The 55999-nt window shown below is 66.3% G+C and carries 49 protein-coding genes (2 of these 49 running past the window's edge); 22 read left to right on the forward strand and 27 right to left on the reverse strand.

Features of this window, described 5'->3' with window-relative positions; all coding sequences use genetic code 11:
* Window positions 1–1091, forward strand: partial view of an alpha/beta hydrolase family protein gene (locus ABT392_RS00710; protein ID WP_395384380.1) — the 3' portion only. 967 nt of this gene lie to the left of the window's left edge; 1091 of the gene's 2058 nt are visible here — the last part of the coding sequence; its start codon lies beyond the left edge, outside the window; its stop codon occupies window positions 1089–1091.
* On the opposite strand, the gene ABT392_RS00715 is transcribed toward ABT392_RS00710, so the two are convergent.
* The 5 genes from ABT392_RS00715 to ABT392_RS00735 form a co-directional block, all read right to left on the reverse strand.
* Window positions 1041–1658 (reverse strand): protein-methionine-sulfoxide reductase heme-binding subunit MsrQ, encoded by a 618-nt coding sequence (locus ABT392_RS00715; RefSeq protein ID WP_334279204.1) that lies wholly within the window; start codon window positions 1656–1658, stop codon window positions 1041–1043. The genes ABT392_RS00710 and ABT392_RS00715 overlap by 51 nt on opposite strands.
* Window positions 1658–2614 carry a protein-methionine-sulfoxide reductase catalytic subunit MsrP gene (msrP, locus tag ABT392_RS00720; protein WP_395384379.1) on the reverse strand — a complete coding sequence of 319 codons (957 nt, stop codon included), beginning with the start codon at window positions 2612–2614 and terminating at the stop codon, window positions 1658–1660. Before msrP ends, ABT392_RS00715 begins: the two co-directional genes overlap by 1 nt.
* A gap of 87 nt (window positions 2615–2701) precedes the next feature.
* Window positions 2702–4048 (reverse strand): c-type cytochrome biogenesis protein CcsB, encoded by a 1347-nt coding sequence (gene ccsB / locus ABT392_RS00725; protein ID WP_395384378.1) that lies wholly within the window; start codon window positions 4046–4048, stop codon window positions 2702–2704.
* The gene (locus ABT392_RS00730) at window positions 4045–6195 is read right to left on the reverse strand and encodes a cytochrome c biogenesis protein ResB (protein WP_395384377.1); all 2151 of its coding nucleotides are present in this window, start codon (window positions 6193–6195) and stop codon (window positions 4045–4047) included. The genes ccsB and ABT392_RS00730 overlap by 4 nt, the downstream gene beginning before the upstream one ends.
* Before the next feature lie 150 nt (window positions 6196–6345).
* Window positions 6346–6963, reverse strand: coding sequence for a c-type cytochrome (locus ABT392_RS00735; protein ID WP_334279201.1), 618 nt, complete (start codon window positions 6961–6963; stop codon window positions 6346–6348).
* A 65-nt stretch (window positions 6964–7028) separates the two neighbouring features.
* On the opposite strand from ABT392_RS00735, the gene yihA reads away from it, so the two are divergent.
* Window positions 7029–7829 (forward strand): ribosome biogenesis GTP-binding protein YihA/YsxC, encoded by an 801-nt coding sequence (yihA, locus tag ABT392_RS00740; protein ID WP_395384376.1) that lies wholly within the window; start codon window positions 7029–7031, stop codon window positions 7827–7829.
* A 37-nt stretch (window positions 7830–7866) separates the two neighbouring features.
* On the forward strand, window positions 7867–8760 hold the full coding sequence (locus tag ABT392_RS00745) for an alpha/beta fold hydrolase (RefSeq protein ID WP_334279199.1): 894 nt from the start codon (window positions 7867–7869) through the stop codon (window positions 8758–8760).
* Window positions 8761–8866: 106 nt separating this feature from the next.
* Here ABT392_RS00745 and ABT392_RS00750 read toward each other — a convergent pair whose 3' ends face one another.
* The 6 genes from ABT392_RS00750 to ABT392_RS00775 all read right to left on the reverse strand — a co-directional run bounded on the left by ABT392_RS00750 (window position 8867) and on the right by ABT392_RS00775 (window position 16339).
* Window positions 8867–9931 carry a BamA/TamA family outer membrane protein gene (locus tag ABT392_RS00750; protein ID WP_464970875.1) on the reverse strand — a complete coding sequence of 355 codons (1065 nt, stop codon included), beginning with the start codon at window positions 9929–9931 and terminating at the stop codon, window positions 8867–8869.
* A complete protein-coding gene (locus ABT392_RS00755; protein ID WP_464970876.1) occupies window positions 9915–11111 on the reverse strand; it encodes a patatin-like phospholipase family protein in 1197 nt (398 codons plus the stop codon). Before ABT392_RS00755 ends, ABT392_RS00750 begins: the two co-directional genes overlap by 17 nt.
* On the reverse strand, window positions 11111–13132 hold the full coding sequence (locus ABT392_RS00760; protein WP_334279197.1) for a DUF1631 family protein: 2022 nt from the start codon (window positions 13130–13132) through the stop codon (window positions 11111–11113). Before ABT392_RS00760 ends, ABT392_RS00755 begins: the two co-directional genes overlap by 1 nt.
* A gap of 199 nt (window positions 13133–13331) precedes the next feature.
* On the reverse strand, window positions 13332–14978 hold the full coding sequence (gene groL, locus ABT392_RS00765; protein WP_395384374.1) for a chaperonin GroEL: 1647 nt from the start codon (window positions 14976–14978) through the stop codon (window positions 13332–13334).
* A 128-nt stretch (window positions 14979–15106) separates the two neighbouring features.
* Window positions 15107–15397 carry a co-chaperone GroES gene (groES, locus tag ABT392_RS00770; RefSeq protein ID WP_334279195.1) on the reverse strand — a complete coding sequence of 97 codons (291 nt, stop codon included), beginning with the start codon at window positions 15395–15397 and terminating at the stop codon, window positions 15107–15109.
* Between the two features lie 459 nt (window positions 15398–15856).
* Window positions 15857–16339, reverse strand: a complete 483-nt coding sequence (locus ABT392_RS00775; protein WP_334279194.1) for a Rossmann-fold NAD(P)-binding domain-containing protein — start codon at window positions 16337–16339, stop codon at window positions 15857–15859.
* Between the two features lie 242 nt (window positions 16340–16581).
* On the opposite strand from ABT392_RS00775, the gene ABT392_RS00780 reads away from it, so the two are divergent.
* The gene (locus ABT392_RS00780) at window positions 16582–17382 is read left to right on the forward strand and encodes a Crp/Fnr family transcriptional regulator (RefSeq protein ID WP_395384373.1); all 801 of its coding nucleotides are present in this window, start codon (window positions 16582–16584) and stop codon (window positions 17380–17382) included.
* Between the two features lie 15 nt (window positions 17383–17397).
* On the opposite strand, the gene ABT392_RS00785 is transcribed toward ABT392_RS00780, so the two are convergent.
* Both ABT392_RS00785 and ABT392_RS00790 read right to left on the reverse strand, forming a co-directional pair.
* Complete coding sequence (locus ABT392_RS00785) at window positions 17398–19476, reverse strand: ATP-binding protein (RefSeq protein ID WP_395384372.1); 2079 nt, start codon at window positions 19474–19476, stop codon at window positions 17398–17400.
* Window positions 19473–20201 (reverse strand): winged helix-turn-helix domain-containing protein, encoded by a 729-nt coding sequence (locus ABT392_RS00790; protein ID WP_395384371.1) that lies wholly within the window; start codon window positions 20199–20201, stop codon window positions 19473–19475. The genes ABT392_RS00785 and ABT392_RS00790 overlap by 4 nt, the downstream gene beginning before the upstream one ends.
* Before the next feature lie 93 nt (window positions 20202–20294).
* Here ABT392_RS00790 and ABT392_RS00795 point away from each other — a divergent pair, with 93 nt between their 5' ends.
* The 3 genes from ABT392_RS00795 to ABT392_RS00805 all read left to right on the forward strand — a co-directional run bounded on the left by ABT392_RS00795 (window position 20295) and on the right by ABT392_RS00805 (window position 24364).
* Window positions 20295–21545: an anion transporter gene (locus ABT392_RS00795; protein ID WP_334279190.1), complete on the forward strand. Its 1251-nt coding sequence runs from the start codon at window positions 20295–20297 to the stop codon at window positions 21543–21545.
* Window positions 21546–21630: 85 nt separating this feature from the next.
* The gene (locus ABT392_RS00800) at window positions 21631–22029 is read left to right on the forward strand and encodes a BlaI/MecI/CopY family transcriptional regulator (RefSeq protein ID WP_334279189.1); all 399 of its coding nucleotides are present in this window, start codon (window positions 21631–21633) and stop codon (window positions 22027–22029) included.
* Complete coding sequence (locus ABT392_RS00805; protein ID WP_395384370.1) at window positions 22022–24364, forward strand: M56 family metallopeptidase; 2343 nt, start codon at window positions 22022–22024, stop codon at window positions 24362–24364. The genes ABT392_RS00800 and ABT392_RS00805 overlap by 8 nt, the downstream gene beginning before the upstream one ends.
* Before the next feature lie 174 nt (window positions 24365–24538).
* On the opposite strand, the gene ABT392_RS00810 is transcribed toward ABT392_RS00805, so the two are convergent.
* The 4 genes from ABT392_RS00810 to ABT392_RS00825 are packed head-to-tail and all read right to left on the reverse strand — an operon-like array spanning window position 24539 to window position 28965.
* On the reverse strand, window positions 24539–24886 hold the full coding sequence (locus ABT392_RS00810; RefSeq protein ID WP_334279187.1) for an HU family DNA-binding protein: 348 nt from the start codon (window positions 24884–24886) through the stop codon (window positions 24539–24541).
* A gap of 56 nt (window positions 24887–24942) precedes the next feature.
* A complete protein-coding gene (locus ABT392_RS00815; protein ID WP_334279186.1) occupies window positions 24943–26079 on the reverse strand; it encodes a GGDEF domain-containing protein in 1137 nt (378 codons plus the stop codon).
* 55 nt (window positions 26080–26134) lie between these two features.
* Window positions 26135–27580 (reverse strand): diguanylate cyclase domain-containing protein, encoded by a 1446-nt coding sequence (locus tag ABT392_RS00820; RefSeq protein ID WP_395384369.1) that lies wholly within the window; start codon window positions 27578–27580, stop codon window positions 26135–26137.
* A gap of 56 nt (window positions 27581–27636) precedes the next feature.
* Window positions 27637–28965 (reverse strand): MATE family efflux transporter, encoded by a 1329-nt coding sequence (locus ABT392_RS00825; RefSeq protein WP_395384368.1) that lies wholly within the window; start codon window positions 28963–28965, stop codon window positions 27637–27639.
* A gap of 66 nt (window positions 28966–29031) precedes the next feature.
* Between ABT392_RS00825 and ABT392_RS00830 the strand changes: the two genes are divergently transcribed.
* A complete protein-coding gene (locus tag ABT392_RS00830; protein ID WP_395384367.1) occupies window positions 29032–29769 on the forward strand; it encodes a substrate-binding periplasmic protein in 738 nt (245 codons plus the stop codon).
* On the opposite strand, the gene cphA is transcribed toward ABT392_RS00830, so the two are convergent.
* Window positions 29766–32330 carry a cyanophycin synthetase gene (cphA, locus tag ABT392_RS00835; RefSeq protein WP_395384366.1) on the reverse strand — a complete coding sequence of 855 codons (2565 nt, stop codon included), beginning with the start codon at window positions 32328–32330 and terminating at the stop codon, window positions 29766–29768. The genes ABT392_RS00830 and cphA overlap by 4 nt on opposite strands.
* A 23-nt stretch (window positions 32331–32353) precedes the next feature.
* Window positions 32354–34531: a cyanophycin synthetase gene (locus ABT392_RS00840; protein ID WP_395384364.1), complete on the reverse strand. Its 2178-nt coding sequence runs from the start codon at window positions 34529–34531 to the stop codon at window positions 32354–32356.
* A gap of 183 nt (window positions 34532–34714) precedes the next feature.
* Here ABT392_RS00840 and ABT392_RS00845 point away from each other — a divergent pair, with 183 nt between their 5' ends.
* Window positions 34715–37000 carry a cyanophycin metabolism-associated ABC transporter gene (locus ABT392_RS00845; RefSeq protein ID WP_395384363.1) on the forward strand — a complete coding sequence of 762 codons (2286 nt, stop codon included), beginning with the start codon at window positions 34715–34717 and terminating at the stop codon, window positions 36998–37000.
* Window positions 36997–37473 (forward strand): cyanophycin metabolism-associated DUF1854 family protein, encoded by a 477-nt coding sequence (locus ABT392_RS00850; RefSeq protein WP_334279179.1) that lies wholly within the window; start codon window positions 36997–36999, stop codon window positions 37471–37473. The genes ABT392_RS00845 and ABT392_RS00850 overlap by 4 nt, the downstream gene beginning before the upstream one ends.
* An 87-nt stretch (window positions 37474–37560) precedes the next feature.
* Here ABT392_RS00850 and ABT392_RS00855 read toward each other — a convergent pair whose 3' ends face one another.
* Window positions 37561–38550 (reverse strand): TerC family protein, encoded by a 990-nt coding sequence (locus tag ABT392_RS00855; protein ID WP_334279178.1) that lies wholly within the window; start codon window positions 38548–38550, stop codon window positions 37561–37563.
* A 50-nt stretch (window positions 38551–38600) separates the two neighbouring features.
* On the reverse strand, window positions 38601–39014 hold the full coding sequence (locus tag ABT392_RS00860; protein WP_395384362.1) for a TerB family tellurite resistance protein: 414 nt from the start codon (window positions 39012–39014) through the stop codon (window positions 38601–38603).
* Between the two features lie 101 nt (window positions 39015–39115).
* On the opposite strand from ABT392_RS00860, the gene ABT392_RS00865 reads away from it, so the two are divergent.
* The 11 genes from ABT392_RS00865 to menC all read left to right on the forward strand — a co-directional run bounded on the left by ABT392_RS00865 (window position 39116) and on the right by menC (window position 49618).
* On the forward strand, window positions 39116–40006 hold the full coding sequence (locus ABT392_RS00865; RefSeq protein ID WP_395384361.1) for a LysR family transcriptional regulator: 891 nt from the start codon (window positions 39116–39118) through the stop codon (window positions 40004–40006).
* A gap of 73 nt (window positions 40007–40079) precedes the next feature.
* Complete coding sequence (locus ABT392_RS00870) at window positions 40080–41261, forward strand: isovaleryl-CoA dehydrogenase (protein ID WP_395384360.1); 1182 nt, start codon at window positions 40080–40082, stop codon at window positions 41259–41261.
* A 108-nt stretch (window positions 41262–41369) separates the two neighbouring features.
* On the forward strand, window positions 41370–42290 hold the full coding sequence (locus tag ABT392_RS00875) for a pyridoxal-phosphate dependent enzyme (RefSeq protein ID WP_395384359.1): 921 nt from the start codon (window positions 41370–41372) through the stop codon (window positions 42288–42290).
* On the forward strand, window positions 42287–42967 hold the full coding sequence (gene can / locus ABT392_RS00880; RefSeq protein ID WP_334279173.1) for a carbonate dehydratase: 681 nt from the start codon (window positions 42287–42289) through the stop codon (window positions 42965–42967). Before ABT392_RS00875 ends, can begins: the two co-directional genes overlap by 4 nt.
* 32 nt (window positions 42968–42999) lie before the next feature.
* Window positions 43000–44811: a bifunctional isocitrate dehydrogenase kinase/phosphatase gene (gene aceK / locus ABT392_RS00885; protein WP_395384358.1), complete on the forward strand. Its 1812-nt coding sequence runs from the start codon at window positions 43000–43002 to the stop codon at window positions 44809–44811.
* Window positions 44812–44837: 26 nt separating this feature from the next.
* Window positions 44838–46016 (forward strand): acetyl-CoA C-acyltransferase, encoded by a 1179-nt coding sequence (locus ABT392_RS00890; protein ID WP_334279171.1) that lies wholly within the window; start codon window positions 44838–44840, stop codon window positions 46014–46016.
* Window positions 46017–46019: 3 nt separating this feature from the next.
* Complete coding sequence (locus ABT392_RS00895) at window positions 46020–46685, forward strand: SDR family oxidoreductase (protein ID WP_395384357.1); 666 nt, start codon at window positions 46020–46022, stop codon at window positions 46683–46685.
* Between the two features lie 9 nt (window positions 46686–46694).
* Entirely contained in the window at window positions 46695–47825 is a 1131-nt protein-coding gene (locus ABT392_RS00900) for an acyl-CoA dehydrogenase family protein (RefSeq protein ID WP_395384356.1), read from the forward strand.
* A gap of 14 nt (window positions 47826–47839) precedes the next feature.
* Window positions 47840–48202 carry a GFA family protein gene (locus ABT392_RS00905; protein ID WP_334279168.1) on the forward strand — a complete coding sequence of 121 codons (363 nt, stop codon included), beginning with the start codon at window positions 47840–47842 and terminating at the stop codon, window positions 48200–48202.
* Window positions 48203–48208: 6 nt separating this feature from the next.
* Window positions 48209–48481, forward strand: coding sequence for a DUF2277 domain-containing protein (locus ABT392_RS00910; RefSeq protein WP_334279167.1), 273 nt, complete (start codon window positions 48209–48211; stop codon window positions 48479–48481).
* A complete protein-coding gene (gene menC / locus ABT392_RS00915) occupies window positions 48482–49618 on the forward strand; it encodes an o-succinylbenzoate synthase (protein ID WP_395384355.1) in 1137 nt (378 codons plus the stop codon).
* Between the two features lie 396 nt (window positions 49619–50014).
* Here the strand turns inward: menC and ABT392_RS00920 are convergent, their stop codons facing one another.
* Window positions 50015–50959, reverse strand: coding sequence for a LysR family transcriptional regulator (locus ABT392_RS00920; protein ID WP_395384354.1), 945 nt, complete (start codon window positions 50957–50959; stop codon window positions 50015–50017).
* A 67-nt stretch (window positions 50960–51026) separates the two neighbouring features.
* Between ABT392_RS00920 and ABT392_RS00925 the strand changes: the two genes are divergently transcribed.
* Window positions 51027–51956, forward strand: coding sequence for an alpha/beta hydrolase family protein (locus ABT392_RS00925; protein WP_334279164.1), 930 nt, complete (start codon window positions 51027–51029; stop codon window positions 51954–51956).
* Between the two features lie 13 nt (window positions 51957–51969).
* On the opposite strand, the gene ABT392_RS00930 is transcribed toward ABT392_RS00925, so the two are convergent.
* The 5 genes in view from ABT392_RS00930 to ABT392_RS00950 are tightly spaced (each overlapping or abutting the next) and all read right to left on the reverse strand, a layout consistent with a single transcriptional unit that may run on beyond the window.
* Window positions 51970–52431: an MSHA biogenesis protein MshP gene (locus ABT392_RS00930; protein ID WP_334279163.1), complete on the reverse strand. Its 462-nt coding sequence runs from the start codon at window positions 52429–52431 to the stop codon at window positions 51970–51972.
* Window positions 52428–53303 carry a type II secretion system protein J gene (locus tag ABT392_RS00935; protein WP_395384353.1) on the reverse strand — a complete coding sequence of 292 codons (876 nt, stop codon included), beginning with the start codon at window positions 53301–53303 and terminating at the stop codon, window positions 52428–52430. The genes ABT392_RS00930 and ABT392_RS00935 overlap by 4 nt, the downstream gene beginning before the upstream one ends.
* The gene (locus tag ABT392_RS00940) at window positions 53303–53788 is read right to left on the reverse strand and encodes a prepilin-type N-terminal cleavage/methylation domain-containing protein (RefSeq protein ID WP_334279161.1); all 486 of its coding nucleotides are present in this window, start codon (window positions 53786–53788) and stop codon (window positions 53303–53305) included. Before ABT392_RS00940 ends, ABT392_RS00935 begins: the two co-directional genes overlap by 1 nt.
* Window positions 53778–54254 (reverse strand): pilus assembly FimT family protein, encoded by a 477-nt coding sequence (locus ABT392_RS00945; protein ID WP_395384352.1) that lies wholly within the window; start codon window positions 54252–54254, stop codon window positions 53778–53780. The genes ABT392_RS00940 and ABT392_RS00945 overlap by 11 nt, the downstream gene beginning before the upstream one ends.
* A protein-coding gene (locus ABT392_RS00950; RefSeq protein ID WP_395384351.1) for a DUF6701 domain-containing protein crosses the window boundary here: on the reverse strand, window positions 54235–55999 show its 3' end. The gene runs 1805 nt beyond the window's last position; only the last 1765 of its 3570 coding nucleotides appear in the window; its start codon lies off the right edge, out of view — the gene reads right to left on this strand; its stop codon occupies window positions 54235–54237. Before ABT392_RS00950 ends, ABT392_RS00945 begins: the two co-directional genes overlap by 20 nt.

Here is a 55999-nt window from a genome sequence, read left to right on the forward strand (position 1 = left end):
TGCATTTCGACGCCGACTACGCTGCGGTGCAGGCGGCAATGGAAGCGCAGTTCAAGGGCCGTGCGGTGGCCATCCAGCGCAGCAGCGGTGGCAACACGCTGGTGACGGTCTGGAGCGATCGGCATCCCGAGGTCTATTACCTGTTCGACGAGAAGGCCAAGACGCTCAAGCAGCTGCTGCGCTCGCGCCGCGAGTTGAATGAGCGCCACCTGGTTGAGATGCGCCCCTTCCTCTTGAAGACGCGCGACGGCCTGGAGATTCCGTCCTACTACCTGCTGCCGCCCGACTACCAGCCCGGCCAGAAGCTGCCCACCGTGGTCCACATCCATGGCGGCCCTCATGTCCGGGCCGACTCCTGGGGCCCGATGGCCGGCAGCGGTGTTCGGGAGGCACAGGTGCTGGCTTCGCGCGGCTATGCGGTGATACTGCCTAACTTCCGGATCACGCCGGGATTCGGCGAGCGTATCTACGACGCTGGCTGGGGCGAGATCGGCCGAAAGATGTCTGACGACCATGAAGACGCAGCGCATTGGGCCGTGGCCCAGGGTTTTGCGGACCCAGGGCGGATCTGCATCAGCGGCTCCAGCTATGGAGGCTATGCGACGCTTTGGGCGTCGATCCGCTCGGCCACCGTCTTCAAGTGCGGCATGGCAGGCCTGGTCGTCAGCGACCTGAAGCGCCAGCTGAACTCGACCCAGACCGACTTCTCTGGCAGCGACTCGGCCGTGGCCTTCTGGAAGCGGATCATCGGTGTCAAGGGCGACGACTGGTCGCTTGCCGATGCAAATTCACCGACGCCCCATGCAGCCCGGTCGAGCATCCCCTTGTTCATCTGGGCCGGCGCAGCAGACGTGCGCACACCCCTGGAGCAGACCGAGATGATGGTCAGCGCCCTGAAGAACGCGGGCAAGCCGCCTGAAATCCTGATGATCAAGAACGACGAAGGCCATGGCTACGGCCTGCAGGAGAATCGCGTCGACCTTTACGAGACGATGCTGAAGTTCCTGGACCGCCACATCGGCCCCGGCAGCCGCAGCGGCTCAGTGACGGCTTCGCCGCCAGTACCGCAGCAGCCGCCAGCCCAGCAGTAAGGCCAGCACGGCGCCGTAGATCGCCGGCTCGCCGAACAGCTGCTTGCCGGCGCGCATCCAGATGAAGTGGCCCAACGCGATCAAGGAGATCGCGTAGGCCACCTTGTGCAAGACCTGCCAGCGCTTGGCGCCGAGGGCCTTGATCGCGCGGTTGAAGCTCGTGGCCGCCAGCGGCACGAGCAGCAGCCAGGCGCTGAAGCCCATCAGGATGAAGGGGCGCTTGGCGATGTCCTTGGCGATGTCGGCCATCTCCAGCCCCATGTCCAGCCAGGCATAGCAGAGCAGGTGGATGCAGGCATAGGCAAACGTCGTCACGCCCACCATGCGTCTGAAGCGCGCCAGTGCCGGCTGCTTGATCAGCTCGCGCAGCGGCGTGATGGCCAGCGTCAGCCACAGCAGGCGCATCGTCCAGTCGCCGGTGCCGCGTATCAGGGCCTCGGCCGGGTTGGGCCCCAGGCCATCGTTGAAAGCGCCCCAGGTCAGCCGGGCCAGCGGCAGCAGGAGAACGACAAGCAGCAGCGGCTTGGCTGCGGGATGCAGCCAGGAAGATCGGCGCTGCACCGTCATCAATAGTTCTTCTTCAGGTCCAGGCCGGCGTAGAGCTGGCCCACCTGCGGCTCATAGCCGTTGAACATCAGCGTCGGGCGCTTCTTGGCGAAGAGGCCGTCTTCGCCGATGCGGCGCTCGGTGGCCTGGCTCCAGCGCGGATGATCGACCAGCGGGTTCACGTTCGAATAGAAGCCGTATTCCTGGCGGGCTGCCTTGGTCCAGCTGCTGGTGGGCTGCTTCTCCACCAGGCGGATCTTGATGATGGACTTGGCCGACTTGAAGCCGTATTTCCAGGGCACGACGAGGCGCAGGGGCGCACCGTTCTGCTTGGGCAGCACCTCGCCATACATGCCGAAGGCGAGCAGCGTGAGCGGGTGCATCGCCTCGTCGATGCGCAGGCCTTCGACATAAGGCCAATCGAGCGCACCGTTGCTGAGTTCGGGCATCTGGCTCTTGTCGGCCAGCGTGGTGAATTCGACGAACTTGGCGCGGGAGTTCGGCTCCACCTTCCTGATCAGCTCGGCCAGCGAGTAGCCGATCCACGGAATCACCATCGACCAGCCTTCGACGCAGCGCAGGCGGTAGATGCGCTCTTCCATCGGGCTGAGCTTCAAGAGCGCTTCGAGGTCGAAGCGCCCGGGCCTGGCGCATTCGCCTTCGACGACCACGCTCCAGGGCGAGGTCTTCAGTGTGTGGGCGTTGCGCGCGGGTTCGGACTTGTCGGTGCCGAACTCGTAGTAGTTGTTGTAGCGCGTGGCGTCTTCCATGCGCGTGGGCTTGTCCAGCACCATCGCGCCGGGCACGGCACTCTTGATGGCGGCCAGCTTGGCGCCAGCCTGCGCTTGCGCCAGATTGGGCAGCAAGGTTGCAGCAGCGCCCAGTGCCAGCAGCTCGCGCCGGCTCGCGTAGAGCGAGCGCGGCGTGACTTCGGATTCAGGCAGTCGGCCCAGGCCGCGGTCGGGAAGGAAGTGCATGGCAGGTCAGCTCATCTGTTGATCTGACCCATCTGTCGGGCCAGAGACGCAAAGCTTACTGCCGTCTGCAAATCCCTTGCTGGCCTCCTACAAGGTGCCGTAGCTGTGCAGGCCCGACAGGAACATGTTGACGCCCAGGAAGGCGAAGGTGGTGACCAGCAGGCCCAGCAGCGCCCACCAGGCCGACATCGCGCCACGCAGGCCCTTCATCAGCCGCATGTGCAGCCAGGCCGCGTAGTTCAGCCAGACGATCAGCGCCCAGGTTTCCTTCGGGTCCCAGCTCCAGTAGCCGCCCCAGGCCTCGGCCGCCCAGAAGGCGCCCAGGATGGTGGCGATGGTGAAGAAGGCAAATCCGAGCGCGATGGCCTTGTACATCAGGTCGTCGAGCACGGTAAGCGCCGGCAGGCGGGCCGAGAGCGGCTTGCGCAGTGCGACGCAGATCGTCAGGAATACCAGCACCGAGCCCATCTTGCGGGCCCAGCCATCCAGCCCGGCCACCGTCTCGGCGGGCACTTGCGCCCCGAAGCGCACCGCCAGGATGAAGGCCACCAGGGCTGCGGGCACGCCGATCAATCCGATCTGCAGCGCACGGGGCGTGGCTGTCTTCAAGAGGTAGGCCAGGGCCACCATGGCAGACAGCGCGAAAGTGCCATAGCCGACGAAATTGGCAGGCACGTGGATCTTCATCCACCAGCTCTGCAGCGCCGGCACCAGCGGTTGGATCTCGTGCGCGCCGCGCTCTATCGTGTACCAGAGCAGGAAGCCCACGGCGGCGGAAACCACCAGCATCACGTAGGCGCCCAGCGCGCGGGTCTTGAAGCGGGCTTCGTAGTAGAGATAGATCAGCGTGGTCAGCCAGGTGAACAGCACGAACACTTCGTAGAGGTTGCTGACCGGGATGTGGCCGATGTCGGGCGCGATCTGGTGGCTTTCGAACCAGCGCACCATGGTGCCGACGAGCGCCATGAAGACGGCGCCCCAGGCGAGCTTGGAGCCCAGCACCTCGGCCGTGCTCTCTTCGCTCTTGGTGAAGAAGCCGACCCAGTAGGCCAGCATGCTCATGAAGACCAGGAGGCTCATCCACAGGATGGCGCTCTGGCTGGACAGCATGTACTTGAGCAGGAAGACCTTGTCGGCGGCCGCGAGGTCGGCGCCGAATGCGTCCGTCTGGCGCAAGTAGACGTTGATCGCCAAAAGGCTGGCCGCACCGACCAGCAGCGTCAACACGCGCACCGGACGCCAGAACCAGCCCAGCGCGATCATGGCCGGCATGGCGAAGGCGAGGATGCCCTTCTCATAGACGTCCATCGAGGCGCCGTAGCGCGAGAAGGCATAGCCGCCGCCCAGCAGCACCAGCAGGGCAAATGCCCAGTCGGCGGGGCTGCGAGTGGCCCAGTGGCTGCGCCGACCCAGTGTCATCGTGGTGGTAGTCATGTGGCCTTCTTTTCCTCTTCAGGATTCAACAGCGCCTGGCTCAGGCGCGCGAACTCGGCATCGGTATCCAGCATCTGGCGGGTGCATGACAGCGCCATGCGCACGCGGGTCTGGCCCGGCGCCGTGGGCTCCAGCCAGATCCACAGCCGGCGCTCACGGACATAGAGCATCGCGAAGACGCCGACGATCAGCAAGACCGCGCCCAGATAGACCAGCTTCTGGCCAGGGGCACGTGCCACCTGGAACACGCTGGCCTGGATCTGCTTGAACTCGTCCAGCTCCAGGAGCACCGGCGCGGGATAGAACATGCTGTCCGACAAGGCCAGGACCGCCTGCGTCATGAAGTTCTGCGTGGCGGCATCGCCGGCTGGCGCGGGCTTGTCGGCACGTTCCAGATTGAGCTTGTGCAGTTCGTAGAGCGAGCCGTTCAGGATGCGCAGCAGCACTTCGGAGACGCGGTTGCGTTCGGCCTCGGGCACTTCCTTCTCGATGAAGGTCGAGAGCGCCGGCAGGCCGCCCCAGCCTGCGCTCGGCGGCACGTCGCCCGGGCGCACGCCCTCGGCGCCGGCAAACAGGTTCAAGGCGCGCATGGCCGTGGCCTGCAACTGCGGCTTCATGGCCGGGTTGCTGGCGGGCGAGGCGGCGGCGGCATAGCGCTCCGCAGCTGCTGCGCGGCGAGCCGGATCGGCCAGGGCCTGGCGCAGCCGATGCCAGCCATCGATGCCACCTTCGGAATCGACCGGGATGCGCAGGTAGCGGAAGGCTTCGGCCGGCGTGTCGCGCACACCGGCGAGGTAGACGCGCTGGCCGTCCAGCTCCACCGGCACCATGTAGTTGTTGAACTCGCGCGCCTGGCCGGCCGCGTCGCGCAGCTTGTAGCTGACCGAGGGGCCGACATTGCGCAGCGACTTGTCGCCCGGTGCCTTGGCACCGCTGCCCAGGTGCTTGTCGAGGCTCTCGGCCAGATCGACCTTGCGCACGTCTGCACCGCTGGTGGTCGCGCCGCTCATGTTCTCGACGTTGATCACGCGCAGGCCGGTGAATTCCAGGCCCAGCTTCTCAGCGCCATTGCTCAGCGAAGTGCTGGCACCAACCACGCCTTCCAGCATAAAGGGCTCGGCCGAGCTGCCCATGGGCAAGGCGCGCAGCTTGAGTTGCGAGCCGCCGTCGTCGAAGCTGCTCTGGTAGATGGCCACGCCGTCATGAATCACCGGCTCGTTGACCTTGACCGTCGCTTCGCGCGTGGCACCCGTGGCGTGGTCGCGGATCACGATTTCGCTGGCGAAGAGCTTGGGCGCGCCGGTCTCGTAGAACTCGACGATGAACTTCTTCAGCTCCACGTCGAAAGGCAGGTCCTGCAGCACGACGCCGTCGGTCATGGAGAGGATGGCAGTCGCAGCGCGGCCACCCTCGGGCACCATCAGGTTGCCGCGGTAGCTGGGGCTGCTGGCCGGCAGGCGGTGCTCGGCCTTGACCTCGCTGACCAGGCCACCGCCGCTGTAGACACTCTTGCCCTGCACGAACATCAGGCCGCGCACCAGCAGGTCGCCGTCCAGCAGGCCGCCCAGGCAGATCAGGACGATGGAGGAATGCGCCGCCAGGTAGCCGATCTTGTTGGCCGCGCCCTTGCGGGCCGCCACCATGGTGCCGCGGTCGCGCATCTGGGCCTTGGCCTTCCAGCCCTCGGCGCCCAGCAGCTCGGAAACCTTCTGCAGCGCCGCCTCGGCCGGCATTGCCAGCTCGCCCAGGGCCTTGTGAGGGAAGGCCTGCAGCGATTGCTCGCGGATGTTTTCCTTGTAGCTCTTCAGGTCCGCCACGATCTTGGGCGTGTTCCGCGCGATGCACAGGCTGGTCGAGACGACCAGGAACACCAGCATCAGGAGGAACCACCAGGCGCTATAGATCGTGTACAGGTCGATGCGACCCAGCAGTTCAGACCAGAACGGCCCGAACTGGTTCACATAGTTGTTCAGCGGCTCGCGCTGCTTGACCACGGTGCCGACGATCGCGGCGATGCAGATCGCCACGAACAGCGCGATGGCAAAGCGCATCGAGGACAGCAGTTCGACCAGGTCGTGCAGGGTGCGCGAGCGCTGGGCGGGCTGTTCGGGTCGGGCAGGGGGCAGGGCGGATTCAGCGGAAGACATCGCGGGATTGTGCCGGTGGCGGCGGCGTCAGGCTTTGAGCCAGGCGAAAAGGCGGACAAACGGCCAGAAAAGCGGCCAGAAAAAAAGCCGGTGACATGCACCGGCCTTTCGAATGACAGGGACGGGTTCGCCAGGGCGACCCGTACTCGCTCAGCGCAGGCCGGCGATGTAGTCGGACACGGCCTTGATTTCGCGGTCGTTCATCTTGGCCGCAACAGCCGTCATCTGGGCGCTGTTCAGGCGGGTGCCGGCGCGGAAGGCGTTCAGCTGAGCTTCCGTGTAGTCGCTGTGCTGGCCCGACAGGCGCGGGTACTGGGCGGGCATGCCGGCGCCCGTGGGGCTGTGGCAGCCGGCGCAGGCCGGGATGTTGCGGTCGGCAATGCCGCCGCGGTAGATCTTCTCGCCCAGGGCCACCAGGGCCTTGTCCTTGGCGAAGCCGGGCTTGGGCTGCTTGGAGGCGTAGAACGCGGCGACATTCTTCATGTCTTCCGGGCTCAGGGGCGCAGCCATGCCGCTCATGATCGGGTTGGCGCGCTTGCCCTCCTTGAACTCGGCCAGTTGCTTGGCCAGGTATTCAGGGTGCTGGCCCTGCAGGATCGGGTTGGCCGGGCTGCCACGCGAACCATCGGCCGTGTGGCAGGCAGCACACACTTGCGTGGACAGGGCTTGGCCCTTGGCCAGGTCTGGCTTGGCCGGGGCCTGGGTCTCCGACGCAGTAGCTGCGGCGGCCAGAAACAGACCCGTCAACAGGAGAGCGGCATTCTTCATGGGGTGGGGTTCGGTAAGCGCAAGCCCAGGATTTTACAATGGCTATTCACCAGCCCAGGATCTTCATGACATCGAACAACACAAAGCAGCCCGCCCAGACTCCAGAAGTCGAGGGCGAGGTCAGCGACAAACAGGTGCTTGGCTGGACCCACACGGCACGTTTTCTGACCACCGCCAGCCAGCTGGAGCACCTGCCGGCGACCGAATTGGCCGAGATCGCCTTCGTCGGCCGCAGCAATGCCGGCAAGAGCACGGCCATCAACACCCTGGCCCAGCAAAAGCGCCTGGCCTACGCCTCCAAGACGCCTGGCCGCACACAGCACATCAACCTGTTCCACCTGGGGCCCAAGGACGCGCCCAACGCCCTGTTCGCCGACCTGCCCGGCTACGGCTATGCCGCCGTGGCCAAGGCCGCCAAGCTGCGCTGGCAGAAGGTCATGGCCGACTACCTGGACGTACGCCGCAGCCTGTCGGGCGTGGTCCTGATGGTCGATTCGCGCCTGGGCCTGACCGACCTGGACAAGCAGCTCCTGCAGTTCGTGCAGCGCCGCGTGGCCAGTGGCGAGGTCAAGCTGCTGGTGCTGTTGACTAAATCCGACAAACTGAACCGTCAGGAGTCCGATGTCGCCCTGCGCAAGGCGCAAGACGAGCTGGGCGAGCTGGCCACCGAAGCATCGGACGTGTCGGTCACGCTGTTTTCGGCGCTCAAGAAGCAGGGCGTGGCCGACGTGGCCCACATCCTGCACGAATGGGTGCAGGCCCATGTGCAGGCGCCCGAGGTCGAAGTGACCGAGCAGATGGCTGCCGGCGCCGACGAAGAGAACAAGGGTGGCGAGGGCGACGAGCCCGCGGTGTCGCCCGCCTGACAGGCCGGGCAGCGGCCGCTGCCCATACTCAATGCCCATGAGCATTGAACGTTTCGACCTGGCCTTGCCTCACGGCATTACGTTGTCTTGCCGCGCCGCTGGTGGCGCGCACCTGCCGCGACTCGTGTTCCTGCATGGATTCCCGGAGGCGGCCTTCGTGTGGGACGAGGTGATGGAGGCGCTGTCTCCGCACTTCCGTTGTATCGCCCCGAACCTGCGCGGCTATGAGCGCTCCAGCGCGCCGGTCGAAGTCGAGGCCTACCGCGCCAAGCATTTGATGGCCGATGTGGCCGCCCTGATCGCCGCCACGGGCGAGGGCCCTTTGGCAGCGCTCGTGGCCCACGACTGGGGTGGCGCCGTCGGCTGGAACCTGGCGGTGCAGAAGCCCGAGCTGATGCGGCGCCTGGTCATCGTCAATTCACCGCATCCCGGCACCTTTCTGCGCGAGTTGCAGCAAAGCGAATCGCAGCGCCAGGCGAGCGCCTACATGAACCGGCTGTGCGAACCGCAGATGGAGCAAGAGCTGGCGGCCGACGATTACGCCCAGCTCTGGCCCTTCTTCACCGACCACGGCGGCCAGCCCTGGCTGACCGACGCGCTGAAAGAACGCTATCGCGAGGTCTGGAATCACGGCCTGACCGGCCCCTTGAACTACTACCGCGCCTCGCCGATGCGTCCACCCACGGAGAGCGACCCCGGCGCGATGGCGCTGAAATTCGCGCCCGAGTTCGTCACCGTGAAAGTGCCGACCACGGTGATCTGGGGCCTGGAGGACAAGGCCTTGCCTGCAGCGATGGTTGATGGCCTCGAGCAGTTTGTGCCTCTGCTGGATCTGCACCGGGTGCCGGGTGCCGGGCACTGGATCGTCCATGAACAGCCGGCCTTGGTGGCAACGTTGATACAGCGGAGTGTTTGCATGGGGTCAATTTGATGGCGTCTGAGCGGCCGAGCCAAGCGGCGCCCATGGATCCGGCTTTGCCGGGCCATCGGGAGCGCCCCCTTGAGGGGGAGGCGCGCAGCGCCTCGGGGGTGAGCAGTTACGGCCGGCCGATGAACAGATAGACGGTCGTGCCGCCACGCGGCGCGTGGCCGAGTGCCAGATAAAGCGGGCCAAAGCCGGTATCCGCGCCAATGAAGGCGCTGGCTGCGTAGCGCAGGTCCTTGAAGCTCGCGTCGCGGCGCTGGTCCCAGGCATTGCCGGCTTCCAGCGAGCCGCCGATGAAGAAGCCGCGGGTCAGCACCGGTGCTTCGCGAAGGCGCAGGTAGTAGGTAGCGCGTCCGAAAGCCAGCGTATTGCCGAAGAGCTGGCCCTGCTGATAGCCCGAGAGCTGCTGAAAGCCGCCCAGCGTGTAAGGGCCCTGGGTCGAATCGGTCGGCTGATTGGCCTGCAAGAGGCGCGCATGCAGGTTCAGCGTATGCGCGCCGATGCTGCCGGCGGCCGTGCCTTGCAGCTCGAAGCGGCTGAAATGCTGGCGCCGCGTGTTGGTGCCCGACTGCAGTCCGCTGATCGCCTCGGCCACCAGGCGGTAGCCGCGCTGTGGGAAGTTGGCAAAGTCGAGCTGGTCGATCACGGTCTTCAGCCGCACGCCGGTTTCGCTCCAGGTCTGGTTGAGCTGGTCGCCCACGTCGACGGTCAGCAGCTTGGGCGTGATGCGCCAGCGCTGGTGGGTGAGGCCCAGGCGCACCTCGCCGATGCGCCCCCAGGGTTGGCCGAGATCGAAGCCCAGCTGGCCGGACACGCGCGCCAGCCGCGCCAGGCCCTTGCCGGACTCGGGCTCGTAGATGTTGATCTGGCGCCGTTCCAGCTCGGTCCAGGCGGAGACGAACCAGTCTTCCGAGGTGCCGAGCTTCTGGATCAGCGGGTGGTAGAGCTCGCTGTAGAAGCGCGGCGTCTGGCCCACGCTCAGCTGATTGCGCCACTCGGTGCCGTGGTCGGTGAGCCAGTGGCGGTTGTGGCTGAGGCGCAGGTTGAATGAGCTCTCGCCGGCGAAGTCGGTGCTGAGATCCAGGCCGACGCGGAAGTAGTTCGGGCCCCAGGGCTTGTCTTCCATGAGGAACACCAGCGTGTCGCCTTCGGCACGTTGCTCAACGTGATAGTCCACCCGCACATAGTCGCCCGTGGACGCGAGCTTTCGGGTGTTCTCGCTCGGCCCGGGCGGGGTCGAAGTTCTGGCCAGCTTGCGATTCGAGCTGGGCCTTGAAGCGCTCCGGGTTGGTGTTGTCGCTGCCCTCGAAAGCCACCGCTTCCAGCGAAGGCGCGGCGGGGTTGTGTGAAAGGTGCGCCTTGCGCCAGCGCTTGTATTCGGCCTCGGGCAGGGCCAGCTCGCGCAGCCGCGGCAGCAAGGCCTCGGCGGCTGCCTCGCCCTGGGTGATGAAGTCGCGGCCGCGCTCGAAGTCGGCCGACGTCAGCTTGCCAAGGTTTGGCGTGATCAGGATGTCCTCGTTCCAGAGGCTGGCCAGGCTGCGCTGGACGTTCTGCTCGGTCAGGATGTTGATCATCTGGCCGGTCAGTCCGACCATCGAACCCAGGGACGAGCGCGCCGACAGCGGCGTGCCGACGTTGACCGCGATCAGCTGCTCGGCGCCCATGCGGCGGGCAATGTCGACCGGCAGGTTGTTCACCAGGCCGCCGTCGCCCAGGATGCGCTCATTCCATTCGATAGGCGCGAACACGCCGGGCACGCTCATGCTGGAGCGCATGGCCAGCGCCAGGTCGCCATTGCCAACGACGACCTGCTGGCCATCTTCCATATTGGTGGCGACCGCGCGGAAGGGAATGGGCAGCTTGTCGAACTCCTGCACCATGCGCACCGGCAAGGTCAGGCGCCGCAGCAGGGCTTCCAGGCCGCGGCTGGACAGGGTGCCTTGCGGCGCCCGCAACTCGCCATCACGCAGGCCGAGCTCCAGTGCGGCCGAAAACTCGAAGTCCTCTTCCTTGCGGCGCTGCGACAGCTGCTGGCGCTCCACGCGCGCCGCAAAAACGCGCCCCCAATTGATCTGCAACAGCTCGCGCTCCAGCTCGGCGGCAGTCATGCCGCTGGCGTAGAGGCCGCCGATGATGGAGCCCATCGAGGTGCCGGCAATCAGGTCGACCGGAATGCGCTCGCGCTCCAGCACCTTGAGCACCCCCACATGGGCCAGGCCGCGCGCGCCACCACCCGAGAGCACCAGGCCCAGCTTGGGCCGCGCTGGCGGGGGCTGGGGCACATCGGTCGGTGCTGCCATGGCTGTGCCGGCGAGCGCCAGCAGCACCAAGCCGACGAAGCCGACCGCAAGCCTCATCAGGCGTCGAGGTCCTGCATCAGCGTGTCGACCGCGCGCTGCACCAAGGTGTCCTCGGCCAGCGACGTGATCAGGCCGTTGGCCAGGAGCTTCTCGAGCGCACCGCGGGTCAGGGAATGGCGGTCTTCCGCATCCTGGCCGACGAAGAGGAAGAACTGGCGGCTCTCGCTGACCCAGGCGATCTGGGCTGTCAGCCACTGGCTCTGGATGAACAGGTGGTACCACTGGCCCACTTCCAGACCGTCAACCCAGGCCGCCAGCGCGGCGCGGGATTCGGGGCTGTCGTTCTCGTCGTAGAGCTGGGTCGGCACCGTGGGCAACTGGCCTCGGTCCACCTGGTCATGGGCCCAGCGCGAGGGCATCTGCGATTCGCGCTCGCTGAGCAACTGTTGCAGCAGGTCTTCGGGGCTCAGTTCGCGCTTGTCGACAGCGCGCAGCGCCGACACCGGGGGTACGGCCGGCTGGCCTTGCAGCACGCGTTGGTGCATCTGTGCCAGTTCGTGGATCAGGGCCTGCGATTTGCTGGCGGGCAAGGCGATGGAGTTGAAGCCTTGCTCCAGCCTTTGCATCAGCGCTGGCAGGCGGCCGCGCAGGCGTGTCACCTCGGCCGGCGTCTTGCACGGCTCCAGGCTGGCGAGCAGTTCGTCCACCGTGTCGATGTGGGCATGCGCCTCGGCCGCATCGCGGCCATGCAGCACCATGGCCTGCACGATCACGTCGACCCAGGTGCCCCTGAGGAAGCTGCGCAGCGCCGGAGTGACCGGCGCGTCGATCATCTGGTCGCCGACCTGCTCGCGCAGCACCGTCGCCCACTGGTCACGCATCTGTTCGCGCTCCAGCGCGGCCAGCGCCGTGGCGCTGCGTTCACTGCGCTGGCGTGCCTGCGAACCGATGTGCTCTTCCACCTGGATCAGCACCTGCTGGAACAGCTGGGCGCTGGGCGAAGGTGTGGCCACAAGCATGGACAGGCGCGTCTCCATGAACTGCAGGAACTGCTGCAGGCGCTCGTCGTTCGGGTTGTCGAAACCCATGCCATGCGAGGCGACACGGTTGAGCAGTTGCCAGGTCGGATGCTCCTGGCGGCGCATCAGGCTGGGGTCGATGCGGGCCAGGCGCACGACCGGAATCTGCAAACGCGCCAGCAAGGCCTTGACCGGCGGCAACAGGCGCGGGTCGGCCAGGATCTGGTCGTACAGCCGCGTCAGCAGGTCGCCGGTACCGCCGGCGGCTGCCGGGCTGAAATTGATGCCACTGGGCGCCGGTGGCAGCTCGGGCTTGCTCGCGAGCTTCTGTGGCCGGCTGTTCACTTCGTCCACCCGCTTGGCCAGGCTGTCCAGCGTCGCGGGGCTGAGCTTGGCCGCCTGTGCTTTCGCGGCTTCCGAGAGATTGCGCAGGCGCGGGTCCTGGCCGCCCGTGCCCGAACCGTAGCTCGACACCATCTGGCTCAGGTGTGCCGCCTGCAACTGGCTGCAAAGCGCGGCGTAGTGGTGCTGCAGCGTTTCGGTGAGCGGGCCGGCCGCCACCTTGAGCATTGCGTAGCGCCCTTCGGAATCCAGGTTGGTGTCGACCAGCGCGTCGTACATGGCCTGGGCGAACAGGGCCGGGCGCAGCGGGTTGTCGTCTTTGCGGTGGGCGCTTTGGCCGCGCAGGGCAGCAAAGAAATTGCCCAGCTGATGCAGCTCGGGCTTGCATTGCTCTTCCACCGATGCGATCAGGTGGGCGATGGCAACATCCTGCAGCGCCTGGTGTTCGTCAACCAGGCTCAATGTGTCGAGCGACACCGCCGCGCCACGGCGCAGCGGGTCCTGGCCACGCCTGGCGATCTGCAGCATCGGCTGCAGTACCGCCTCCAGATTGGTGGCGAAGCGGCCACGCTGGCGGCGCCAGCCTTCCAGCAGCATGAAATGTTGGGGGCGGCGTTCCAACTCGTCCTGGATCGCATCCTGGACCGAGCGCGCAAGCATCGGCAGGGCGGCGATGGTGTCGTCGACCAGGGTTTGCAGGGTAGGGGCTTGTGGCATGTCGTGACTTTGACGGATGCCGCATTATGAATTGGCAACCCACGCAAATGCTGACTCTGCGCGGCCCCCCCCTGAGGGTGGATGGTCCGGGCAACAGACCATGAAAAATCACCGCTTTTTTCATCGGTAACAGGGCAATGAAAAAGGGCCGCATTGCTGCGGCCCTTTCTGAACTTGCCCTCGAAGGGCAGGCTCGTTCTTACATGTCCATGCCCATGCCACCCATGCCGCCCATGCCACCAGGCATGCCGCCGCCGGCTGCTTCTTCCTTCGGCGACTCGGCGACCATGCACTCGGTCGTCAGCATCAGCGAAGAAACCGAAGCGGCGTTCTGCAGGGCAGTGCGTGTCACCTTGGTCGGGTCCAGGATGCCCATTTCGATCATGTCGCCATAGGTGTCGTTGGCGGCATTGAAGCCGTAGTTGCCCGAACCGGCCAGCACGGCGTTCACGACGACGGAGGCTTCGCCACCGGCGTTGTAGACGATTTCGCGCAGCGGGGCTTCGATGGCCTTCAAGACCAGCTTGATGCCGGCGTCTTGGTCGGCGTTGTCGCCCTTGATGACGCCAGCAGCTTGCTTGGCGCGCAGCAGAGCCACGCCACCACCGGCCACGATGCCTTCTTCCACCGCAGCGCGGGTGGCGTGCAGCGCGTCTTCCACGCGAGCCTTCTTTTCCTTCATTTCGACTTCGGTGGCAGCGCCGACCTTGATCACGGCAACACCGCCGGCCAGCTTGGCCACGCGCTCTTGCAGCTTCTCGCGGTCGTAGTCGCTGGTGGCTTCCTCGATCTGGATGCGCACTTGCTTGACGCGGGCTTCGATGTCGGCAGCAGCACCCATGCCATCGATGATGGTGGTGTTTTCCTTGCCCACTTCGACGCGCTTGGCCTGGCCCAGGTCAGCCAGCGTGACCTTCTCCAGCGTCAGGCCGACTTCTTCGGCGATGACCTTGCCGCCGGTCAGGATGGCGATGTCTTCCAGCATGGCCTTGCGACGGTCGCCGAAGCCCGGCGCCTTGACGGCCACGACCTTCAGGATGCCGCGGATCGTGTTGACCACCAGGGTCGCCAGCGCTTCGCCTTCGACTTCTTCGGCAATGATCAGCAGCGGACGGCCCGACTTGGCCACTTGCTCCAGCGTGGGCAGCAGGTCGCGGATGTTCGAGATCTTCTTGTCGTACAGCAGGACAAACGGGTTGTCCAGCAGTGCGGCTTGCTTCTCGGGGTTGTTGATGAAGTAGGGAGACAGGTAGCCGCGGTCGAACTGCATGCCTTCGACGACGTCCAGCTCGTTGTTCAGGCTCTTGCCGTCTTCAACGGTGATCACGCCTTCCTTGCCCACCTTGTCCATTGCCGAGGCAATGATCTGGCCGACGTCGGCATCGCTGTTGGCCGAGATCGTGCCGACTTGAGCGATTTCCTTGGAGGTGGTGGTGGCCTTCGAAGCCTTCTTCAGCTCGGCGACCAGGGCCGTCACGGCCTTGTCGATGCCGCGCTTCAGGTCCATCGGGTTCATGCCGGCGGCCACGTACTTCATGCCTTCGCGCACGATGGCCTGGGCCAGGACCGTCGCGGTCGTGGTGCCGTCACCGGCGTTGTCAGACGTCTTGGAAGCGACTTCCTTGACCATCTGCGCGCCCATGTTCTGCAGCTTGTCCTTGAGCTCGATTTCCTTGGCGACCGACACGCCGTCCTTGGTCACCGTGGGGGCGCCGAACGAGCGCTCCAGCACCACATTGCGGCCCTTGGGGCCCAGGGTCACCTTGACCGCATTGGCCAGGATGTTCACGCCTTCAACCATGCGAGCACGAGCTTCGCCGCCAAAGATCACGTCTTTTGCTGCCATGTGTATTTCTCCGAATTCTTAAAAAGTGGGTGTTGCTGTTGCTACGGACTTTTGTCTCCGGCCGGCCCCTTGGGCCTTAACTTCGCAAGCGAAGTTAGCCTCGACGAAAGTAAATCGCCGTGGGCGATTTACTTTTCCACCACTGCAAACAGGTCTTCTTCACGCATCACCAGCAGCTCGTCGCCATCGACCTTGACGGTCTGGCCCGAGTACTTGCCGAACAGCACGCGGTCGCCGACCTTGACGTTCATGGCGATCAGGTCGCCACGGTCGTTGCGCTTGCCGGTACCGACGGCGAGCACTTCACCCTGGTCCGGCTTTTCAGCGGCGGCGTCGGGGATGAAGATGCCCGAGGCAGTCTTGGTTTCTTGTTCCAGGCGCTTAACGATCACGCGATCGTGCAGAGGACGCAGATTCATCACATCTCCTTGAGGATTTCTCGGGCTTTGAAAATGGAGATCCGCCAGGGCCCAGAGGCCGGGGCGGATCGTTAGCACTCTTGATTGTTGAGTGCTAGCAATCGGATTATAGGGGTCGGAGATGGGCTTTCAAGAGCCCGCCCATGCCTGACGGCGTGGAAAGGATTTGCCCAGTGATGCGGATCCGAAAGATGCTCGTTCGGATCCCGCACATGGCGTTATGCACAAAATGAATAGGGTTAACCCGCAATGACTAGGTAATTTCCCTAGAATGACAGCATTCGCAAACGCAAAGAGGAGATAGAAGAATGGAACTGCTGATCATCACCCTGGCCCTGTCGGCCGTCGCCCTGATCGTCCAACTGAAGGACCTGGTCCAAGCCGACCTCGGCGGCGCGCTGTAAGCACCGCCACTCAATGAGTCAGGCCTCCCGTTGGGAGGCTTTTTTTCGCCCGTGCTCAGCTGCTCAGCGCGCGCATGAGGAGTGCCTGCACCAGCAGGCGCTCGCGGGCGGCCTGTTCGGTCACCGGCAATTTATCAACCCAGTCCGGCGGACAGGTGGCCAGGCTGGACTGGCTGTCCAGCACCGGGGTGCCGCATTGCAGCTGCAATTGCCGCAGCAGTTCGGGCGGCAGGTCCTGGCATTCGATGGCGTCATAGAGCCGGCCCAGCATGCGGGTGGTGGCCAGCGTGGTCGACGGGCAGAACAGGCCGGCGTGCTGCGGTCGGATCAGCGAGACCTGGGCGCCAAGTTCCTGGGCGGCGTCGATGAAGCGCGTTGCGGCCGCGCCGTCCGGATGCTCAGTCAGCAGGCCGATGTTCTTGTTGCGCAGCAGGCTGCGCCCGTGGCTGGCCATGCCTGCAGATTGCAACGCCTTGGCGGTGTCGAGCAGGGCGGCGAGTTCGGTAGCAATGAGCGTGGCCTGGTAAGGGGTGGGCATGGGGCAAGGTGTCTGAACAGAGTTCAAGCAGCCAGCGGCGATGCTAATCAGGCGCAGGTGGCGACCGTTGACCGGGATCAACAAGCCGAACGCTTGTCTCAAGTACCCAGGGCGCCCAGCCCGCTGTTACCAACTGTTTACGCAGCGCTTGCCGACTGCTTCAAATCGGTCTTGTCGGTTGTCATGCGGTTGGCCGAGGCTCCCTAGCATGGGCTCATCAAACACAGACCCGCAGGACGCCCATGCTGACCACCGCCACTCCCATCCTTCTCCGCAAGAACGAGGCGGCCAATGCCGGCTCGCTGCAGGGGCAAGCACAGCACCGGAACTCCGAGCAGCGCGCGCAGCTGAGCAGCAGCCAGCAGATTGCCGATGCGCTGGCCTTGGTCAGCGACTGCCTGGTGCCGCAGCGCTTGATGGTGCGTGCCGGTGACGTGATCTGCCAGGCCGGCCAGCGTTTCGACTGCCTGTACCTGATGAACTCCGGCTTCGTGAAGATCATCAGTCTGTCCAGTGATGGCCGCGAGCAGGTGGTGGGGCTGAAGTTCCGCGGCGATTGGCTGGGCTTTGACGGCATTGCCAACCAGCGCTACAGCTGTGATGCCATCGCCATCGACACCGGCGAGGTCTGGGCGATCCGCTATGACGCGCTGCTCGAGGCGAGCCTGCGTCGTCCTGTGCTCCTGAACCTGCTGCACCAGGCGATGAGCCGCGAGATAGCCAACGACCGCGACTCGCTGATGTCGGTCTGCACCCTGCCGGCCGACGCCCGCGTGGCCGACTTCCTGCGCTACTGGGCCGACTCACTGGCCAAGCGCGGCCTGCGCACCGACCAGATCAAGCTGCGCATGACCCGTGCCGAAATCGGCAACTACCTGGGCATGACGCTGGAAACGGTGAGCCGTGCGCTTTCGCGCTTGGCCAAGGCCGGCTTGATCGAGTTCGCCGAGGGCGGTCGTCGCGACATCCTGATCCCCGAGGTCGATGCACTGCGCACCTTCATCCAGGGCGGTATGACACCGGCCCCTGCGCTGCTGCAGTAAGCCCAGCCGTTTCAGTCAGTTGCTGAGCAGCCTGGCCATGGCCGCGGCCAGCTCTTCGCGGCCATAGGGCTTGCGCAAGAGCTCCCAGCCAGGTGGCGAATCGCGGTCGGCGTCCAGCAGCTCGGATGAAAAGCCTGACATCAGCAGCACGGCCATGCCCGGGCGGCTGGCCTGGGCGCGTGCCGCCAGCTCGGTGCCCCGCATGCCCGGCCCGAGGGCAATGTCGCTGAGCAACAGGTCAAAGTGCGGTGGCTCGCCCGTCGGCGGATCCAGTACTTGCAAGGCCTGCTCGGCGCTGGCGGCCGACTCCACGATGCAGGCCAGCCCCAGCAGAAAAGTCCGCACGATGTGGCGCACCTCGGTGTCGTCTTCCACCAGCAGCACGCGTATGCCGGCACGCAGCGGCGCGACATCCGGTTTGTCCTCGCTTTCGCGGGCCGCCGTCCAGGGTTGAGGGATGTAGAGCGTCAGGGTTGTGCCCATGCCCTGCGCGCTGCTGATCGCGATCGCGCCCTTGGACTGCTTGACGAAGCCATAGACGGTGGCCAGGCCCAGGCCCGTACCGCGGCCGGCGGCCTTGGTGGTGAAGAAGGGCTCGAAAGCACGCTCGCGCACGGCCTCGGGCATGCCCTGACCGCTGTCGGTGATGGTGATCTGGACGAAGCGATCTACGGCGGCACTGGGGTCTTCGAGCTCGGTGCGCAGCCGATCCGGCAGGCTGGCGCAGGCGCTGGCGCGGAACTGCAGCCAACCACCCTCGGGCATCGCGTCGCGGGCATTGATCGCGATATTGAGCAGTGCCGATTCCAGCTGCGCCGGGTCGGCGAGCACCAGGGGGCAGTCCTCGCCCACCTCGACCGTGATGGCAATGCGCTGGTCGAGCGTGCGGCGGAGCATGCCGGCCAAGGAATTGAGCAGCGCATGCAGGTCCACCGGCTCCGGCTGCAGCACCTGGCGGCGCGCGAAGGTCAGCAACTTGGCCGTGAGTTCGGCAGCACGCCGGCTGGCCCGCGTGGCCGCGGCCAGCAGCGGCTTTGCTGGCGATGACGCGTCAAGCCCAGGCAAGTCTTCCAGCACTTGAAGATTGCCCTGGATGACGGTCAGCAGATTGTTGAAATCGTGGGCGATGCCGCCGGTCAGCTGGCCAACGCTCTCCAGGCGCTGTGCATGGTTGAGCGCCTCCTCGGTCTTGGCGCGCTGCAGGCTGCTGGTCAGCAGATTGGCCAGCGACTCGAGGAAGTGCACCTCGTCGTCTCCAAAGCGCTGGCTGCGCCGCGAGCGCACGGTCAACGCACCGATGATGCGGCCGCGCTCCGCCAGTGGCACCGCCAGCGCGCTGCGCAGGCCAGCGTCAAGATAGGCCTGGGGCACGGCGAAGCGCTGCTCTGTGGCGTAGTCGGCCACCACCACCGGCGTGCCGGTGGCGGCCAGGTAGCCTGGGGGCGTGTCCGGTCGGTTGGGCAGCAGCGTGCCCAGCGGCTCGGCCGGCAGGAGGCCGAAGCCGCTGGCCAGGCGGATCTGCTTGCGGTCCGGCTCCAGCAGGAAGACTGCCGCCAGCTCCACCTGCAAGGCTTCGGCCGCGATGGTGCTGACCCTCGTCAGCAGCACCTCCGGGTCCCGCGTATCGATCGCCAGGCGGCCCAGTTGCGCCAGATGCTCGCTGTAGCGGGCACGCTGCAGCGCTTTCTTGACGCGCGGATAGCTGCCGACATCGCGGATTGCCGCCACCACCAGGCCCTGCTGCGGCAGCGGGCTCAGTGCGATCTCGACCATCACTTCCGAGCTGTCGCTGCGCCTGGCCACCAGCTCCATCTGCGTGCCCATGGGGCGCGCGCGCGGCGCTTCACCATAGGCCTTGCGGTACTCGGCATGGCGGGGGCGGATCGCGTCGGGCACCAGCGCATCGACGGTCAGGCCGTGCAGCTCGTCCACCGTGTAGCCAAGCAGGTTCGAGGCCGCCTCATTGCAAAGCACGATGTGGCCCGCCTTGTCGACCAGCAGCAGCGCATCGGGAAAGGCCTGGAACAGCGAGCGGAACACTGTGGACGGATCCAGACCCGTCGGCAGCGCCGGGGTTTCGCCGTCCGGCCTCATGTCGATGGGCTCACCGCGGGCACGAGGATGTAGCCGGCACCCCGAACCGACTTGATCAGCTGCGGGTTGTCGACATCGGTTTCCAGCTTCTTGCGCAGGCGGCCGACCTGCACGTCGATCGTGCGGTCAAAGGGGCCGGCCTCGCGGCCGCGCGTGTGCTCCATCAGAAAATCGCGCGAAAGCACCCGGCCCGGATGCCGGGCAAAGGCCACCAGCAGGTCGAACTCGCCGCTGGTGAGCGCCACTTCCTGGCCGGTCGGCGAGAGCAGGCGGCGCGCACCCACGTCAAGGTTCCAGCCAGAGAAGCACAGCTGCTCGCCACCAGGCTGCAGCGCGGCCGCCGCGGCGAGCGGCTGCAGCCGGCGCAGTACCGCTTTGATGCGGGCCAACAGTTCGCGCAGGTCGAAGGGCTTGGTCACATAGTCGTCGGCACCGACCTCCAGACCGACCACCTTGTCGATGGCGTCGCCGCGGCCGGTCACGATCACCAGGCCGCAGCACCAGTGCTCGCGCAACTGGCGGGCAATCGAGAAACCGTCCTCGCCGGGCAGGCCCAGGTCCAGGAGCACCAGGGCGGGCGGGTCGGCCTTCATCAGCAACATCAAGGCATGACCGTCGTGCAGTGCGGTGACCCGAAACCCATGCGCCTGCAGGTAATTGCCCAGCAGCTGGGTGATATCGGATTCGTCGTCGACGATGGCGATATGGGCTGGAACCGTATTCATCGAGACAAAGCCTAGCAGGATTGGCCGACCTGGCGCTGACAATGTGGCCCGCGACTACTGCCTTTCAGGGACAAGACCTGCCCCTCATTCCGCATGCACGACCTTGCTGTTTCCGATCTTGTGGTGCTGAGCGTGTTCGGCATCGTCTACCTGGGCATGATCCTCGGTGGCCTGCCGCGCCTGCAACTGGATCGCACCGGCGTGGCGCTGCTGGGCGCCATTGCCATCGTCGGCGCCGGCGTCATGACACCCGAGGCGGCGGCCCAGGCCATCCACCTGCCGACCATCCTGCTGCTGTTCTCCTTCATGGTGATCTCGGCGCAGATGCGGCTTGGCGGCTTCTATGGCGCCGTGACACGCCGCATCGCTGCGCTGCCCCTGGCCCCCGTGGGCCTGATGGGCGTGGTGATCGCTGCTTCCGCCTTGCTATCGGCGGTGTTTTCCAACGACATCGTCTGCCTGGCCATGGCGCCGCTCCTGCTGGAGGCCTGCCTGCGCCGCCGGCTCGACCCGATTCCCTTCCTGCTGGGCCTGGCCTGCGCCAGCAATGTCGGCTCGGCGCTGACCCTGATTGGCAATCCGCAGAACATGCTGATCGGCGAGGTGCTGAAGCTGCCCTTTGGCGCGTACAGCCTGCAGGCGTTGCCGCCGGTACTGGCCGGCCTGCTGGCCTTGTGGGCCCTGCTGGCCTGGCAGATGCGCCATGGCGCGCCGGCGGCGGTGCAGGAGGCGCCGGTGCCTGACGAACCACCTTTCGATGCCTGGCAGACCGCCAAGGGCCTGATCGTGGCGGGCGTGCTGGTTGCGATCTTTCTGTTGACCTCCTGGCCGCGCGACGTGGCCGCCCTGGTCGGCGCCGGCTATCTGCTGCTGAGCCAGCGCTTCCATTCCAGCAAGGTGATGGGCCTGATCGACTGGGAGCTGCTGGTCCTGTTCATGGGATTGTTCGTCGTCAACGCAGCGCTGGAACACACGGGCATGACCAAGGCCGCGATCAACTGGCTGCTGGCCCAGGGCCTGGACCTCGGCCAGACATGGCCCCTGTTCGGTGCGACGCTCGCGCTGTCCAATCTCGTCTCCAACGTGCCGGCGGTGATGCTCTTGCTGCCTGGGGCAACTGCAGCAACAGCGGCGCCCACGGCCGGGCCGACACTGGCCCTGGTCAGCACGCTGGCCGGCAACCTGCTGATCGTCGGCTCGATTGCCAACATCATCGTGGTCGATGCGGCGCGCCGCGCCGGCGTCCTGATCGACTGGCGCCGCCATGCGCGCACCGGGTTGCCGGTGACGCTGGCCAGCCTGGCCCTGACCGCGCTGTGGCTGGCCTGGCTGGCTCGCGCCTGATTTTTTGGGGACCCTGCCGTAAGTCACTTGTGCAGCGTGCCGAATCTCTTCTACATTTGTAGTACTACATCTGTAGAAGAGACCCATGGACGAAGAAAAGAGCAATGACCTGGCCCTCAGCGAGCTGCAGCTGGCGCTGATGCGCGTGCTGTGGGAGCGCGGCGAAGCGAGTACGGCCGAAGTGGTGGAAGCCCTGCATGAAGCGGGCCGCGCGCTGGCGCACACGACGGTGGCCACGCTGCTGACCCGGTTGGAGAAGCGGGGCATGATCAGCGCCAGCCGCGACGGCCGCCAGCTGCGCTACCGCGCGGCGGTGGATGAACCCGAGGTCCAGCGCTCCATGGTGTCCGGCCTCCTGAGCAATCTTTTCCAGGGTGAGCCCAGCCGGCTGATGAGCCATCTGCTCAGCGAAGGCGAGATCGGCGAGGACGATCTGGCCAAGATGCGGGCCCTGCTGGCTCGCCGCGGAGGTCGTCATGCTTGAAGCACTGGCCGGCTGGCTGCTCAACTATCTCCTGCACAGCACGGCGCTGCTTGGCGGCGCGATGCTGCTGGAACGCCATCCCGCCTTGCAGCGTTCGCTGACCGTGCGCGAACTGATGTGGCGGATTGCCCTGTTCGGCGGCCTGCTCAGCGCCACCGCCCAGGCATTGGCGCCGCCGCTGATGGCCGCCTTCGAGCAGTTGCCGGCCGAGGTCCGTCGCTCGGAGGAGCAGCGCAGCGTTGGCCTGGTGCTGGCAGCGGTGGAGCCTGCGGTCGATGCAGCCGACGAGATGCCACCGACAGCAAGCCCTGTGGTCGATGCGAAGCTTGCGCCAGGGGCCGTGCCCACCGCCGTGGAGAGCGCCGCACACACACCTGTGCCTGAGCCCGTCAGCCGGCAAGACGTGGCCCTCGGCGCTTCGTTCAGCAATGCCGCCGGCGCCCTGACCGTGGCATGGGCCATCGTGTCCTTGGGCAGTTTGATTCTGCTGGGCCTGCGACTTGCGGCGCTGCGCTGGCGCGTGCGGCGGCTGAGCCCGGCCGGCGAGCCTAGCTGGCAGCAGGCTGCGCAACGCCTGGCCGGTCTGGCTGGCCTGCCCACGCCTACGCTGCGCATGAGCGAAGGCTGGCACAGCCCGCTGGTGGCGCCGGGTGGCGCGATCTGCCTGCCGCGCTGGCTGGCAGTCAAGCTCGATGCCGGCCAGTGCGAGGCGGTGCTGGCGCACGAGATCGCCCACCTCTTGCGTCGCGACCCGGCCTGGCGCCTGGCAGGCCAATGGGCGGCGGCCCTGGGCTGGCTGCAGCCGCTCAATCACCTGGCCTTGCGCCGGCTCGATGCGCTGGCCGAGCTGGCCTGCGACCGTTGGGCTGCCCAGGCCTCGGGCCAGCCCCAGGCGCTGGCCGAAAGTCTCTATGCCTGCGCCGAGCAGATCGTCCAGCGCCGCGGCAGCGCGCCGCGTCTGGCAGCGGCAATGGCCAGGCCCGATTCGGCGCTCCTGCAGCGCATCCGTTCACTGATGGAGGAGACCCCCATGGAAGAAGGCAAGGAAGGCCTGGTGGCCAAGAAATTCAAATGGCGCTGGCTGGCGCTAGGCGGCGTGCTCGCTGCGCTGTTTGGCGCGGTGGCGGTTCCGGCCGTGGTGCTGGGCAAGATCGATGCCGACTGGGTGCTCGAGCTGCAGGACGGCGTCAGCTTCCACAAGGGTACCCGCATCGTTACCAACGATCAGAATGGCTCCACCCGCGTCAACGTACGCGGTGGCGATCTGCATTTCAACGAGGCCGAAGACGAGATCATCGGCCTCGCGGGCACGGTACGGATCAGCGAGAAGCGTGGCGGCGTCCATCGCGAGGTGCTGATCGAGAGCCAGCCCGGCGGCGCGCTGAAGAAGAGCTACAGCGTCGATGGCAAGGCCCAGCAGCTCGATGCCGTGGGCAGCGAATGGCTGAAGACCATGGTCCGCCACATGGCCGACGTCATGGTCAGCGCCGACGAGCGGGTGAAGAAGCTCCATGCCAAGGGCGGCGTCGATGCCGTGCTGGCCGACATCGAGAAGCCGCGCAGCGACTTCCACCGTCGCGCCCGTGTTGAAGCACTGCTGAACCTGCGCGATGTCGGCGACCTGCCGCCACCCGCCATCGAGCGTGTGCTCGCTGCGGTGGACGGCATGGGCTCCGACTTCGACCGCCGCACCGCTTTGGTCGCCATGGTCGAACACCAGACCTTGCCCGCCGCACAGCAGGTGAGCCTGCTGCGCACGACCGCACGCATCGGCAGCGACTTCGACCGCCGCAATGTGCTGGAAGCGCTGGCTTCGCAGCAGGCCGACGAGGCCGAGGTGCTGCAGGGCTGGGTCAAGGTGATGAAGGCCATGGGTTCGGACTTCGACCGCCGCACCGCCATCGAGCACCTCATGGAGCGCAAGCCCCTGGGCAAGAGCACGCTGGATGCTGCGCTGCAGGCCAGCAGCCTGCTGGGCTCGGACTTCGACCGTCGCACGGCGCTGCAAAGCATCGCACCGCACCTGGACATGGCGACGCAGGTTGAGAGCTATGTGCAATCGGCCACGCGCATCGGCAGTGATTTCGATCAGCGCGAAGCACTGCTGAAACTGATCGAGCGCGGCCCGCTCGACAAGTCGGCAACGCTGGCCATCCTGGAGGGTACGCCGCGCATCGGCGCCGACTTCGAACTCGCTACCGTCCTGAAGGCGCTGGCCGAGCAGATGCCGGCTGACTCTGAGGTGCTGAGCCGCTACCGCAAGGCAGCGCGCCGACTCAGCGACCATGAGCGCGGCCAGGTCGAAAAGGCGCTGGACCGCTTCGACAGGGGTTGAGCCCCCCGTCCGAGGAGTACCTTGGACGGCCCCCCGAGGGGGCGGGGATGCTTGCCGTTTCGAGCGGCAAGCACATCGCCCATGGCGGGCCGGCTTGGGAGCGGCCCGGCGCTCGGCCCGGAAAGAACAAAGAGGGCCCCTGGGCCCTCTTTGCACGTCAGGCTGGAGGCCTGCTTACTTCTTGGCCTTGGCGGCCGGCTTCTTGGCGGCAGCGGCCGGAGCCTTGGCGGCCTTGCGGGCGGCAGCCTTGGGGTCCACGGCGGCCTTGAAGGTGGCGCCAGCGGTGAACTTCGGCAGCTTGGCGGCAGCGATCTTGATCTTGTCGCCGGTCGACGGGTTCACGCCGGTACGGGCGGCACGGGCGTGCTGCTTGAACGAGCCGAAGCCGGGGATCGTGACGGCGCCACCCTTCTTGACGGTGGTGACGATGGCGTCCAGCAGGGTTTCCAGGACGCGGCCGGCTTCAGCCTTGCTGATCTCGTGCTTGCTGGCCAGGTGTTCAATCAGTTCCGATTTGTTCATTGTCTACAGTCTCATTGGGATGACGCCCGACCATCTCGGGCGGCGTGATTGTCGCTCTAGCCGAGCAGCACGCGATTTCGGCCCTCTGCCTTGGCTTTTTGCAGCGCCGAATCGGCCGCATTGATCAGCTTTTCCAGCTCGTGGCCGCTGGCCTCCGAGCTGCTCAGGCCGATGCTGACCGTGTAGTTCAATTCGGCGTTAGGCAGATTGATACGTGTCTCGACCACCAGCTTGCGAACACGTTCGCAGACGCGTTCGGCGGTTGTTCCATTGAGGCCATCGAGCAGCAAAAGAAACTCTTCGCCGCCATAGCGAACCACCAGATCGCCCGGCCGCAATTGCGCGAGCAACAGCGCCGATAGTTGGCGCAACACTTCGTCACCCGCAGCATGGCCGAAGTTCTCGTTGATGTGCTTGAAGTGATCGACATCGACCATGGCCACGGCCACGCCGCGACCCGAGCGGCGCGCACGCTGCAGAAGACGCAGGCCGAGCGTGCTTAGCGCGGCGCGGTTGTAGGCGCCGGTGAGGCGATCGGTCAGCGAGAGCCGGCGCAATTCCTCGGCATAGCGGCGCGTGATCATCAGCACCAGGCCGAAGGCGATGCAGACCTGGGCCAGCGGAATGATGAAGAGCGTGCCGTTCGCCACAAGCTCCTGGTCGGCCGGTGCATCGCCATGCAGGAGCAGCCAGAGCGCCCGCAGGATCAAGGCCGCACTGAGAACACCGAAGCCGGTCGCCGCCACCCACATCATGGCCCGGGTGCGGTCTCGCACGCGCAGCAGCGTGACCAGGCAGGCCAGGTCCAGCGCGGCAAAGCCCAGGCCGCTGGCCACCAGGCGGCCGGTCAGGCTGGGTTCGACCCAGGTGAAGTAGGCAGGCAGCAACAGCGATGCGGCGGCAATCGCGACCAGGCTCTTGAGGGACAGGTCTTGCCCCGCGTACAGCCGCAAGCCGCGCAGCACCAGGGCCTGCCCCAGGCCCATGAAGCCGTAGCTGAGCACCGCATGTATGAAGGTGGGCACGCCGCTCTGTACCCCGAGCGCCAGGCCCAGGCAGGCCACGACATTGCCCAGAGCCCACAGCCGCAGCTCGGCCTGCTTGCCCACGCCGAGGGCCGCAGCGACGAGCAGCGCCGTGGTCAGCAGCGTGAAGCAGACTTCAACCAGCAGCAGCGTCTGTTCGTGGAACATGGTGAAGGCGGAGAGCTGGCCTGCAGTCTAGGGCAGCAGCAAGTGCTTTGGCCAGTTACTCGGCCAGGCGCCACTGATTGCGTCCAGTCGCCTTGGCGCGGTAGAGCGCGGCATCGGCGCGGCGTATCAGGTCTTCTGCCAGATCACCGTGTTGCGGATGCAGGGCCAGGCCGAGGCTCGCACTGATCGGTGCATCGGGGGTGGACAGCGCAGCGATGCGCTCCACCACCTTGGCTGCGATCAACGTCGCGTCCTCGGTGCCACGTAGCGTTTCGACCAGCAGCACGAACTCGTCGCCGCCCAGGCGGGCCACGGTGTCGTCGGCGCGCAGCGTGTCGGCCAGCGTGCGGGCGACTCTCTGCAAGAGCTGGTCGCCGCGCTCATGACCATGGGCGTCGTTGATCTGCTTGAAGCCATCCAGGTCCAGCATCATCAGCGCAAAGCATTGGGGCCGGCGCGCGCTGCGCTTGAGCGCCAGGCCCAGGCGGTCCATCAGGTGGGTGCGGTTGCCGATGCCGGTCAGTGCGTCCTGGCTGACCATCTGGCGCAGGCGCTCGGCGCTGCGCTCGCGCTCGGTCACGTCGTGCAGCAGGGCATAGCCGCCGTCCGAGCGGCCTTCCAGGCGCCGCGGCACCAGTGCGACCTCGAACACATGCTCGCTCGGCCCTTCGCCAACACCGAAGCGGGCCTGGCTGCGCAGGCTTTCACCGGCCAATGCGCGCTGAAAACAGCTGCGCTGGTCTTCAAAGGCGGCGCTGCCAAACACGCTCTCCAAGGGGCGGCCGGGCAGCTCCTCGGTCGCCACGCCGAAGAAGCGCGTGAAATGCGGGTTTGCCAGCACGCAGCGCAAATCGGCATCAAACTGGCAGATCAGGGAGGGCATGGCCTCCACCAGGCGCTGCAGTTCCAGCTCACGGGTACGTGCCGTGGCCAGGTTCTGCTCGGCCAGGCGGCCCAGGCGCAGCGCCTCGTCCATGCGCTCCTGGAACACGCGCAGCAGGTTCAGGGTCAGCGTCGTGGCCACGGCCAGGATCAGGCATTGCGCCACCATCAGGGAGACCGGATGGATGGGCGCCATCGGCTTCAACCAGCCCAGCATCTCGCCGCCGGCCATGCCCATCAGGGCCAGCGCCGAAGCGGCGGCAAAGCCCTTGGCCCAGCGGGCACCGAGCAGCCAGCCGGCGAAGATCACGATCATCGGATAGGCGAGCAGGATGGGTGTGCGCACGCCCTCGGTGCGATAGCCCATCACGGTGGCGATGGCCCAGCCACCACAGGCCAGCACGGCCAGCGTTTGCTCCGGCTGGCGCCGATGCAGATGAATCAGGCAGTAGGCACTGAGCAGGGCGATGAGCCCGGGCCCCAGCAGCCGGCTGCTCGGCATGTGGCCCAGGGACAGCAGGCTGACAGCAAAGGCCAGGCTGCCTATCAGCATGACGAGCAGTGCCGAGCGCAGGAGGCGCAGGCGGATTTCTTCTATCGGGCTCGACATCGATCTCATGCGACGGTCATGACCAGCCCAGCATACGGTTTGGCTGGCCGGCAGCCAGGGTGTTTCTACTGGCGTCGCAGCCGCCTGTGCGTTGCCCGTGCATGCGGCACCCAGTCGAGCCGCGCCCAGCGTCGCCACATCAGGAGGCCGCGCACCCATTCATCCAGGGCATACGCAATCCACACGCCGACCAGACCCCAGTGCAGGCCCAGCAGCCAGGTGCCGCCTGCCAGCACAAGGATCATCGAGCTCGCACCCGCCATCACCGGATAGCGGGCATCACCGGCGGCGCGCAAGGCATTGATCACCACGAGGTTGAAGGTGCGGCCCGGCTCCAGGATCACCGTGATCCACATCAAGGTGCAGCCGGTGGCGATGATCTCGGGCTCGTTGGTGAACATGCGCAACAGCCAGGGCGCGGCCAGCGCCGCTGACAGCGCAACGGAGAAGCTGAGCAGCAGCCCGCGACCCATGGCCTTGCGCACCAGCTTGTCGGCCTGGTGCAGCTTGCCGGCGCCGATCATGTGCCCCACCACGATCTCGGCCGCAAAGCCGGTGGCCAGGCCGGCCAACAGCACGAAGTACATCAATTGCTGCGTGTAAGCCTGCGTGGCCAATGCCGTGGCGCCAAGCTTGCCAGCCACCGCGACGCTGACCATGAAGGCCAATCGATACGCGATGTTCTCGGCCGCACCTGGCAGGCCGATGTGGAGGATGGCGGCCAGCTCGGCGCGCGGCAGCCGCCACCAGTTGCCCCAGCGCGGCCACAGATTCAGCCGGGCACGCCACAGCCACAGATGCAGCACGATGCCCAGCAAGCGGCTCAGCCCCATGGCCAGCGCAAAGCCGGGCAGGCCGATGCGCGGCATCAGCAGCCAGGCCAGCAGCAGATGGCTCGCATGCATGCAGACGATCACGGCCAGCGTGTCGCGGGTGCGCAAATGGGCTCGCATCACGCTGGCCAACGAGGCGTTCCAGGCATCCAGAGGCAGGGCTGGCGCCAGGGCGAGCAAGAGGGGCAGCGCCAGCGGTATGACCTCGGCCGGCGCGTTGAGCAGGTGCAGGAGCGGCTCGGCGCCCAGCGAGGCCAGCGCCGCGATGAAAAGGCCCATCCAGGTGCTGGCGCCGAGCGCGGCGCGGGCCAGGGCATCGGCCTGGTCGCGGCGGCGGCCGCCCAGGCTTTGCGTGATCACCACGCTGACGCCGGCGCCGATGATGCGGAACAGGATGAACAGCATGCCCACCACATGGTTGGCCAGGGCGAATGCCGCGCCGCCGGTGTCCGAGAGGCGCGCCGCCAGCGCCGTGCCGAGCATGCCCACCGCGATGCCGAGGCACAGTTCGAGAAATAGTGGCCAGGCGAGCGATACAAGGCGTGGTTGGATTTGAGACATGTCAGTCTGCGGTGGAGGCGCTACCTTAGGATGCGCACATGAGGCCGATTGTGCGGATGTAATTCAATGAAACTGGCCCGATGTCGTTGGCTTGTCGTGCAGGCGGTGGCGCTGCTGTGCGCTGCGCTGGCGCATGCGCGGGCGCCGCTGCATGTGCTGGTCGACAACAGCACCGAGATGCCACAGGGGCGCTTCGAACGGGGCTACCTGGTGGGCGGCATTCACTTCGATGTCGGGCAGGCCTTGGCTGGGAAGCTCGGCCGTGAGGCGAACTTTCGAGTGCTCCCGCGCAAGCGCGTCATCGATGAGCTGCTGCATGGTCAGCAGGCCGATCTGATCTGCGGCTATCTGCCGCAATGGTTGCCGGGCGTGACCGCCTGGAGTCGCCCCTTCCTGCCCGATGAGCAGTGGCTGCTGAGTGGTCGCACGGTGCCGGCTCCGCGCAAGCTGGCCGAACTTGCGGGTCAGCGCATCGGCACCGTGCTTGGTTTCGTCTATCCCGAGATGCAGCAGCAGTTGGGCACCGGCTTCGTACGCGAGGAGGCGCCGGATGCCGGTGCCAATTTGCGCAAGCTCAGCCTGGGTCGCATGCAGCATGCCATCGTCGGCCGATTGCAGTTCGAATACCAGATGCGCCTGGGGGGCTACAAGCTGGACCTGCATGCGCCCCTGGTGATCTCCAGCTACCAGAGCCAGTGCGCGCTGTCGCGCCACAGCACGGTCAGCCTCGCCGAACTGGACAAGGCCATTGCCGAGCTGCAGGCCGAGGGTGGCATACAGCGCATCCTGGCCAAGTACCGCTAGCCGTTCTTGACCCGCTCGGCCAGGTGCGCCAGTGCTTCCTCGACCTGGTCGACCAGCACCAGGCACAGCTCGCCGGGCTGGAGTTTGTCGAGCGCGCGGTCGATGGCAACGAACTCGCCCTGGATCTCCTCGATCTCGCGCGTGCGCGTGGCGCCTTCCAGGCCGCGGCGCAGCAGGGCCAGCACCTCGCCGTCCTCGCGGCCGCGCTGGCAGGCGTCCTGGTACAGGATCACTTCGTCGAAGGCCTTGCCGAGGATCTGCGTCTGGATCGTGATGTCCTCGTCGCGGCGGTCGCCGGCACCCGAGATCACGACCGAGCGGCGCGTGGCCGGCAAGGCTTCGACGGCTGCCACCAGTGCAGTCATCGCATCGCCGTTGTGGCCGTAGTCGGCAATCACGGTGGCGCCACGGAAGTCCATGACATTGAAGCGGCCGGGCGCGTTGTCGGCGTCATTCGCGAAGCTGGCGACACCGCGGCGGATGGTGTCCCAATCGATGCCCACGCCCCAGGCGGCAGCCACCGAGGCCATCGCGTTCTCGACCTGGAAGCCGATGGCGCCGTTGCGGGTGATCGGAATCTCGCGCAGCGGAATCGTCTCCCGCCAGGCGCCTTGAGCAGCCACGAGCTGGTCGCCGTCGATGTAGACGCAGCGCTTGCCCTGCGAGCGGTGTTGGGCCATCAGCGGATGGTGGCGATCAGCGGCGAAGAAGATGATCTGGCCCGGGCAGACGCCGGCCATATTGGCCACCACCGGATCGGCCGCGTTCAAGACGGCATAGCCATTCGGCGCCACGTTCTGCACGATCACGCGCTTGACCAGGGCCAGCTCGTCGACGGTGTTGAGGAAGTTCATGCCCAGGTGATCACCGGCACCGAGGTTGGTGACGACGGCGACCTGGCAGCGGTCGAACCCCAGGCCCTCGCGCAGCACGCCGCCGCGGGCGGTTTCGAACACCGCGGCTTCCACGTCCGGATGCATCAGCACATTGCGGGCGCTCTTCGGGCCGGAGCAGTCGCCGCTGTCGATCTGGCGGCCGTCGACGTAGACGCCATCGGTGTTGGTCATGCCCACGCGCAGGCCCAGCGTGCTGAACAGGTGAGCGATCAGGCGGCTGGTGGTGGTCTTGCCATTCGTACCGGTGACGGCGACGACCGGAATGCGGCCGTCTTCACCCTTGGCCGTGGCGTGGCCGTAGAGGTGCGAAATGATGGCCTCGCCGACATTGCGGCCCTTGCCATAGCTGGGGCTCAGGTGCATGCGCAGGCCGGGTGCGGCATTGACCTCGACGATGCCGCCGTTCACTTCTTCCAGCGGCTGGTGAACGCTCTCGGCCACCACGTCGACGCCGCAGACATGCAGGCCCACCACTTGTGCGGCAGCGACTGCGCGCGCCGCCACGTCGGGATGCACGTCGTCGGTCACGTCGGTGGCGGTGCCGCCGGTGGACAGATTGGCGTTGTTGCGCAGGATGACGCGGCGGCCCTTCTCGGGCACCGATTCCGGCGTCAGGCCCTGCAGCTCGAGGCGGGCCACGGCGATGTCGTCGAACCGGATCTTGGTGAGAGAGGTGGCGTGGCCGTCACCCCGCTTGGGGTCGGCGTTGACCTTGTCGACCAGCTGCTTGACCGTCAGGCTGCCGTCGCCGATCACGTGCGGCGGGTCGCGGCGGGCCGCAGCCACCAGCTTGTCACCCACCACCAGCAGGCGGTAGTCGGAACCGGGCAGGAACTTCTCGACCATCACATGGCCGATTTCGTCTGCGGCCTTGTAGGCGACTTCCATGTGCTCGCGGGTCACGACGTTCACCGTCACGCCCTTGCCCTGGTTGCCGTCCTGCGGCTTGACCACGACCGGCAGGCCGATGTCCAGCGCCACTTGCCAGGCTTCGTCCACCGAGTCGACCGGGCTGCCGATGGGCACGGGCACGCCGGCCGATTGCAGAAGGCGCTTGCAGAGGTCCTTGTCTTGCGCGATGGATTCGGACACTGCCGAGGTCGCATCGACTTCGGCCGCCCAGATGCGCCGCTGCTTGGCGCCCCAGCCGAACTGCACCAGACTGCCTTGCGTCAGGCGGCGGAAGGGCACGCCACGAGCGACGGCCGCGTCGACGATGGACCCGGTCGAGGGACCCAGGCGCACGTCTTCGTCCAGCTCGCGCAGCTGGGCCAGCGTGGCGTCAGCATCGAAGCTGCCGCCGTTGCGCGCCGCTTCCATCAATTCGCAAGCGGCCTTGAATGCCATGCGGCCGACGTCTTCCTCGCTGTACTCGACAACGACCTGGAAAGTGCCGGGCTCGGACGTGGAGTGTGTGTGGCTGAACGTGACCGGGCAGCCGGCTTGCGCCTGCAGCGCCAGCGTGGCCTGCTCCAGCACATGGGCCAGCGACTGCTTGGGCCGCAAAGGGCCGATGCCTGGGAACAGCGCGCGCAGCCTGGCTTCGAAGCCGGGCTGGTCGGCGATGGCGAGATCGGGGCCGGAGCAACTGACCACCGCTTCAATGGCGGTGTGACGGCTCCACATATTGGGGCCACGCAGGGCGCGGGTGCGGGAGACTTCCATGCTGTCGGTACTCGGCTTAGCAATCAGTGGGTCAGCGCGGGCACGAAGGTGTCGGCCCCGGCGGAGATCAGTTCGGGCGAGATATGCAGCGCCCAGGCGGCGGCAACGGCTGCCAGCAGCGTCTGCGCATCGGTGGCGATGCCTGCGGCAGCAAATCGCTGGAGCAGGGCGTCGATATTGGCGCCCGCTGTCTCGCCCTGGCCCTGGGCCAGCACGGCGGCGCCGCTTCGCAGGAACACGGCACGGCCACCCTTGGCGCGGTGCGCGGTGATGGCGGCATTGCTGCCGTCCAGCGCATAGAACAGCACTTCGCCATCGCTCAGCTCGGCCATTTCAACCAGGCGGGGCTCGGCGGCGTTCAGCACGGCAACGCCGTCGGACAGCACCACGTCCACCTGCGTGCGCAGGACCTTGAAGAGCTGGTCTTCCGTGCGGATGTCGTGATCGTCCAGCGTGCCCAGGCCGCCCATGTCGCAGACCACACCGACGGCGCAGCGGTCGTACGCCAGGCCGTCCTGCAAGATCACGCCGGCATTGCTCTCGGCCACGACGGCATCGACGCCACGGTTCATCAAGAGGCGGTGCGCCGCCTCCCAGCGCGCACCGCGCCTGTGCTCGACACGACGGTTGCCGAGGAAGAGGCCGTCACTGCAGGACAGGCCCACGTGGCGGCCGTTCAGATGCAGGAGCCAGGCGACCAGGCGGGCGATGTTGTTGCCGCCTGTCGATGCGGTGATGCCGACGATGGGGATGCGGCCGGTTTCGTCGGACGTGAACAGGTGGTCGATGATGGCCTGACCCACGGGCTGTGGGTTGCCTGCAGCCGGCTTCAGGTGCATCAGCAGGCCAGGGCCTGCGTTGACCTCGACGATGGCGCCGCCCGTCTCGTGCAGCGGCTTGGAAATATCGCTGGTGACCAGGTCGACGCCGGCGATGTCGAGGCCGATGGTGCGGGCCGCCAGCGAGACCTGGAAGGCCACGTCAGGGTGCATCTCGTCGGTGCAGTCGATGGCTACATTGCCGTTGCGCTGGATCAGTACGCGCTGGCCGGCGGCTGGCACGGCGGTGGCGGACAGGCCCTGGCGCTGCAGGTCCAGCTGGATGACGGCGTCTTCGGCGATGTCGAGACGGTTGAGTGGAAACTCTTCGGTCGTGCCACGGCGCGGGTCGCTGTTGATTTGCAGCTCCACGAGTTCTTCGACCGTGTGCTTGCCGTCGCCGGTGACCCAGGCCTCGTCGCCGCGGGCGGCTGCCACCACCTGGCCGCCGACCACCAGCAGGCGGTGCTCGTTGCCGGGGATGTAGCGCTCGACGAGCACCTCGGAGCCATGCCGTTCGGCCACTTCGAAGGCGGCTGCAATGTCCTCGCGCTTCTTCAGGTCGAGCGTGACGCCGCGGCCGTGATTGCCATCCGACGGCTTGACCACCACGGGCAGGCCCAGGTCGTCGGCGGCTTCCCAGGCCTCGTCCGCGTTCTTGACCACGCTGCCGGCCGGTACCGGCACACCAACGGCCTTGAGCAGGTCCTTTGTGAGGTCCTTGTCGCGCGCAATGCCTTCGGCGATGGCGCTGGTCATGTCGGTCTCGGCGGTCCAGATGCGGCGCTGGCGGGCGCCATGGCCCAGTTGCACCAGATTGCCGTCGTTCAAGCGGATGTGCGGAATGCGGCGATCGGTCGCTGCCGCGACGATCGCAGCAGTGGAGGGGCCGAGGTAGCAGTCGTCGACCTTGTCGCGCACCCGCTCGACCGCGGCGGCCACGTCGGTGGGCTCATCATTGATCACCGCCATCAAGAGGGCGTGGCCCTCGGCCAGGGCCTGGCGGGCGACCTGCTCGTCGCGGGCCCGGAACACCATGCGGTACACGCCGTGCTGCGAGGTGGAGCGGGTCTGACCAAAGCCGGTAGGCATGCTGGCCAGATTCAGCAGCTCGATCACCACATGTTCCAGGACATGGCCCATCCAGGTGCCTTCGACCAGGCGCTGCAGGAAGCCGCCGCGCTCGCCGACGCCGCAATGGTGCTCGGCCAGGGCCGGCAGCGCGGCGGTCAGCCGGTCTGTGAAGCCGGGAACCTTGTTGCTTGGGTAGTCCTCGAGGGCCCCCAGGTCCAGCCAGGTTTCAAGCACCGGGCGGTAGGTCCACATGTTCGGGCCGCGCAAATAGTTGACGCGCAAAAGCTTGATGTCGTCGTGTCTGCTCATGGAGGGCGAGGGCTGGTTCGGGGGCTTTCGGGAGCTCAGGGCACCATTGTGCGCGCTTCTTTGCGGACTGCCGCTGCCGGAACTTTTGTGGCAGGCAGCCGGCATCGGTCAAAATCCGCTTAATTACAACAAGCGCCGAACTGGCGAATAGGGCCTGAAAAGGCCCAGTTGGCAGAACAAACAATGCAGCATCAACATCCTGAAGTCGCGCCGGACCCAGTACATCCGGAGTGGTCTGCCCTGAAGGCGCGGCTCATGTCGGACGAGAACGTCGTCGGCGAGCTGGAGGTTGACCTTGACTCCAGGCTGCACTTCGCCCGTGGCCTGTTGGTGCTGACCAGCCATCGTCTGCTGGCCTGGGACCCGGCCGACAAGGCATGGAGCGAATGGACGCTGAGCCCGCAGCTCTCGATGCGGATTTCCGACCACGCCGGCGTCGGCAGCCTGGAGCTGGTGGATGGCCGGCAGCGCCTGGCCGTCTGGCGCTTCACCCTGCAAATGAACCTGCAGGCGCAGCGCTGGCAGGAACTGTTCGAGCGCCGCGATGAGGGCGCGCGCGACGCCGCCGAGGACGTGGAGTTCTGTCCCAGCTGCAAGGCGCCCCTGCCGCCCGAGAGCGAAGAGTGCCCCACCTGCGCCCGCGAGCTGCATACGCCGCCGTCCACCTGGGTGCTCTTGCGCCTCTGGCGCTTTGCCAGGCCCTATCAAGGGCAGCTGGCGCTCGGTTTCGCCCTGATGCTGGGTTCGACGGGGGCGACGCTGGTGGCGCCCTACCTGAGCATGCCCTTGATGGACAAGGTGCTGATCCCGTTCCAGAACGGCCAGCAGATCGACCCCTGGCTGGTCGGGATGTACCTGGGCGGGCTGTTCGGTGCCGGCCTGGTGTCCTGGCTGCTCGGCTGGGCCAAGACCTACATCCTGGCCCTGGTGTCGGAGCGCATTGCGGCCGACCTGCGCACGGCCACCTTCGAGCATCTGCTGTCGCTGTCGCTGGAGTATTTCGGCAGCAAGCGCACCGGGGACCTGATGAGCCGCATCGGCTCAGAAACCGACCGCATCAGCGTGTTCCTGTCCCTGCATGCGCTGGACTTCATCACCGACGTGCTGATGCTGGGCATGACGGCGCTGATCCTGTTCTCGATCAACCCCTGGCTGGCCCTGGCCACCTTGCTGCCCCTGCCTTTCATTGCCTGGATGATCCATCTGGTGCGCGACCGACTGCGCACCGGCTTCGAGAAGATCGACCGGGTCTGGGGCGAAGTCACCAGCGTGCTGGCCGACACCATTCCCGGCGTGCGCGTGGTCAAGGCCTTTGCACAGGAGAAGCGCGAGGCTCAGCGCTTTCGTGCCGCCAATGCCCACAACCTGGCGGTGAACGACAAGCTGAACAAGACCTGGAGCCTGTTCTCGCCGACCGTCTCGCTGCTGACCGAAATCGGCCTGCTGGTCGTCTGGGCCTTCGGCATTTCGCTGGTAGCCAAGGGCGACATCACGGTCGGCGTGCTGACCGCCTTCATCGCCTACATCGGCCGCTTCTATGGCCGCATGGATTCGATGAGCCGCATCGTCTCGGTCACGCAGAAGGCTGCGGCCGGCGCCAAGCGCATCTTCGACATCCTCGACCATCAATCGAACGTGCCCGAGCCGGCCAATCCGGTGAAGTTGCCGAAGATCGAAGGCGGCATCCAGATCGACGACATCGGCTTCCGCTACGGCAACCGCGCCGTGATCCGCGGCCTGTCGCTCGAGATCAAGCCGGGCGAGATGATCGGCCTCGTGGGCCACAGCGGCTCGGGCAAGAGCACGCTCGTCAACCTGATCTGCCGCTTCTACGACGTGACCGAAGGCGGCATCCGGGTAGACGGCGTGGACCTGCGCCGCATCGGCGTGGCCGATTTCCGCCGCCACATCGGCCTGGTGCTGCAGGAGCCCTTCCTGTTCTTCGGCACGATTGCCGAGAACATCGCCTACGGCAAACCCGAGGCCACGCGCGAGGAGATCGTTGCCGCGGCCCGTGCGGCGCATGCCCATGAGTTCATCCTGCGCCTGCCGCAGGGCTACGACTCGCTGGTGGGCGAGCGCGGCCAGGGCCTCTCTGGCGGTGAACGCCAGCGCATCTCGATTGCCCGCGCCTTGCTGATCAATCCGCGCATCCTGATTCTCGACGAGGCCACCTCCTCGGTCGACACCGAGACCGAGAAGGAAATCCAGAGGGCACTGGACAACCTGGTGAAGGGCCGCACGACGATTGCCATCGCCCACCGGCTTTCCACCTTGCGCAAGGCAGATCGCCTCGTGGTGATGGACCGCGGCCAGGTGGTCGAGGTCGGCCCGCACGACGAGCTGATGGATAAAAAGGGCGCCTACTGGCGGCTGTACGAGGCGCAGGCTCGTCGTGTGGACGCCGAGGATGCCGAGGCCGTCGCCATTCCCAACCCGAACGCCCACACGACGACGGAGGCCCTATGAGCACGCCGGGCAAGTACCAATCGCTGAACCGCAATGCCTTCGGCCGCCTGGTGCTGGTGGACGAGCAGGGAGTCGAGCACCAGGGCGTGGTGCCGGTGCGGGCGCATCCGATTTCGGCGCCGGATGAAGGCCTGTCCATCATCGGCACCGATGGCCATGAGCTGGCCTGGATCGACCGCCTCTCGAACCTGCCCGAGCAGGAACGCGAGCTCCTGCAGGCCGAATTCGCCAGCCGCGACTTCATGCCCACGGTGCTGCGCATTGTCGGCGTCTCGACCTTCTCGACACCCAGCCAATGGACGATTGAGACCGACCGTGGCGAGACCCAGTTCATCCTGAAGACCGAGGAAGACATCCGCCGCCTGGGCGAAGGCCGGCTGCTGATCACCAGCAGCCACGGCCTGCAGTTCATCCTGCCGGACCGATTCGCGCTGGACCGCGCGTCGAAGAAAGTCCTGGAACGCTTTCTCTGAGCCGCGGCACTTGCCGCAGCCGCTGTGCTTGTCAAGGGTCGGCGCTGCGGCGGACACGAGCGGCACAGCGAGCGTGCTGGTGCCTCCTCATGAACCGGCTGCGACGCCCGGCCGCGTTTTCCAGAGCGAAAACAACACGCCGCCCGCAATCAGTGCTGCGGTGACCGAGAGGCTGATCGAGGGCGGAATCTTGCCCACGATGCCCACCAGGAAGATCTTGGAGCCAATGAATACCAGCACCAGCGCCAGCGCGTACTTGAGGTAGCGGAAGCGATGAATCAGGGCCGAGAGCGCGAAGTACAGCGCCCGCAGGCCGAGGATGGCGAAGATATTGCTCGTGTAGACGATGAAAGGGTCGGTGGTGATGGCGAAGATGGCCGGCACCGAGTCCACGGCAAACACCAGGTCGGCGAACTCGACCATGCACAGGGCCAGGAACAAGGGTGTGGCCCACAGCACCCTGGGGCCACCTGGCACGGCGGCCTGGCGCACGAAGAAGGCGTTGCCGTGCAATTGGGGCGTGACGCGCATCAGGCGGCGCAACAAGCGCAAAGCGGGGTTGTTTGCCAGATCGCTGGTGGGCTCGCTGCTCATCCAGAGCATCTTCAGGCCGGTGACGACCAGGAAGGCGCCGAACAGGTAGAGCACCCAGCTGAACTCGGACACCAGGGCGGCGCCCATCCCGATCATCAGGGCGCGCAAGACGATCACGCCGAGGATGCCCCAGAACAGCACCCGGTGCTGGTACTGACGCGGCACGGCGAAGAAGCCGAAGATCAATGCGATCACGAAGACGTTGTCCATCGACAGCGACTTCTCGATCACGAAGCCGGTGAGGTACTCCATGCCGCTTTGCGGTCCGAGCTGCCACCACAGCCAGGCGCCGAAGGCCAGGCCCACGCTGATGTACCCGGCCGACAGCCAGAGGCTTTCGCGGATGCCGATTTCCCGGTCGGTACGGTGCAGCACGCCCAGGTCCAGGGCCAGCAGGGTGGTGACCGTGGCGGCGAAGACCAGCCACAGCCACAGGGCTTGGCCCAGCACAGGGAGCTGAAGGAGTTCGGGCAAGTGGGTCATGGAGCAGCTCTTGCAGCGATGAAGGGGGTAGGGCGTGTGCGGGACGGCGCTCAGGCCGGGTGGGCTTTCAGGCTCGGCACCGTGCCGACGCGCCACTGCTGAATCGCCTGCATCAGCACCACGCATTCGCCGTCGGCCAGCTCCTCGTCGGCCTCGGCCACGGCAACGCAGGCGCGCAGCACCGTGGCACGCAGGCCCGGGTCGGTGACCTCAGCGAGCAATCCGTTGATCAGCGCGGCGTCGACCACCGGCCGGCACCAGTCGCCCTGACTGCTGCACAGCAGGTCTTCGCAGAGCCCCTGCAGTACCGCGCTGAGGTCCTCGACGCTCAGGCCGAAGGCCTTTGGCAGTCCCAGGCGTTCCAGTGTCTGGGCCTCGATCCGGCTGACATGGCCGTCCGCAAGCATGGTCAGGGCCACCAGTCGTGCGGCGGCCTTCGGGCTGTTGGGAGGGTAGCTGCGCATGGCGTGCTCCATTCAAAGGTTGCGTAACGGCCTGCACTCTAGGTGGCTGGCTTGGCAATAAAAAGCAGAGAATCAATGAACGAAAATTCGTAAAAAGCGAAATGAGTTTGAGCTTCAGCTACCGGCATCTCTACTATTTCTGGGTGGTGGCCAAGGAGGGCGGCGTATCCAAGGCCGCCGAACGTCTGGGCATGGCCGTGCAGACCATCAGTGCCCAGGTGCGCGAACTGGAACGCGCCCTTGGGGCCAGCCTGCTCAGGCCCGCCGGCCGCGGCCTCACGCTCACCGACGCCGGGCAGGCGGCGCTGAAGCAGGCTGAACTCATCTTCCAACTGGGCGAGCAGCTGCCCATGGCTGTACGGGATGCGGCCAGCGCACCACGGCTGCGCCTGGCGGTCGGCATTTCGAATGGATTGCCGAAGCTGGCGGTCCGCCGGCTGCTGCTGCCGGTGACCCATGAGCCGCACCTGCGGCTGCTGTGCCACGAAGATCGCTTCGAGAGCCTGCTCGGGGACCTGGCCCTGCACCGGCTGGACGTGGTGTTGGCGGACCGGCCGGCCCCGGCCAATCGGAACCTGAAGGTCTACAGCCACGCGATGGGCAATTCAGCGGTGGCCTGGTACGCATCGCAGGAACTTGCAAGCCTCGCGAGCCTGGACTTTCCGGACTCGCTCGCTCGCGTACCGGTGCTGTTGCCGACTCAGCACGCGGCGCTGCGTGGCCGGCTTGACGCCTGGTTTGACCGCCATGGCATCAAGCCGCATGTGGCGGGCGAGTTCGAGGACAGCGCCCTGCTTGCAACCTTTGGCGCCGGTGGACTGGGTGTATTCCCGGCCGCCGAACTGGTTCATGACAAGCTGACGGCGCGGTACGCCTTGCAGCGGGTGGGGGCCTGTGATGGTGTCGAAGAGCAGTTCTTCGCCATTGCCACCGAGAAGAAGGTGGCCCATCCACTGGTCAAACGGCTGTTGCCGGCGGGGCCGGCGTCGTGATTACAATTTACGTTTACGTAAACGTAAGTCAACGAAGCGTCTTACGATGGACGCCGCTATCAGGAGACAAACCATGAGCAACTTGCCCGGCCTGAATTTCCAACTTGGCGAGGACATCGACGCGCTGCGCGATGCGGTGCGCGCCTTTGCCGAGGCCGAGATTGCGCCCCGCGCGGCCGAGATCGACCGCTCCGACCAGTTCCCCATGGACCTGTGGCGCAAGATGGGCGACCTCGGCGTGCTGGGCATCACCGTCGGTGAGGAATATGGCGGCGCGAACATGGGCTACCTGGCCCATATGGTGGCGATGGAAGAGATCAGCCGCGCCTCGGCCTCGGTGGGCCTGTCCTACGGCGCGCACAGCAATCTCTGTGTCAACCAGATCAAGCGCAACGGCACCGACGCCCAGCGCAGGAAATACCTGCCCAAGCTGATCAGCGGCGAGCATGTCGGCGCGCTGGCGATGAGCGAGCCCGGTGCCGGCTCCGACGTCCTGAGCATGAAGCTCAAGGCCGAAGACAAGGGCGGCTACTACCTGCTCAACGGCAGCAAGATGTGGATCACCAACGGCCCGGATGCCGACACCCTGGTGGTCTATGCCAAGAGCGAGCCCGAGCTGGGTGCTCGCGGCGTCACGGCCTTCCTGATCGAGCGCGGGATGCGCGGTTTCAGCATCGCGCAAAAGCTCGACAAGCTGGGCATGCGCGGCAGCCACACCGGCGAGCTGGTGTTCCAGGACGTGGAAGTGCCAGCCGAGAATGTGCTGGGCGCAGTGAACGGCGGGGCCAAGGTGCTGATGTCGGGCCTGGACTATGAGCGCGCCGTGCTGACCGGCGGGCCGCTCGGGATCATGCAAAGCGTGATGGACAACGTGATTCCCTACATCCACGATCGCAAGCAGTTCGGCCAGAGCATCGGCGAATTCCAGCTGATCCAGGGCAAGGTCGCGGACATGTACACCGTGCTGCAGGCCGGTCGCTCGTTCGCGTACACCGTGGCAAAGAACCTCGACCTGTTGGGCGCCGAGCATGTGCGCCAGGTCCGCAAGGACTGCGCATCGGTGATCCTGTGGACGGCCGAGAAGGCCACCTGGATGGCCGGCGAAGGCGTGCAGATCTTCGGCGGCAATGGCTATATCAACGAGTACCCGCTGGGCCGCCTGTGGCGCGATGCCAAGCTGTATGAGATTGGTGCCGGCACGTCGGAGATTCGCCGCATGCTGATCGGGCGTGAGCTGTTCGCCGAGACCATGTAATGGGCTCGGGTACAGACAACAAGCCACTTGGCGGCGCCGTTGCGGCAGGCACTCATATCCGCTAGTCGGATGTGAGTGAATGCCAGACCATGTGATCTGCCTTTGGCCATGAAGCCCTTGCACCTCAACACCCCGCTGCTGCGCGCCGCGCCCGGCCTGTTCCCACAGGCCGAGGTGTGGCTGAAGATGGACGCGCTGCAGCCCAGCGGCAGCTTCAAGCTGCGCGGCGTGGGGCGTCTGGTGCAGGAGGCGGCGGCTGAGGGCGTGCGTGAGATCGTCTGTGCATCGGGCGGCAATGCCGGCTTTGCGGCTGCCTACGCAGCACGTGCCCTGGGCATGGCCGTCACCATCGTGCTTCCCGAAACCAGCAGCCCGGCCGTGGCCGAGAAGATCGCGGCGCGCGGCGCCACCGTCTTGCGCCACGGTGCTGCATTCGACGAGGCGAACGCCTTTGCAATCGCCCTGGCGGCCGAGCGCGGCGCGCGTCATGTCCATCCCTTTGACCATCCGCTGCTCTGGGCCGGCCATTCGACGCTGATCGACGAAGTGCTTGCCGAGGGCGTGGAGTTCGATGCCGTGATCACTGCGGTGGGCGGCGGCGGCCTCTATTGCGGCATCGTGCAGGGCCTGCAACGGCACGGCCTGAACGAAGTGCCGGTGATTGCGCTCGAAACCTTGGGCGCCGACAGCCTCAGCCGGAGCCTGCAAGCCGGCGAGGCCGTCACGCTGCCGGCGATCACTTCCATCGCGACCTCGTTGGGGGCCCGCCGTGTGGCGGACGAGGCGCTGCGCCTGGCGCAGTCCCACCCGACGCTCAGCCTGACCGTCAGCGACCGAGACGCGACCCAGGCCTGCGTCCGTTTCGCCGACGCGATGCGCGTGATGGTGGAGCCGGCCTGCGGCGCGGCCCTGGCTGCCTTGAGCGTTCACGAAGCAACGCTCGCCAGATTCAAAAGACCCTTGATCGAAGTCTGCGGTGGCATCGCTGTCAGCACCGCGATGCTTGCCACATGGACAATGAGCGCATGAGCACGAACCTTCAAGAACTCCTCGAGAGCAACCGGCAGTGGGCCGCAGATACCGAGTCGCGCGAACCGGGCTTCTTCTCACGCCTGCTCAAGCAGCAGACGCCGCAGTATTTGTGGATCGGTTGCGCTGACAGCCGCGTGCCGGCCAATGAGCTGGTGAACCTCCTGCCGGGCGAGCTTTTCGTCCATCGCAATGTGGCCAACGTCGTGGTTCATTCGGACCTCAACTGCCTGTCGGTCATGCAGTTCGCGGTCGATGCCTTGAAAGTCAAGCACATCATCGTGGTCGGTCATTCCAATTGCGGTGGCGTGCGCGCGGCCCTGCTGGACCTGCGCACCGGCCTCGTGGACAACTGGCTGCGCCATGTGCAAGACGTGCGCAACGATCACGCCGATTGGCTCGAAACGCTGCAGCCCGAGCAGCGCGTCAATGCGCTGTGCGAGCTGAATGTGCTGGCGCAGGCCCGCAACGCCTGCCAGACCACGGTGGTCCAGGACGCCTGGGCGCGCGGCCAGGAGGTGGTGGTGCATGGCTGGGTCTATGGCCTGCACAACGGCCTGCTGGAAGACCTGTCCTTGACCGTCTCGGCGGCCGAGCAGGTGGGCGAGGCGTATCGCCAGGCGCTGGCCAACGTCAAGAAGCGCTACGAGGCTGCGCGCGTGAACAGCGCCGCCTGAAGAGCTGCCTGAGCCTGCAGTCGGAGCCAGCCATGTTCCCGCAGAAGCTGACCGATGCCCGTGCGTTCCAGATTGCGAACGCCTTGCTCGGCGGCTTCAACAAGCATTACCGCCTGTTTCGCGCCACCACGGCCGAGGCCAAGCAGCGCTTCGAGCGGGCCGACTGGCATGGGCAGCAACGCGCTCAGGCCTTGCGCATCGAGTTCTACGACAAGCGGGTGGACGAAGGCATTGCGATGCTGGAAGAACAGTTCCAGATCGGCAGCCTGCCCATGGACGTGTGGCAGCAGGTCAAGCTGCACTACATCGGCCTCCTGACCAACCACCACCAGCCGGAGCTCGCCGAGACCTTCTTCAACTCGGTCTGCACGCGGGTGCTCCACCACAGCTACTTCCGCAACGATTTCATCTTTGTGCGGCCGGCCATTTCGACCGAGTACATCGAGAACGACGAGCCCGCCGCCAAGCCGACCTACCGCTGCTACTACCCCACGAAGGAGACGCTGCGCGAGACGATGATGCGAATCGTCACCAACTTCCAGCTCGATGTCGAATTCGAGGACCTGGGCCGCGACGTGGACTGTGTCCTGAACGCGGTGCAGCAGGAGCTGGGACTGTTCCGCTGGCGCACCAACTTCCAGATCCAGGTCTTGAGCTCCCTGTTCTATCGGAACAAGGGCGCCTATGTGGTTGGCAAGATCGTCAACGGCTTCACCGAGACGCCGTTTGCGCTGCCCATCCTGCACAACGAGCGCGGCTTGCTGGAGATCGACGCCGCGCTGTTCGGCGAAGACGAACTGCTGATGCTGTTCAGCTTCGCTCGCGCCTACTTCATGGTCGACATGGAAGTGCCCAGCGCTTTTGTAGCTTTCCTGCGCTCGATGATGCCGCGCAAGCCGCGCGCCGAGCTCTACAGCTCCATAGGCCTTCAGAAACACGGCAAGAACCTGTTCTACCGCGACTTCCTCTATCACCTGCGCCACTCGTCCGACAAGTTCCGCATCGCGCCAGGCATCCGGGGCATGGTGATGCTGGTGTTCGATCTGCCGAGCTACCCCTTTGTCTTCAAGCTGATCAAGGACTACTTCCCGCCGCAGAAGGACAACACCACGCGTGAGCTGATCCAGGGCAAGTACCTGCTGGTGAAGCAGCACGACCGCGTCGGGCGCATGGCCGACACGCTGGAGTTCAGCAATGTCGCCTTCCCGCGCTGGCGCTTCGAGGAAGAGCTGATCAAGGAGCTGAAGCTCTTCTGCCCGAGCCTCGTTGAGGAGCAGGGCGACGACCTGATCCTCAAGCACGTCTACATTGAGCGCCGCATGGTGCCGCTCAACATCTATCTGCAGGAAGCCACGCCGGCGCAGATGGAGCATGCGGTGGTCGAGTACGGCAATGCGATCAAGGACCTGGTGGCCGCCAATGTCTTCCCAGGCGACATGCTGTGGAAGAACTTCGGCGTGACCCGCCACGGCAAGGTCGTGTTCTACGACTACGACGAGATCGAGTACCTGACCGATTGCAACTTCCGCAAGGTGCCCGCGCCGCGCAATGAAGAGGAAGAGATGAGCGGCGAGGTCTGGTACCGCGTCGGCCCGCGCGATGTGTTCCCCGAGACCTTCGGCCCCTTCCTCCTGGGTCATCCGGGCGTGCGCGAGATCTTCATGAAGCACCACGCCGACTTGCTCGATGCCGCTTACTGGCAAGGCCACAAGGAGCGCATCGAGGCCGGCTATGTGCACGACGTCTTTCCCTACGAGGCGCACAAGCGCTTCCATGTCCAGCACGGCAGCAAGCTCCGCCCGGAGGTGGCGGAACCCGAGCACCGTGAACTTCCGATTCAGTAGTCATCAACGCTTTCAAGGAGAGCCTCATGTCTGATTCCATCGTTATCGTTTCCGCCGCACGGACGCCCATCGGTGGCCTGCTCGGCGACTTCGCCGGCCTGCAGGCCTGGGAACTGGCCGCTGTGGCCATCAAGGCCGCGGTCGAGCGGGCCGGCGTGCCCGGAGACGCCATCCAGGAGGCCTTCATCGGCAACTGCCTGATGGCCGGTCAGGGCCAGGCGCCCGCGCGGCAAGCCGTCTTGAAGGCCGGCCTGCCGCAGTCGGTGGGCGCGGTGACGCTCTCGAAGATGTGCGGCGCCGGCATGCGCGCCACCATGTTTGCCCACGACACCCTGAAGGCCGAAAGCGCTGACATCCTCATCGCTGGCGGCATGGAGTCGATGACCAATGCGCCGCACCTGATGTTCGCGCGCAAGGGCGTGAAGTACGGCGCCACGCAGATGTACGACCACATGGCCCTGGACGGCCTGGAAGACGCTTACGAGCGCGGCAAGGCCATGGGCGTGTTCGCCGAGCAATGCGTCGCCAAGTACGCCTTCACGCGTGAAGCGCAAGACGCCTTCGCCATCGCCTCGACCGAGCGCGCCAAGCGCGCCAACACCGATGGCAGCTTCGAATGGGAAATCGCGCCGGTGACCGTGTCGGGCCGCGGCGGCGACACCGTGTTCGACAAGGACGAGCAGCCGTTCAAGGCCAAGCTCGACAAGATCGCCGGCCTGAAGCCTGCGTTCAAGAAGGACGGCACGATCACCGCCGCCACCTCCTCGTCGATCTCCGACGGCGCCGCTGCGCTGGTACTGATGCGTGAATCCACCGCCGCCAAGCTGGGCCTCCAACCCGTCGCTCGCATTGTCGGCACCGCAGTCCACGCCAATGCGCCCGAGTGGTTCACCACCGCCCCGGTTGGCGCGATCAACAAGCTGCTGACGAAGAATGGCTGGGATGCCAAGAGCGTCGATCTGTGGGAAGTGAACGAAGCCTTTGCCGCCGTGACCATGGCGGCGATGGCCGAGTTCAAGCTGCCGCACGAGATCGTCAATGTGAACGGCGGCGCCTGTGCGCTGGGCCATCCGATCGGCGCTTCCGGCGCCCGCATCCTGGTCACGCTGATCGGCGCCCTGCGTCACCGCGGCCTGAAGCGTGGCGTGGCGGCCTTGTGCATCGGCGGTGGTGAAGCTACGGCCGTTGGCGTCGAGTTGATCTAAGAGATGCAGGTCCTCGTCATCGGGGCTTCGCGTGGCATCGGCCTGGAGTTCGTCCGCCAGTACCGGCAGTCGGGCGCCCAGGTTGTGGCCACGGCGCGCAGCGAGGAGGCACTCGCCACGCTGCGCGGCCTCGGTGCCACGGCGCTGAAGCTGGACGTTGCCGACACGGCCAGCGCCTCGGGCCTGGCCTGGCAGATCGATGGCCACGTCTTCGACCGCGTGATCATCAACGCCGGCATCCACGGCACGCGTACCAAGGGCCTGCAGACGCCGCCGCAAGACGAGTTCGACGCGGTGATGCGCACCAATGTGCTGGGCCCGATGCGCATCCTGCCGCAGCTCCCGGACTACATGGCGCCGGGCGCGCGGCTGGCGATCCTGTCTTCGCGCATGGGCTCGATGGCCTTGCGCGATTCCACGGCCAGCTGGCTTTACCGCGCCTCCAAGGCGGGGGTGAATTCGGTGCTGCGCGACGCATCGCTGGCGCTCCAGGGCCGCGTCATCTGTGTGGCCTTTCATCCAGGCTGGGTGAAGACGGACATGGGCGGCAGCGGCGCCGACCTGACTGTCGACGAGAGTGTGGCCGGCATGCGCGGGCAGCTCTCGCAACTCACCGCCGCAGACAACGGCGCCTTCCTCAACTACGACGGCCAACCGCTGGCCTGGTGAGACAACAAGATGATCCTCAGTGAAGACCACCGCGCCGTACAAGATGCCGTGCGCGCATTCGTGCAAGACCAGATCGCGCCCAAGGCGGCCGAGTGGGACAAGAACCGCCACTTCCCAGCCGCCGAGCTGAAAGGCCTGGCCGAGCTCGGTTGCTACGGCGTGGCCGTGCCGAGCGAGTACGACGGCGCGGGCCTGGACTATCTGGCACTCAGCATCATCCTGGAAGAGATCGGCGCCGGTGACGGCGCCACGTCCACGGTCGTCAGCGTCAACAACTGCCCCTGCTGCTCGATCATGATGGCCTTCGGCAACGAGCAGCAAAAGCAGCAGTTCCTGAAGCCGCTGGCGCGGGGTGACATGCTGGGCGCCTTCTGCCTGACCGAGCCGCATGTCGGCTCGGAAGCGGGCGGGCTCAAGACCACCGCCGTCCGCGATGGCGACGACTACGTGATCAACGGCGTCAAGCAATTCATCACCAGCGGCAAGAACGGCGACCTGGCCATCGTGATGGCCGTGACCGACAAGGCGGCCGGCAAGAAGGGCATCTCCGCCTTCCTGGTGCCCACCAAGACGCCGGGCTACACGGTCGCGCGCATCGAAGACAAGATGGGCCAGCATGCCAGCGACACGGCGCAGGTCCTGTTCGAGAACTGCTGCATTCCGGCGAGCTATCGGCTCGGCGAAGAGGGGCAGGGGCTGAAGATCGCGCTGTCGGGCCTGGAAGGCGGCCGCATCGGCATCGCCTCGCAATCGGTGGGCATGGCGCGTGCGGCTTTCGAGGCGGCGCTGAAGTACAGCAAGGAGCGCGTGGCCTTTGGCGTGCCGATCTTCGAACATCAGGCGATGAGCCACAAGCTGGCCGACATGGCCACGCAGATCGAGGCCGCGCGCCAGCTGATCTGGCATGCCGCCAGCCTGAAGGACGCCGGCCTGCCCTGCCTGAAAGAGGCAGCCATGGCCAAACTCTTCGCGTCAGAGATGGCCGAGAAGGTCTGCTCGGCGGCGATCCAGATCCATGGCGGCTACGGCTATGTCAGCGACTTCCCCGTCGAGCGCATCTACCGCGATGTGCGCGTGACGCAAATCTACGAAGGCACCTCTGAAGTTCAGAAGATACTCATCGGACGCGCCTTGATCTGAAGAGGAGTTGAGTGATGCTGAAAGCGACCTGCCATTGCGGATCCGTTCACCTGAGCATCCCGCGCAAGCCGCGCAGCCTCACCAACTGCAATTGCTCGATCTGCCGGCGCTACGGCACGCTGTGGGCCTACTTCCAATTGAGCGAAGTGAAGGTCGAGGCGGAACCCGGCGTCTTGCAGAGCTACCAATGGGGCGACCGCATGCTTGACTTCATGCGCTGCGGCCGCTGCGGTTGCATCGTGCAGTGGCGGCCGGTCGCGCCGACAGACAAGAGCCGTACTGGCATCAATGCGCGCATGTTCGAGCCCGAAGTTCTGGGCGATGTGAAGATCCGCCGGCTCGATGGCGCGAAGAGCTGGAAAGTCCTGAAGGATTGATCGAGCATGTGCCGCAATATCAAGACCCTTTTCAACTTCCAGCCGCCGGCCACCGAGCTTGAGATACGCGATGCCTCCTTGCAGTTCGTACGCAAGCTGAGCGGCTTCAATGTGCCTTCCAAGGCCAATGAAGAAGCCTTCAATCGCGCGGTGGAAGAGGTGGCCCGCTCGGCACGCGCCTTGATCGGCGGACTGGTCACGACGGCCGAGCCCAAGGATCGCGAGATCGAAGCGGCGAAGGCCCGTCAACGCAACCTCGAACGTTTTGGCAGCCGCTGAATGAACAAACTCACCCCTGCTGAATTGGCGCTGCTGCCCAAGCTCGATCGCATCGAGCTGATCACGGTCCGCCTGCCTTTCGTCCAGCCCTTCGCCACCAGCGTGCACAGCTGGGCGGTCAAGGAGGCCTTGCTCTTGCGGATTGAATCCGGTGGCGTCGTGGGCTGGGGCGAATGCGTGGCCGACCCGGACCCGTATTACTCGTACGAGACGACGCAGACGGCCCGCCACATCTTCAAGGACTTCCTCTTGCCGCAGGTCGAAGCGGGCATCAGCTTTGCCGAACTTGGCGAGCGGCTGCGCCCCGTGCGCGGCCATGGCATGGCCAAGGCGATGCTGGAGAACGCGCTCCTGGACCTGGTGGCACGCCAGCGCGGTGTGCCTCTGCATGAGCTGCTGGGCTGGCCGGGCCGGCGCATCCAGTCGGGCATCAGCATCGGCATCAAGGACTCGATTCCAGAGTTGCTGAGTGCAGTGGAGGAGGCCTTGCGTCGGCCCTACCACCGCATCAAGGTCAAGATCATGCGCGGCAAGGACGTGGCGTGGCTGCGTGCCTTGCGCGCGGAGTTCCCGCAGATCGCCTTGATGGCCGATGCCAATGGCGACTACCGCATCGAAGACGCGCCGCTTCTGCGCGAGCTCGACGCGTTCAATCTCACGATGATCGAGCAGCCGCTGTCCTACAGCGACATCGTTCAGCACGCCGCGCTGCAGCGGGAGCTGGCCACATCGCTGTGCCTGGATGAATCGATCCACGATCTCGACGATGCCCGCGCGGCGCTGTCGCTCGATGCCTGCCGCATCATCAACATCAAGCAGGGTCGCGTCGGTGGATTGCTTGAGTCGCTGCGCATCGCGGCCTTCTGCCATGAGCGGGGCGTGGGCGTCTGGTCAGGCGGCATGGATGAAACAGGCATAGGCCGCGCCTTCAACCTGCACCTGCAGGCCGCAGCCGGCTTCACGCTTCCGGGTGACACCTCTGAAACCTCGCGCTACTTTGCCGAAGACATCGTCGCGCCCGGCGTGGTGCTGGCAGACGACGGATTCATCGAGATGCCCACGGGCCCCGGCATCGGTGTGCAGGTGCTGGAGGATCGCGTCAAACGCTACGAGTTGGAGCGCGAGCGGCTTTCTTGAGGTCCATCGGCGATTTCCGGGGGCGTCTCTTGACGGCACATTGCTGCCATTCGTTTTCTTGTTCCTCTGTTGGTCGAAGATCAGGTCGGCAGTGGGTTCCCCTGCGCTCGTGTCCCCCGGCCCTGGCTGCGCCAGGCCCTCCTTTACCTCGCTTCGGGAAACCCACTGCCGACCTGATCCGCACCACTGTGGCCTTCGCCTGGTGGCATGCGCAGGTTCGGCCGAGGGTGTCGGGTGAGGGTTTGGGCGAGGTAAAGGAGGAGGATCGGGCGAAGCCCGGTCCGGGGGACAGGAGCACAAGCCCTCACCCGATGGCCTCGGCAGCGCGAACGAGCTTCAACGCGAACGGCTGCTACGTGCCGGCTGGAGTCGTCACCGCAGGTCGATGAAGAACCTCTATTCGGCCCTGGCCTGAGGCTGGCCCAGCTCGGCGCGCACAAAGGCGACGAAGGCCCGTGCCGTCTCCGAGCCGGCGGGCACCGGCAAGGTCAGCGCCTGCACCCATTCACCCTCGGCGACCACCATGCGCCAGCCCGGCAGCAGGTCGGCAAGCGCATCGCCAGGCGGCACACAGAAGTCCGGTGCCATCACCACGCCGCCGCCGGCACGTGCCATCGCCAGCATCGATTCCATGTCGCCACCCCAGGCGCTGGCTTGCAACATCAGTGATTCGCGCCTTGCCGGCGGCCCGTCGCTGAGCCAGTGGCTGGTCAGCGGCTCCTCATGCTGGCCCAGCAGCAGCAGGCGCTGGTCGGCGAGGGCTTGAAGATCCGCTAGCGGCGGGCCCAGGCCATAGGCCCGCACCGCGAATGGCCGGACCGGCTGTGCTACGCAATCCTCCGGTGGCCGGGCGGTGATGCGGAAGGCCAGGTCCAGGCCTTCACGCAACAGGTCGACGCGCCGGTCGGTGAAGAAAAGTTCATAGCGCAGCGCGGGATGCAGAGCCTGGAAGCGCGCCAGCAAGGGCGCCAGCACATGGCGGCCGAAGCTCGGCGTGGCGCTGATGCGCAAGGTGCCGCCGAGCTGGTCGCGCTGGCTGCGCAAGGCCAGGCGGGCGCCTTCGGCCGCCTCGCGCACCAGCTTGGCGCGGGCATGCAGGCGCCGGCCGGCCTCGGTCAGGCCGAGGCTGCGGGTGCTGCGGGCAAACAGCGCCAGGCCGACCGCCTCTTCGATGGCAGCGATGCGCCGGCTCACCGCGGCGCGGGTCAAGCCGAGCTCGCGAGCCGCCGCGGCAAAGCTGCCGGCCGCGGCGATCCGGGCAAAAAGCTCTAGCGCATTGGCGTCCAACGCAGCCTCGGCCACGGTGCGGCGGTAGCGGGAGGGTGCGGTCTTTGTCGCCATTTTGGAACCAATGTGTCGATGAATTGCAGTCTAGTGCCTTCCCGGTTGCCAATCTAGACTTTGCTCCATGAACAAGAGCACCTGCTTCACGACCCGAGACACCCGGCTGCGCTGCAGCGACGGCCGCCTGCTTGCCGCCACCTGGCACGAGCCCGCCGGCCCGGCCCGGGCGGTGGCGGTGGTCAGCCCGGCCACGGCCGTGGCGCGCGGCTTCTATCGCGGCTTTGCAGAATGGCTGGCGGGGCGCGGCTATGCCGTCCTGAGCTACGACTACCGCGGCATTGGCGACTCACGGGCGCAGGCGCTTCAGCAGGAGGAGGCGAGGCTGCGCGACTGGGCGCAGCTGGACATGGGGGCGGCGCTGCATGCTGCGCAGCGCCGCCGCCTGTTCGAACAGCAGAACCAGGGCGAGGCGCTGGGCCTCTTGTGGATAGGTCACAGCTTCGGCGGCAATGCGGTCGGCATGACGCCGGGCTATGAACGAGCCGACGCCTTGCTGGGCGTGGCAGCGCAGGCGGCGGACTGGCGTTTCTGGTCGGGCCTGGACAAGTTCAAGGCCTGGCTGTTCTTCCATACGATGCTGCCCATTGCCAGCCATGTCTTCGGCCATGCGCCGGGCTGGCTGCTCGGTTCGCGGGCCCAGGGCCTGCCCAAGGGCGCGGCGCTGGAGTGGGCGGCCTGGGGGCGCCGGCGTGGCTTCATGTTCACCGACCCGAGCCTGCAGGGCCACCTGGCCTATGACCGCTTCGAGGGGCCGGTGCATCTCTGGAACATCACGGACGACCATGTGTTCGGCCCGGCACCGGCTGTCGATGAACTGGCCCGCCAGTTCAGCGCCGCGCAAGTGCAGCGCCACACGCTGGACCCGCAGGCTGTGGGCCTGCATCAGATCGGCCATTTCGCGATGTTCCGCCGCGAGCTGGGCGCGCGCTTGTGGCCGCTGTTGCTGGCGCCAGTGGAGGCATCAACGCCCTTGTTGCGGGCCCGGCTCTCGTGATGGGTCGGGCCGCTCAGGAACTGCTGGCCTGCACGACCTTGCGCCGCTCCACATAGCCGGGAGAAAGCGCGCGCGTGTTGTCTGGGCAGGCCGTGGAGTTGCAGGCCACGGCATCGATGGTGTAGATACGCACCGTATTGCTGGTGCCCGGGCTGGCCGGGTTCTCGCCCTCGTTGTAGAGCGTGGAGTTGCAGGTGACGGTGACTCGCGTACCGAGCGTGCTGCTGAGGTCCAGGGTCTGGCTGGCGCCGGCGCAGGTGGTCCAGGAGCCGGTGGCGTTGAGCGCTTGAGCGAGGCCCCACTGGGTGCCGGCCTGCGCTGCCTGCAGCGCGCGTGCTGCCATCACGTCCATGGCGCTGGCCTGAGCCGCGCTGCTGCCCAGCCGGACGATGGCGGCCGCCAGGCCGGCCAGCACGACGAGGATGATCAGCACGGCCACGGCGCCCAGGCCCTGTTGCGATTGCTTGTTGCTCATGGTGCGTTCACCACATGGGCACCGCCGGTGACGGTGGCGCTTTCGCCGTTGCGGGTGAGCTGGAACTGCGCCCACACATAGCCGAACTGGGCCGAAGCGCCGGGGTTGGGGTCATACACGAAGCTGCAGCTGCTCAGGCCGCTGGCCACCTTGCTGGCGGTGGCGACGCTCGGGCAGGACGAGGGATACGCGGCGTTGAAGCCGTAATTCGATAGCCGCCACAGCGAACCGCCATTGCAGACATAGAACACCGCCTTCTCGGAGGCCGAGACGATGCTGAAGCGTCCGCTCGCAAAGCCGGGTGGGAACTGCGTTGCCGGGATTGTCAGTCGGTGCTTGCCCTGCGTGGCCGCCGGCGTGCTGAGGGCTGTGATGGCAGCGCGGTTGACGCCGCTGTACACATCATTGCCATTCTGGTTGCCGACCACCAGGTAGTCGCCCACGGCCGGCAGGCTGGTGAACGGCGTCAGCACGTCCAGCGTCGTGCTGGGTTGGCTGGGGTCCAGTGGCGCGGCGCAAGTGGCCCCGGGGGTGCAGCCCACGCCGCTGTCGTTGACCAGGTCGGGCCCCATGCGCAGGCGGCCACCGCCGGTGCTGGGCACCAGCTCCAGGCATTGGTCGTTGGGAATGCGGACCGAGTTCGGCACCGCCGAGCGCACATCACGCAAGAGGCGGCGCAGGGCGGTATCGGCGTCGTCGGACAGTGCCGCGCGCGTGCTGCTGCTCAGGTAGATGTCAAGTGCCGGGCGCAGGAAGAGGGCGAGGCTCACCGCCAGCACGCCGGTGATCACGATGACGATCACCATTTCCACCAGCGTGAAGCCGGCGCTGCCATTCACTGAGCCTGCTTGGCGCATCACATGCTTGCTCATCAGGTGTAGAAGGTCCGGTAGCCCTGCAGCACAAAGCTCTGCCCGCTCTGGCTGACGGTGATGGTGATCTGCAAGGTATTGGCCAGGCCCTGCCAGGTGACGGACTGCACCGAGATGCTGACCGAGTAGCCGTTCAGCGAGTCGATCGTCGAGCCGTCGATGGCGCAAATCTTGTTGCTCGTGGCGTAGCCGTTGTAGTCGCGCACGTCATTGAAGGTGTTGCGCGCGCAGGCCGCGGGCGCCGCATTGGCGGTGACCGCATAGGGCCGCAACTGGATCTCCTCCATCAGCTCCTCGGCCACCGACAGCATCTGCTTTTGCAGCACCGGGTCGGCGGAGCCGCGGCCCACCGTGGAGAAGGCGACCAGCACGCCGGCCAGGCCAACGCCCACCACCACGATCACCAGCAGCATCTCCGGCAGCGTGAAGCCGCTGCTGCGCCCTGGTGAACCGGGTGAACCGCACGCGCGCCTGCTATTCCACATGGCCGGTCTCTCCCACGACGTTGACACTGGCCTGGCCTGTGATGGCGATGGTGAAGTTGCTGGCGGTGCTGCCGGCGCCGTCGCTCGTGACCCGGCCGGAAGGCTGGAAATAGAGGATGGCGCTGGAGGTGCCGGGCGCGTTGCTGCTGCGGGCGAAGGCGGTGTCGCCGTCGTAGCCGCGCAGCGTGCTGCTGCAGGCGCTGGCCGGATTGCTGCCGGCAATCGTCAGGGTGACCGTGCCGGTGCTGACGCTCGCGCAGACCAGGCGCCGCGCGGCCACTGCCGTGTGGTGCGCATGGCGCAGCGAGCTGGCCACGTCCTGATGCCAGGCTTCGCCCGCCACGTCCATGGTGCCCAGGCGCGGCATGGCCACCACGGCCATCACGCCGACGATGATCAGCACCAGCACCAGCTCGCCAATCGTGAAGCCGCGGGCGCGCGCTCTGCTAGAAGATTTCGCGCACATGGAGGTTCTTGCGTATCTCGGGCGAGAAGATGCCGAAGCTGGCGCGGGCACTCGGGTCGCGGTCCCAGGCGCTGCCGCAGCCGCCGGCACTGCCGTATTGCGAGCGCAGCCAGGTCAGGTTGGCGCCGGTGCTGGCGGGGCGTGCCACGCTGGAGCACGCCGAGTCGGCGGTGCTGCTGCCGAGGTTGATGGCCAGGTCCAGGCTGCCGGCTGCGGCCGGGCTGGCTGCAGACAGGGTCAAGCTGCCGCCGCCCGAGGCGATGGCGATTGCCGATGCGCTGTTGTTCATCGCGCCGCTCGTGGCACCGCTGGGCGTCAGCGGATTGAAGCGCGCGATGGCTGCAGCGGGAATGCTGGTGCAGCTGTCCTGCGCATTCTTGATCCAGCTCTTGCCGCTCCAGTACTGGGCCTCCACGGCAAGGGCCAGCGCCGTGGCGTGCGGGCCGAAGGCATTGGAGATGCGCAGGCGGCCGCTGCGCAGCGGCATGCTGCCTTCGGAGAAGCCCAGCGAGCTGACGCCATCGCTGTCGGTCGTGCGCACGACCAGGCTTGCCGGCGCGCCCAGCTTGCTGGTGTAGGTGTAGGCGGGCGTGTTGACCGTGGCCAGGCCCAGCACGAAGTTGCCCAAGGGGACGATGGCCGTGCTGCCGAAGCTGCCCAGGCCCAGCGCCGTGCCATCGCTGAGCGTGTGCACCTTGGCATAGGCAGGGCTCAGCCGGCTGCCGCCGTCGTAGTTGACGGTCGTCATGTTGATCGCATTGCGCGCCGCCAGGGCCACGGTGAAAGGCTGGCCTGCGTAGCTGAAGGACGGGCCGCAGGCCGGCGTCACCGTGACGTCGAAATGGTCAGGCGTGAATGGCCCCACGGCGCCGGCGCTGCCGGTGCTGCCCGTGGCTGAGAAGCCGCTGCCCAGGTAGTTGTTCAGCGTGGCCGTCAGGTCGATCTTGCCGACCTCGGTCCAGGCGAGATTGCTGGCGGTGGCACTGCCGGCGCTGAAGCTGCCCAGGCTGCCGGCGAAGATGCCGTCGCTGACGCCACTGCCGGTCGGCAGGACGCGTGAATGCGTCAAGCTGGGCGCGGCCGGGCTGCTTTCCCTGCCGAAGTTGGCCATGGCTGTGCCGGCGTTATTGCGCGCCGTCAGCGTGGCCGAGAAGTTGCGGCCGGCCTTGATCGGTGCGGCGGTGATGGCGCTGAAAGCGAAGTCCTTGGGCGCGGCGATGAAGCTGTCGCTGCCGCTCATCGCCAGGCCCGCATCGCTGCCGCTGCCGGTGTAGCTGGCCGTCAGTGTCATCTGGCCTGCATCGGCATACAGGAGGCTGAAGCTGGCGACGCCGCTGGCATTGAAGCTGAGGCTCGTGGTCTGGCCCGTCGCGTCGCAGGCTGCAGCCATGCTGTTGCTGCTGTTCAAAGCCTTGCCGGCAACGCGAGCGGGCACGAAGCCACTGCCGGGATTGCCGTAGCCGCAAGTGAACTTGATGTTCTTGCTGACGCTGGCAAAGGCCGGCGTGCATGCCAGGCTGGAGTCGGATTTGCGCACGGCGCTGATGCTAACCGTCTGCGAGTTCTCTGCGACATGGTTTGGCACATCGAAGATGAAGCCGGAATCGACGGCACTGAAGGTGCAGGAGGGGCTGCCGAAGTTGCAGCTGGTGGCCGCGGCGGCTGTTGGCGTGCTGGTGCTGGCACCGAGCAGGGCAGATCCGACCGTGGTCATCTGCATGGCCACGGTGGTCGAGCTGGCGCCG

Source organism: Paucibacter sp. JuS9, assembly GCF_044043925.2.
Classification (GTDB): domain Bacteria; phylum Pseudomonadota; class Gammaproteobacteria; order Burkholderiales; family Burkholderiaceae_C; genus JAUASW01.

What these genes read in the sequence shown, in the direction of transcription:
- ABT392_RS00845 (WP_395384363.1), top strand. Translation starts at nt 34,715, where the DNA reads ATGCAGCATCAACATCCTGAAGTCGCGCCGGACCCAGTACATCCGGAG.
- ABT392_RS00945 (WP_395384352.1), bottom strand. Translation starts at nt 54,254, where the DNA reads ATGTGCGCGAAATCTTCTAGCAGAGCGCGCGCCCGCGGCTTCACGATT.
- ABT392_RS00865 (WP_395384361.1), top strand. Translation starts at nt 39,116, where the DNA reads ATGAGTTTGAGCTTCAGCTACCGGCATCTCTACTATTTCTGGGTGGTG.
- ABT392_RS00870 (WP_395384360.1), top strand. Translation starts at nt 40,080, where the DNA reads ATGAGCAACTTGCCCGGCCTGAATTTCCAACTTGGCGAGGACATCGAC.
- ABT392_RS00875 (WP_395384359.1), top strand. Translation starts at nt 41,370, where the DNA reads ATGAAGCCCTTGCACCTCAACACCCCGCTGCTGCGCGCCGCGCCCGGC.
- ABT392_RS00855 (WP_334279178.1), bottom strand. Translation starts at nt 38,550, where the DNA reads ATGACCCACTTGCCCGAACTCCTTCAGCTCCCTGTGCTGGGCCAAGCC.
- ABT392_RS00895 (WP_395384357.1), top strand. Translation starts at nt 46,020, where the DNA reads ATGCAGGTCCTCGTCATCGGGGCTTCGCGTGGCATCGGCCTGGAGTTC.
- yihA (WP_395384376.1), top strand. Translation starts at nt 7,029, where the DNA reads ATGACATCGAACAACACAAAGCAGCCCGCCCAGACTCCAGAAGTCGAG.
- ABT392_RS00730 (WP_395384377.1), bottom strand. Translation starts at nt 6,195, where the DNA reads ATGTCTTCCGCTGAATCCGCCCTGCCCCCTGCCCGACCCGAACAGCCC.
- ABT392_RS00815 (WP_334279186.1), bottom strand. Translation starts at nt 26,079, where the DNA reads ATGTTCCACGAACAGACGCTGCTGCTGGTTGAAGTCTGCTTCACGCTG.
- ABT392_RS00735 (WP_334279201.1), bottom strand. Translation starts at nt 6,963, where the DNA reads ATGAAGAATGCCGCTCTCCTGTTGACGGGTCTGTTTCTGGCCGCCGCA.
- ABT392_RS00795 (WP_334279190.1), top strand. Translation starts at nt 20,295, where the DNA reads ATGCACGACCTTGCTGTTTCCGATCTTGTGGTGCTGAGCGTGTTCGGC.
- ABT392_RS00780 (WP_395384373.1), top strand. Translation starts at nt 16,582, where the DNA reads ATGCTGACCACCGCCACTCCCATCCTTCTCCGCAAGAACGAGGCGGCC.
- ABT392_RS00810 (WP_334279187.1), bottom strand. Translation starts at nt 24,886, where the DNA reads ATGAACAAATCGGAACTGATTGAACACCTGGCCAGCAAGCACGAGATC.
- ABT392_RS00745 (WP_334279199.1), top strand. Translation starts at nt 7,867, where the DNA reads ATGAGCATTGAACGTTTCGACCTGGCCTTGCCTCACGGCATTACGTTG.
- groES (WP_334279195.1), bottom strand. Translation starts at nt 15,397, where the DNA reads ATGAATCTGCGTCCTCTGCACGATCGCGTGATCGTTAAGCGCCTGGAA.
- ABT392_RS00715 (WP_334279204.1), bottom strand. Translation starts at nt 1,658, where the DNA reads ATGACGGTGCAGCGCCGATCTTCCTGGCTGCATCCCGCAGCCAAGCCG.
- can (WP_334279173.1), top strand. Translation starts at nt 42,287, where the DNA reads ATGAGCACGAACCTTCAAGAACTCCTCGAGAGCAACCGGCAGTGGGCC.
- ABT392_RS00825 (WP_395384368.1), bottom strand. Translation starts at nt 28,965, where the DNA reads ATGTCTCAAATCCAACCACGCCTTGTATCGCTCGCCTGGCCACTATTT.
- groL (WP_395384374.1), bottom strand. Translation starts at nt 14,978, where the DNA reads ATGGCAGCAAAAGACGTGATCTTTGGCGGCGAAGCTCGTGCTCGCATG.
- ABT392_RS00925 (WP_334279164.1), top strand. Translation starts at nt 51,027, where the DNA reads ATGAACAAGAGCACCTGCTTCACGACCCGAGACACCCGGCTGCGCTGC.
- cphA (WP_395384366.1), bottom strand. Translation starts at nt 32,330, where the DNA reads ATGGAAGTCTCCCGCACCCGCGCCCTGCGTGGCCCCAATATGTGGAGC.
- ABT392_RS00760 (WP_334279197.1), bottom strand. Translation starts at nt 13,132, where the DNA reads ATGCCACAAGCCCCTACCCTGCAAACCCTGGTCGACGACACCATCGCC.
- ABT392_RS00935 (WP_395384353.1), bottom strand. Translation starts at nt 53,303, where the DNA reads ATGAGCAAGCATGTGATGCGCCAAGCAGGCTCAGTGAATGGCAGCGCC.
- ABT392_RS00830 (WP_395384367.1), top strand. Translation starts at nt 29,032, where the DNA reads ATGAAACTGGCCCGATGTCGTTGGCTTGTCGTGCAGGCGGTGGCGCTG.
- ABT392_RS00775 (WP_334279194.1), bottom strand. Translation starts at nt 16,339, where the DNA reads ATGCCCACCCCTTACCAGGCCACGCTCATTGCTACCGAACTCGCCGCC.
- ABT392_RS00755 (WP_464970876.1), bottom strand. Translation starts at nt 11,111, where the DNA reads ATGAGGCTTGCGGTCGGCTTCGTCGGCTTGGTGCTGCTGGCGCTCGCC.
- ABT392_RS00840 (WP_395384364.1), bottom strand. Translation starts at nt 34,531, where the DNA reads ATGAGCAGACACGACGACATCAAGCTTTTGCGCGTCAACTATTTGCGC.
- ABT392_RS00940 (WP_334279161.1), bottom strand. Translation starts at nt 53,788, where the DNA reads ATGTGGAATAGCAGGCGCGCGTGCGGTTCACCCGGTTCACCAGGGCGC.
- ABT392_RS00890 (WP_334279171.1), top strand. Translation starts at nt 44,838, where the DNA reads ATGTCTGATTCCATCGTTATCGTTTCCGCCGCACGGACGCCCATCGGT.
- ABT392_RS00790 (WP_395384371.1), bottom strand. Translation starts at nt 20,201, where the DNA reads ATGAATACGGTTCCAGCCCATATCGCCATCGTCGACGACGAATCCGAT.
- msrP (WP_395384379.1), bottom strand. Translation starts at nt 2,614, where the DNA reads ATGCACTTCCTTCCCGACCGCGGCCTGGGCCGACTGCCTGAATCCGAA.
- ABT392_RS00905 (WP_334279168.1), top strand. Translation starts at nt 47,840, where the DNA reads ATGCTGAAAGCGACCTGCCATTGCGGATCCGTTCACCTGAGCATCCCG.
- ABT392_RS00850 (WP_334279179.1), top strand. Translation starts at nt 36,997, where the DNA reads ATGAGCACGCCGGGCAAGTACCAATCGCTGAACCGCAATGCCTTCGGC.
- ABT392_RS00910 (WP_334279167.1), top strand. Translation starts at nt 48,209, where the DNA reads ATGTGCCGCAATATCAAGACCCTTTTCAACTTCCAGCCGCCGGCCACC.
- menC (WP_395384355.1), top strand. Translation starts at nt 48,482, where the DNA reads ATGAACAAACTCACCCCTGCTGAATTGGCGCTGCTGCCCAAGCTCGAT.
- ABT392_RS00900 (WP_395384356.1), top strand. Translation starts at nt 46,695, where the DNA reads ATGATCCTCAGTGAAGACCACCGCGCCGTACAAGATGCCGTGCGCGCA.
- ABT392_RS00805 (WP_395384370.1), top strand. Translation starts at nt 22,022, where the DNA reads ATGCTTGAAGCACTGGCCGGCTGGCTGCTCAACTATCTCCTGCACAGC.
- aceK (WP_395384358.1), top strand. Translation starts at nt 43,000, where the DNA reads ATGTTCCCGCAGAAGCTGACCGATGCCCGTGCGTTCCAGATTGCGAAC.
- ccsB (WP_395384378.1), bottom strand. Translation starts at nt 4,048, where the DNA reads ATGACTACCACCACGATGACACTGGGTCGGCGCAGCCACTGGGCCACT.
- ABT392_RS00800 (WP_334279189.1), top strand. Translation starts at nt 21,631, where the DNA reads ATGGACGAAGAAAAGAGCAATGACCTGGCCCTCAGCGAGCTGCAGCTG.
- ABT392_RS00820 (WP_395384369.1), bottom strand. Translation starts at nt 27,580, where the DNA reads ATGAGATCGATGTCGAGCCCGATAGAAGAAATCCGCCTGCGCCTCCTG.
- ABT392_RS00860 (WP_395384362.1), bottom strand. Translation starts at nt 39,014, where the DNA reads ATGCGCAGCTACCCTCCCAACAGCCCGAAGGCCGCCGCACGACTGGTG.
- ABT392_RS00785 (WP_395384372.1), bottom strand. Translation starts at nt 19,476, where the DNA reads ATGAGGCCGGACGGCGAAACCCCGGCGCTGCCGACGGGTCTGGATCCG.
- ABT392_RS00920 (WP_395384354.1), bottom strand. Translation starts at nt 50,959, where the DNA reads ATGGCGACAAAGACCGCACCCTCCCGCTACCGCCGCACCGTGGCCGAG.
- ABT392_RS00930 (WP_334279163.1), bottom strand. Translation starts at nt 52,431, where the DNA reads ATGAGCAACAAGCAATCGCAACAGGGCCTGGGCGCCGTGGCCGTGCTG.